Origin of the sequence: Pseudomonas petrae (assembly GCF_021728295.1) — a bacterium.
GTDB classification, from domain to species: Bacteria; Pseudomonadota; Gammaproteobacteria; order Pseudomonadales; family Pseudomonadaceae; genus Aquipseudomonas; species Aquipseudomonas petrae.
This window is the reverse complement of record NZ_JAKJXE010000005.1, coordinates 173,015-229,295: the sequence shown is the minus strand read 5'-3', so window position 1 is coordinate 229,295 and position 56,281 is coordinate 173,015. Positions and strand designations below refer to the sequence as shown.

Sequence of the window (56,281 nt, the reverse complement as noted above, 5' to 3'; positions counted from 1 at the left end):
GCTGGCGAGCATCCAGCAGATCATGAAGCCCAAGCCGGTGGTCACCGATCTGGTCTGGAAGGGCAATATCGACGCTGCGCTGGACTTCCAGCGCGCCGAGAACGACACCGACGATTACAACATTGCCTTCAGGACCTCTGCGACCCACGGCCAGTGGCGCCATAACGCCAAGGGCGAGTACAACCGCGAGTCGCAGGACAGCCTGACCACCACCAATAACTGGGACGCCGAGTACTCGGTCGACCGGTTCTTCACGGAAAAGTGGTTCTGGGACGGTCGCATCACCTACAAGCGTGACACCATTGAAGACCTGGCCCGTCAGCGCACCGTCGGTACCGGTCCGGGCTATCAGTTCTGGGACGACGAACTGGGCGCATTCAAGGTCGGCGCGCTGCTTAACCGCACCGATTTCGAATACTCCAACGGCGAGAAGGACAACTTCTATTCCGTGTCCGGCACCTGGGACTACAACCGTTACCTGATTGGCAAGAAGGTCGAGTTCTTCACCAACGGTGAAGTCGGCAAGCCTATCAGCGGCGTGGCTGACTACAGCCTGGAAACGGAAGTGGGCCTGCGTTACAAAGTCACCGAATGGGCGTCCCTCAACCTCAAGGCTGAAAAAGACATCATCAGCGGCTCCGACAACGGCGACCTGGACAAGACCCGCTACACGGCCGGTTTCGGCGTGGCCTGGTAACGACTTCCTTATAACGGCTGTCGGCGTGCAGATGGCAACCTGATCTGCGCGCGCCGGCCGGCTTCATTTTTATGCGTTTTCTTTACGCGAATCCTCCGCCAAATCGTCACCCCCGCTCAATCTGGCACCTTCCGACGATAACGATTATCGTGTGGCATGCGTCGCCGTCTGCTGCTTCGCGTCCCTCGATGCCTTCGTTTTACTGTTCAGGAGCCCCACATGAGCGCCAGCGCCAACCGGCAAGCCCGTACCTTGCTGCTCAAGGAATACCGCGGCGTGTTATCGACCCATTCCAAGTCGATGCCCGGTTACCCGTTCGGCTCGGTGGTGCCTTATTGCCTGGACGATCAAGGCCGTCCGCTGATCCTCATCAGCCGTATCGCGCAGCACACCCACAACCTGCAGCTCGACGCCAAGTGCTCCTTGCTGGTGGGCGAGCGCGGTGCCGAGGATGTGCAAGCGGTAGGGCGCGTCACGCTGATGGCCGAGGCCGAGAAGATCAGCGACGAGGCACAGGTTAAAGGGGCCGCGCAGCGCTACTACCGTTATTTCCCGGAATCCGAGAGTTACCACAGCGCCCACGATTTCGATTTTTGGGTGCTGAAGCCGGTGCGCTATCGCTTTATCGGTGGCTTTGGCGCGATTCACTGGCTGGACGACGCGGCGCTGGCCAATCCATTTGCCGGGGCTGCGGAGCTCAGCATGGTCGAGCACATGAATGCTGACCATGGCAAGGCCATTGCCCACTACGTCGAACTGGCCGGTTTGCCGAAGACCAAACCCGCCACGCTGGTTGGCATCGACAGCGAGGGCATGCACTTGCGCGTGGGTCAAAGTCTGTACTGGTTGGCCTTCGCAGAACCCTGTAATACGCCGACACACGTCCGCCAGGCCTTGGTTCAACTGGCTCACGCTGAAAAATGGCCCACACTCGAACAGGCCGAGGCTTGAATTAACGACTTTGCGACTTCACGTAAGGTCTACTGGAAGCCTTCTTCCGTTCAGGAACTCACTTTGATGCGCGTTTTTCTTCTGCTTTTATTGCTTTTTCCGGTGCTCGAGCTGTTCGTGCTGGTGAAAGTCGGGATGTCGATCGGCTTCCTGCCGACCTTCCTGCTGGTCGTTGCCGGGTCGATGCTCGGTGTTTTCGTGGTGCGGATCGCCGGTGTGGCCACCGCGCTGAGTGCCCGGCAGAGCCTGGCCCGTGGCGAACTGCCCGCTCAGCAGATGCTCAACGGTCTGATGATGACCATCGGCGGAGGTTTGCTCGTGCTGCCTGGCTTCATCAGTGACGTGCTGGGCCTGCTGTTCCTGATGCCGTTTACCCGCCGCATGATCGTCGGCAAGGTGCGCAACCGCGCCGAGGCCCAGGCCGCGCGCCAGCGTGCGTTTGCCGAGAACATGCATGCGGCGAATTCGGCAGGCTCCATGCACCCCGGTGCTGCACGTCCTGAAGCACGCCGCCCCGAAGTCATCGAGGGTGAAGTGATAGAAGGCGAATACGAGCCACTGGATAAAAAGTGATTCAACGCCACCACAACACGGCACCTGCGGGTGCCGTGCTCGTTTTCGCGACCGCCATTCATGCAAAAAATTTCTGGGGTCAGCCTTGAATTCGGCTTGCTCGCCCTTATGTATGGGTCACCGCAAGGTTTCTGGCGCGTTTCGTCAGACCGTATTCTGCGGTTCGCTCGCGAACCGTAACCGGCAAGCCCGGATGTTTTAACCCGCCGGTGTCCGCACCGGGCGTTTAAAAACCATAATTAGGAGATCGACAATGAAGCTTCGTCCTCTGCATGACCGCGTCGTAATCCGTCGCAGCGAAGAAGAAACAAAAACTGCTGGCGGTATCGTGCTGCCTGGTTCGGCTGCTGAAAAACCTAACCGTGGCGAAATCCTCGCCGTCGGTAACGGTCGCATCCTGGACAACGGTGAAGTACGCGCGCTGGCCGTGAAAGTGGGTGACAAAGTGGTGTTCGGCCCTTACTCCGGCAGCAACACTGTGAAAGTAGACGGCGAAGACCTGCTGGTGATGAGCGAGAACGAAATTCTCGCGGTCGTCGAAGGCTGAGTTGATACCCCATTTCCCGTTACTACAAAGTATTTAAGGAATAACGATCATGGCTGCTAAAGAAGTTAAATTCGGCGATGCTGGCCGTAAAAAAATGCTGGCTGGTGTCAACGTCCTGGCCGACGCAGTAAAAGCAACCCTGGGCCCAAAAGGCCGTAACGTCATCATCGAAAAAAGCTTCGGCGCTCCGCTGATCACCAAAGACGGTGTGTCCGTAGCCAAAGAAATCGAGCTCAAAGACCGTTTCGAAAACATGGGCGCGCAGCTGGTCAAAGACGTTGCTTCCCGTGCGAACGATGACGCTGGCGACGGTACCACCACCGCCACCGTTCTGGCTCAAGCCATCGTCAACGAAGGCCTGAAAGCCGTCGCTGCCGGCATGAACCCGATGGACCTGAAGCGCGGCATCGACAAGGCGACCATCGCCATTGTTGCCGAGCTGAAGAAGCTGTCCAAGCCTTGCACCGACACCAAGGCAATCGCCCAGGTCGGCACCATCTCGGCCAACTCGGACAATTCCATCGGCGACATTATTGCCGAAGCCATGGAAAAAGTGACCAAAGACGGCGTTATCACCGTTGAAGAAGGTACGGGTCTGGAAAACGAGCTGTCTGTTGTTGAAGGCATGCAATTTGACCGTGGCTACCTGTCCCCGTATTTCATCAACAAGCCGGACACCATGGTTGCCGAGCTGGACAGCCCGCTGCTGTTGCTGGTTGACAAGAAGATCTCCAACATCCGCGAAATGCTGCCCGTTCTGGAAGCCGTTGCGAAAGCTGGCCGTCCTCTGCTGATCGTGGCTGAAGACGTTGAAGGCGAAGCACTGGCGACTCTGGTCGTGAACAACATGCGCGGCATCGTGAAAGTTGCAGCGGTCAAGGCCCCTGGCTTCGGCGACCGTCGCAAGGCCATGCTGCAGGACATCGCCGTTCTGACTGGCGGTACCGTTATCTCGGAAGAGATCGGCCTGAGCCTGGAAACCGCTACCCTGGAACACCTGGGTAATGCCAAGCGCGTCATCTTGAATAAAGAAAACACCACGATCATCGACGGTGCTGGCGTTCGTGCCGACATCGACGGTCGTATCGCGCAGATCCGTCAGCAGATCGGCGACACGTCGTCGGACTACGACAAAGAGAAGCTGCAAGAGCGTCTGGCCAAGCTGTCGGGCGGCGTTGCAGTGATCAAGGTCGGTGCCGGTTCCGAAGTTGAAATGAAAGAGAAGAAAGCCCGCGTTGAAGACGCCCTGCACGCAACCCGTGCAGCCGTTGAAGAAGGCGTGGTGCCTGGCGGTGGTGTTGCGCTGGTTCGTTCGCTGCAGGCTATCTCCGAGCTGAAAGGCGACAACGCCGATCAGAACGTTGGTATCGCGCTGCTGCGTCGCGCTGTTGAAGCGCCGCTGCGTCAGATCGTCGCCAACTCCGGTGACGAGCCAAGTGTTGTCGTTGACAAGGTCAAGCAGGGTACTGGTAACTACGGTTACAACGCTGCCACCGGCGAATATGGCGACATGATCGAAATGGGTATCCTTGACCCGGCTAAGGTGACTCGCTCTGCCCTGCAGGCTGCGTCGTCCATTGCCAGCCTGATGATCACCACCGAAGCGATGATCGCTGACGCGGCTGATGACAAGGCACAGTCTGGCGGCGGCATGCCAGACATGGGCGGCATGGGTGGTATGGGCGGCATGATGTAAGCCAGCCGTACCCCGATGCAGAAAAAACCCCGCTTCGGCGGGGTTTTTTTATGGGTGTTTTTTGGTTTTTTGTGGGACTGGGTTTAGCCGGGAATTGCGCATTGGGGTCTGCCTGGGGGCAGACTGTTTCGCCTTCGGCGACTTACTTTTGAAAAGCACCAAAAGTAAGCAAAAGTGCCTGCTCTCGGTTGGGCCCTTCCTTCGTCAGGGTTCCTTCACTCCGGTCCCGCTCCGTGGGCCCGCTGCCATCCGCCATCCATGGCGGGGGGCAGCTCTCGCCGCATCCATGCGGCTCGGCCCACTGCGCGAGACCTGCGTTCAGCCTGCACCCAAGTCGCGTTTTGCGGTGTCTGGACTTCTTGTGCACGAAAATCAAAAGCAGATCAAAAGCAGATGCAGATCAAAGGCTTCCCGGCTGAAGCCGGTCCTACAGGGGTGCGGCGCCGGTCCCACTGACTACATGCAGCGTTTTTGTAGGACCGGCTTTAGCCGGGAAGAGGCCCGCTCGGGCACCATCAATTTTGGGTCTAACGCTTGATCGTGCCCACGCTCTGCGTGGGCATGCATACCCGTGACGCTCTGCGTCACTCTGGAAGGTACTACCCCGAAACCACCTCTCCACTCACCGCCACGTCCTTCTTCTTCGCCGGTCGGTACAACACCGCGTAATACGCCCCCAGGCAAAGCAGCCAGCAGAACACCGCTGTCCAGATGTTGTGGGAGAAGAAGTGCGCCCCCTGGAGCATCCGGCCGATGGAGAAGACGGTGCCCAGTCCCGCCGCGAAGATCAGGCCGGCTTTGGCCAGGCGCGGCTTGCGGTCGCGGAAGACGAAAAACAGGGCGAACAACGTGAAGCCGGTCGCCGCGTGTCCGCCGGGCCAGCAACGGCCGGGTTTGTCGGTTTGCGGGCGGGGACTGAGCAGTTCGCTGTAGGTTTCCTGGCCGCCGAATTCTTTCAGGCTCCACGGGCACTGGACCGATGTTACGACTTTGACCGGCGTGACGAAGCTGGTCGACAACGCCATCGACAGCACCATGCACCCCAGTTCACGTTTCCACGGCTTCAGCACGCTGACGAAGAATGAGGCGATGAAACTGACCAGGGACAACACGCCAATGGCGATGACGGCCTGTTTGGCGCGGTCATGCAGCACGTCTTCAAGGAAGAAACTGTGCCGTCCGATGAACTCGCCCGCCACCGGGTCGTAGGCCAGTTTGGCGATGTCCATGTCCAACGACGTCAATTCCAGCAATATTAAAACGATGGCGGTCACGGCCGGGATGCCCAGGTAAACCCAGAAGTTGATCGGACGTGAGGCGGGCCGTGCGAGTGCGTGTGGCATGGTGAATCCCGTTTAGTGGGCAAGGGGAGAGCGGGGGCGTATTGAGCCGGAGCGGTGCGAAGTCTGAGCAGAACGCTGTCGCGGCACCGTGAACCGCGAGTGAAAAAAACGTTATGCACAGCGGTGCTGGCCCTTGAGCGCGCATCGCCGTAAGCTGCCGCCAACTCTGACCTTGTTGAACGGCCTCTCGCGCCGTGTGCCGGGTCTCGCCACGCCGCATAGGGAGAAACACGCCATGAGAATTCTGCTGGTTGAAGACAACCGCGACATTCTGGCAAACCTCGCCGATTACCTCGGTTTGAAGGGGTACACCGTCGATTGCGCCCAAGACGGTCTGTCCGGTCTGCACCTGGCAGCTACCGAGCATTACGACCTGATCGTGCTCGACATCATGTTGCCCGGCATCGATGGCTACACCCTGTGCAAGCGCCTGCGTGAAGACGCGCGCCGCGATACGCCGGTGATCATGCTCACCGCCCGCGACCAGCTAGACGACCGGCTTCAGGGTTTCCGCTCCGGGGCGGACGACTACCTGCTCAAGCCCTTCGCGCTGTCGGAACTGGCCGCGCGCATCGAGGCGGTGCTGCGTCGCGCCCAGGGTGGCGGGAGGCGCACCCTGCAGGTGGCCGATCTGATCTACGACCTCGATACCCTGGAAGTGACCCGCGAAGGGCGGCTGCTCAAACTCAACCCGGTTGGCCTTAAACTGCTGGCGGTGTTGATGCAGAAGAGCCCCCACGTCTTGCGTCGTGAAGTCCTGGAAGAAGCCTTGTGGGGCGATGACTGCCCGGACAGCGACAGTCTGCGCAGCCATGTTCACCAATTGCGTCAGGTCATCGACAAGCCATTCCCCAAGCCGCTGTTACAGACCGTTCACGGTGTCGGCTACCGCCTCGCCGAGGGGCGTGATGGAGTTTAAGCAGAGCCTCGCCCAACGGATCATCATCGCCTTCGCCTTGATGAGCGCGTTGGTTGCCGGGTGCTTCGCGATGGGTATCATCGCGACGGTGCACCTGGTCGAAGAAAAGCTGATTTCGGCCGGACTGGGCGGCGACCTGACGCGTCTGCTGCTGATGGACAGCGTCAACGACTGGAGCCATCGTCCGGAACCGGATCAGCTGTTTTACTTTAGCGGCGGCTCGGGGGATTTCGAGCTGCCGAAGGATTTGCGTCATCTGGAGCCGGGCTTTCACGAGGTGTTTCGCGGGCCGCTGTCTTACCACGCCATGGTTGAGATCGTCGACGGTCGCCACTATGTGTTACTTCAGGACCAAAGCGATTTCGAAGAGCGTGAGCGCGTACTGTTCGCCGTTGTGCTGGTGGGCTTTGTGCTGGCATTGGCGCTGGCGATTTTCCTCGGCTGGATATTGGCGCGCCGGGTGATGGCGCCGGTAGTGCGGCTGGCGCGGCAGGTGCGTCATCGCGATCAGCTGCTTGGCCTTGCGCCGCCCTTGGCACCCGATTACGCCGCCGACGAAGTGGGTGAGCTGGCGGTGGCCTTCGACGCCACCCTGGGCCGTCTGCGCGATGCCCTGACTCGCGAGCGGATGTTCACCAGCGACGTCAGCCACGAACTGCGCACGCCGTTGATGGTGCTAGCGAGCTCCTGTGAGCTGCTGCTGGAAAACCCGGCGCTGGATCAGCGCGCACGGGCCCAGGTTGAACGCGTGGCGCGGGCGTGCGAAGAAATGCGCGATCTGGTGCAGACCTTCCTGATGCTGGCCCGTACCCAGCGCGATGACCTCGCCCTGTACCCGCAACTGACCCTGCAAGGCGCCGCTCAACAGCTGATCAGCCTGTGGCGCGAACCGATCGAACGCAAAGGCCTGACCCTGGAATACCTGCCCGGCGAGCTGTCAGACACCGCCTACAACGCCACCTTCCTCTATGCCGTGATGGGCAACTTGCTGCGCAACGCGTTGCACTACACCGACACCGGCTTTATTCGCCTGAAGCTGCGGGAAGGCGGGTTCATGGTTGAGGATTCCGGCGTGGGCATCCCGGAAGAAAAACGTGAGGCAATGTTTCAGCCGTTCGTGCGCGGCACCGAGCAACGTGGCGAAGGGCTGGGCCTGGGACTGTCGTTGGTGCAGCGCATCTGCGAAAACCAAGGCTGGTCGGTCAGCCTGGACACCATGGCGCCCAACGGCTGTCGGTTCAGCGTGGACATGGGTTCGCGCCCTGCAAAAGACCCGGTACGGTCGCCAGCGAAAAATGTACAGCCTGTGTAAAGGTACTGAAACTCATCGGGATATGGCCGTATGCTGGCCCTAAGTCCTTGAATAATCTCGTAACATATCGTCACTTTTCCGGACGTTTTTTTCACATTCATCTGACCTGAGCGTGACGCTTTGCTGCTTATTTTGGCCTCTCAATACAGGAGAGGCAGCCATGAGCAAGCGGATCGAGCTTGATTTTTCGCGTAAGTACGATGATGAGCACGCGAGAAAATATTTACGCAAACACAACGATGGACTGGCAAGACGCTTGTCGGATCGCCGGGATAAACAACTGGCTCGACGCGCACTGGCGTTGGCCGGCGAACCGGGCCTGGTGCTGGACCTGCCGTGTGGTGCCGGACGCTTTTGGCCGGTGCTGGCCGAGAAAGCCAACCGGGTGATCATCGGGGCGGACAACTCGGCGGCGATGGTCAAGATTGCCTGTGAGTCGCAGCCTGCCGAGGTCGTCAAACGCGTCCAGCCGTTGCAGACCTCGGCGTTTGACATCGAGATGCCGGACAACGCCGTCGACAGCATCTTCTGCATGCGCTTGATGCACCACATCGGCAAGGCGGAAGACCGCGCCGTGCTGCTGAAAGAGTTTCACCGGGTCAGCCGGGACAGCGTGATCGTGTCGCTGTGGGTGGATGGCAATTTCAAGGCCTGGAAGCGCAGACGCGCCGAAAGCTCGCGGCCACGACACGATTATCAGAATCGCTTCGTGCTGCCGGTGGCCACCGTAGAGGCCGAATTTGAACAGGCAGGGTTTCGGATCCAGGAGCGCCTGGATTTCCTGCCGATGTACGCCATGTGGCGTGTGTATCTATTACGTAAGAGGTAACAGGATGGCCGTGGATTTCGCAACAGAGTTAACCGTCCCCGCCAAGGACCGCTTCGCCTATTTCTGGAACACGCGGGGCGAGTGGGTGGAAGAGCCCAACGTGCGCCGTGGCGGTGAAAGTGGTGTTCAGCGCGTCGTCTCGGAAAACGGTCGGCTGCTGTATGTGAAGCGCCAGACGGGCCATATCTACCGCAGCTGGCTGCACCCGTTTGGTCGTCCGACCGTGCTGCGCGAGCGTGATGCGCTTGAGGGGCTTCGCCAGCTCGACGTCAATGTGCCGCGCATGGTCTTCTGCGGCGCAGAGCGCGATGAGAATAATGAATGGCGTGCGTTGCTGGTCACGGCCTCGCTGGACGGCTTCGACGAGTTTGAAAACTGGCTGCGCGCCGGCGGTCGTGAGCAGTACGGCGAAGTGGTGTACGAGCAGATGCTCCAGGAAATCGCCGGCAACCTGGCCCGTATGCACAAGGGTCGCTGGCAGCACAGCTGCATTTACATCAAGCACGTCTTTGTTCGCGTTGTGGGCGAGGGCGCCAATGCCAAGGCCGAAGTCGCGTTGCTCGATCTGGAGAAATGCCGTCAGCGGCTGACGTCTTATGCCGCCGCTCAGCACGACATGAAACAACTGCGTCGCCATTCGTCGTTTCAGCCAGCGGACTGGACCAAGCTGGTCTACTTTTACGAGACCGCGTTTGGCAGGCCCATCAAAGGTTTACAGCGATGAAGTTAGAAATGGCGCGAGGTTTGTTTTTGGTCGGGGCGTTGGGGGTGACTTCCATCGCTTTGGCCGCCTGGGATCAGCCCGGGCCGAAGATTTTGAGCGCTGTGCATGGCGAAGGCCATTGCCCGCTGCCTCGGGTGGCCAGGATGTCTGACACGGCCCGGCCCGATCACGATCTGCTCCTGTTAATGTTCGGCCTCGCCCAAGGGAGCGGACCGCAAGGCTGATTCCTTCCTGTTGCGCTGACCAAAAGGCCCCGAAAAATCGGGGCCTTTTTTGTTGCGGCAGGAGGTTCCGGTGCTTGGGGTGCCCCACTGCAGACAGCGCATCGGCTTGAGGTGATCTGTAGGAGCCGGCTTGCTGGCGAACCGGATACGCCAAACGCCAACGATGTATCTGGACGGACGCGTTCGCCAGCAAGCCGGCTTCTCCAGAGTTGTGTCAGGCACCGGTACTCGTATGGGTACCCGCATCGCCAGTGGCACTGCCATCGGGCTGCGCATCATCCCGCCGCGCCAGCAGCGTATACACGCACGGCAGCACAAACAGCGTGAACAACGTCCCCACCGACATTCCTGTGGCAATCACCAGGCCGATGTCAAACCGGCTGACCGCGCCCGCGCCGGTGGCGAGAATCAGTGGCACCATGCCGAAGACCATCGCTGCGGTGGTCATCAACACGGGGCGCAGGCGAATCGCCGCCGCTTCTTCGACCGCTTCGCGCGCAGTCAGGCCCTTGTCGCGGCGTAGCTGATTGGCGAATTCGACGATCAGAATGCCGTGCTTGCTGATCAACCCGATCAGCGTGACCAGGCCCACCTGGGTATAGATGTTCAGCGACGAGATGCCGAGGAACAGCGGAATCAGCGCGCCACAGATCGACAGCGGCACAGTCACCAGAATCACCAGCGGATCGCGGAAGCTCTCGAACTGCGCCGCCAGCACCAGAAAAATGATCGCCAGGGCCAGGCCGAACGTGACCCACAGCGCATTGCCTTCCTGCACGTACTGGCGGGACGCGCCGGCGTAGTCATAGGCAAAACCCGGCGGCGATTCTTCGATAGCGATCTGTCTCACCAACTCAATCGCCTCAGCCTGACTCACCAGCGGGAAGCCTGAAATGATCGCCGAGTTGAGCTGCTGGAACTGATTGAGCTGCCGGGGCCTGGCCCGGTCGCTGACAGTGATCAGCGTCGACAACGGCAGCATCTTGCCGTCGGCGTTCTTGACGTAGTAATTCGCCAGCCAGGCCGGGTTGTCGCGGTAGGCCCGCTCAACCTGCGCGATGACCTTGTAGCTGCGCCCGTCGATGGTAAAGCGGTTGATTTCCGCCTCGCCGAGCAGCGTCGCCAGACTGCCGCCAAGGTCCTGCATCGACACGCCCATCTGCGCGGCTTTTGCGCGGTCGATGTCGACCACCACTTCCGGTTTGTCGAACGCCAGATCAACGTCCAGAAACGCGAATTTCCCCGAATCGGCGGCGCGTTTCTTGATGCGATCGGTCACCTCCAGCAGCGCGGCATAATCGCCGGGGGTGTTGATCACGAACTGAAACGGCAGCCCTTGGCCTGTGCCGGGCAACGACGGCAGGTTGAAGCCAAAAACCTGCAGCCCGGTGATGCCGTCGAGCTTGGCCTGCACCTGCGGCAGCAACTCCATTTGCGTGCGGCTGCGCTCATCCCATGGCTTGAGCAGGAAGCCGCCAATGCCGGTCTGCACCCCGTTGAAGCCGTTGATCTGGAACGACGAGTAATACTCCGGGAACGCTTTGAAAATGCTGATAAATTGGTCGGTGTATTTATTCATGTAATCGAGGTTGGTCGGCTGCGGTGCGGTCGCCATCATGAAGATGATGCCTTGGTCCTCGTCCGGCGCCAGTTGCGATTGGCTCAGCTTGAGAAACACCGGAATCAGGCACAGCACCAGCACCGCGAACACGATGACCACCGGCCGCGTATTCAACGTGCCATGGAGGACGCGCTGATAGCGGCCTTTCAGGCTTTCGAAGGCGTGATCGAGCTTGTGCGCAAGGCCGCTGGGGTTCTCGTCCCGGCGCAGGAGCACGGCGCACATCATTGGCGACAGGGTCAACGCGACGATCCCGGAGATCACCACCGCGCCGGCCAGCGTCAGCGCGAACTCCTTGAACAACGCACCGGTCAGTCCCTCCAGAAAACCGATGGGCGCATACACCGCTGCCAGCGTGATCGTCATCGACACCACCGGCATGGCGATCTCGCGAGCGCCCTCGATTGCCGCATCGAACGGCGTCTTGCCTTCCTCGATGTGCCGGTGAATGTTCTCCACCACCACGATGGCGTCGTCCACCACCAGACCGATGGCAAGGACCATCGCCAGCAGCGTCAGCAAATTGATCGAATAGCCCATCAGTTGCATGAAAAACAGCACGCCGATCATCGACAGCGGGATGGTGATCACCGGGATCAGCACCGAACGCAGGGCGCCCAGGAACAGGAACACCACGACGATGACGATGAGCACCGCTTCGATCAGGGTTTTCACCACTTCATGGATCGAGGCCTGAATGAACAGCGTGGCGTCGTAGGCGATGGACGCCTTGAGGCTCGGCGGTAACTGGGCTTCCAGCTCCGGCAGGATGCGCCGCACTTCCTTGATCACGTCCAGCGGGTTCGAGCTGGGCGTGCCCTTGATGCCGATGTACACCGACGGCGTGCCGTCGAACGAGCTGACCGTGTCGTAGTTCTCGGCGCCCATTTCCACCCGCGCCACATCGCCCAGCAGCACGCGGCTGTCGCCCACGGTCTTGAGCGGGATGGCCGCGAAGGTCTCGGGGGATTTCAGGTCGGTGCTGGCGTTGACGCTGGTGACCACGTACTCGCCCTTCACCTCGCCCGCAGCGGACAGGAAGTTGTACTTGCGCACGGCCTCGGTGACGTCGTTGGCGGTCAGGCCGAAACCGGCGAGCTTCACCGGATCGAGCCACAGGCGCATGGCGAACACCTGATTGCCCAGAATCTCCGCTTCGGCCATGCCCGGCAGGGTCGCCAGTTTCGGCTGAATGACCCGGGACAGGTAATCGGTGATCTGCGGGTTGCTCAGCTCGGCGCTGTAAAAGCTGATGTACATCAGCGCCGAGGCGTCGGCGGCTTCCTTGCTCAGCACCGGATCTTCAGCGTCCTGTGGGAGCTTGTTCTTGACCTCGTTGGCCTTGGCCAGCAGCTCGGTGTAGAGCCGATCGCTGTTGGAGCCGATGCGCGCATAGATGGAGATGACCGAGAAGTTCTGCCGACTGACCGAAGTCATGTAGTCGATGCCTTCGGCGCTCGCCAGACTCTGCTGCAGCGGCTGGGTGATGTAGCCCTGAATGGTTTCGGCGTTGGCGCCGGGGTAGGCCGTGGTCACGGTGATCAGGGCGTTTTCCATCTGCGGGTACTGGCGGATGGTCAGCTTGCTGAACGCCTGGAAACCCAGTAGCACGATCAACAGGCTGATCACGCTGGCGAGCACCGGGCGACGAATGAACGGGTCTGTAAAGGCCATGATCGGTTCCTTGATCAGTCCGCTTTGGGCTGACTGTTCTGTGCCGCCGGGGTGGCTTCAACCGCTGTCGCCGGTTCCGCTGCGATAGCAACAGCGGCGCCGTTATCCAGTTTGAGCTGGCCGCCGGTGACCACTTGCTCGCCGGCTTTCAATCCTTTGCTGATGATCACCCGCCCGCCCCGACGCTCGCCGGTCTCGACAAAGCGGCGCTCTACCATGAGCTGAGGCTCGCCCTTGCTGTTGTTTTCCGGTTGGCCGTCGGCGTTCTTTTTCGGCACGACGACGTAGACCGAGTTTCCGTACAGCGTGTAGGTGATCGTGCTTTCCGGCAGCACCAGTTGCGGCGTGTCCTGCCCGAGCAGCACTTGCAGGCTGGTGAACATGCCGGGCAGCAGTTGGCTGTCGGGGTTGGGCAGGGTGGCGCGAATCAGCACGTTGCGGGTGGTGTCTTCGACCTTGGGGTTGATGGCGCTGATGCGCGCGGTAAATACGCGCTCCGGGTAGGCCGCGACACTCACCTGCACCTGTTGGCCGAGGGCCAGTTTCGGCAGCATCTGCTCCGGCACGAAGAAGTCCGCGTACAGGCTGGTCAGGTCTTGAAGGGTGGCGATCACCGTGCCGCTGGCAAGGTAGTCGCCGACGTCAACCTGACGAATGCCGATGGTGCCGCTGAAGGGCGCAAGAATGCGCTTCTTCGCCAGGGAGGCGTTGAGTTGTGCGACGGTGGCGGCGGCCTTTTTCTGGGTGGCCGCGAGCTTGTCGAAGTCGCCCCGAGAGATGGCGGATTCGCCCACCAGTTTGCTGCCGCGTCCGTACTCGACCTGCGCCAGGCCGAGGTCCGCTTCGGCAGTGCCAAGCAGGGCTTTTTCCACATCGCTGTCGAGTTGCAACAGCGGCTGACCGACCTTGACCTTCTGGCCGGATTCAAACTGCACGGCCTTGACCGTGCCCGCGATTTCCAGCGACAGGTCCACGCCCTGCGATGCCTTGAGCGTGCCGATGGCCGGCAGACGATTCTGCCAGGGGCGCTCCGCGACCACGGCCACCGCGACATTGATCGGCGGCTTCGGCGCCGTGAATTGCTGGATCTGCTGATAGACCGAAAACGCCTTGTACCCGCTCAGGGCCAACACCACGATCAGGACAATGCCCAACATGATCAACATGCGGCGACGCAACATATTCCACTTCCTTGGAAAACCGATGAATCAGGCGAGCACGTTAGTCGTGTCGCGATTTAGTTGCCAGTGGCATTGAGCAAGACTTCCATTCCCGATCAAACCAGATGCAAATGGTTGTCCCACAACCCTGCCGGCAGCTCCAGCGGTTTGGCGACCAATACTGTCTGGCGGCAATCATAAAAACGGCAGCGGCCTTGGCCCGAGGTCACGACGAAGCCGTCCGCCACAGCGCCAACCCCGGCGCAGTCGGGCAGCGGTGCGTCGAGCTTCAATGCGCCGCTGTCCAGGTCCCAGATAAAGAAGCGATTGCCCCTCGGGGCGGTCAGTGCCACCAGTCGCAGGTCGTAATGAATGGCGACGCTGGCGGTGTAATGCGCCATCGCCTGCAACTGTTGATCTGCTACCGGAAACGCTTGAAACGCCTGGCCCGGCCGCTTGATCGCCAGCAACTCGGCGGATTCGTGGGAAGGCCCCATGAACTGCTGCCCCGCCACGATGGTGCCGTCGCTGGCGATCGCCATATGCCGCACGCTGTTCATCTGCTGCGACAACGTCTCTTTGCTCAGCAGCGTGCCATCGCGTTGCATCAGCACCAGACTGGGCTCCATGGCGTCGAGGTTCATTTCGACGCGGCTCTCGGCCTCGGTGCGAATGCCGCCGTTGGCGACTGCAAGGGTTTCGCCATCCGGCATCCATGACACCTGGTGGGGGCCTACGCCGTGGGTGGAAATCTCCCCGGTACGCTGCAGCCGCTCATCAACAAATCGATACACGCCCAACAGCCCACGGCCCGGTTCCGTCGTGTCGTTTTCGGTGGCGTACAGCCATTCGCCGTCCTTGTGAATGACCGCGTGGCCGTAGAAGTGTCGGTGGGGTTGCGAGGTGATGGTCTGCAGCAGACGACCATCGCGCAGGTCGATCAGGTAACTTTCGGTCCCCGGCCGGCGCGCGACGAACAGCGCGATCGGCAGGTTCGGGTGATTGATGATGTCGTGACAGCGCTGGGCGACGGCGGTGGCAAACACCTGCGAGCCGTCGACGCGATAACCCACGGCGAAGTGCTGGCCGTTGCCATCGTCCCGAGCGGACAGCAGCAGCGGGCTTTCACCTTTTTTCGCGAACAGTGTCCAGCCGCCAAACGTGACGGCGCTGAGCAGCAGGCTGCCCAGACCCAGAGCCTGACGTCGCAACATATCAGTCACCATCATTGGCGTTGAAGCCCAGTTGAATGCCCAACGCTTTGGCCAGTTCGCCTTCGTGCAAGCGATGAACCACGTTGAGGCTGTCGTAGAAAGCGTTGAGCTGTTGGCGGCCTTCTTCGGTGGCCAGCAGATCCCCGAGCGGCGGTTTCAGCGCGGCCAACTGGCGATTGCTCTCAGCGTAGGCGGCGTCGATCTTGTCGGCCAAGGGCTTCTGCTCCTTCGGCAACAGCCCGCGCAAGCCCTTGTTGTCGACGCCGGCCCAGACCGTCTGCGCACTCGCCAGACTCGCCTGCAAACTGCTGAGCGAGGCCTTGCTGCGCCAGGCTTCGGCCTGAAACGGCTGCGGCACGCCTTTGGTGCCACGACCGAGCGGGGTGCCGAGCTTTTTCTTCAACGAGTCCAGCGCAGTCACTTGCACGCGCAGCAATTCGGCAATGGCTTCGTGGGAGTCGGCGTAGCGCTGGTTGGGAAACTTGCTCAACTGAGCGAGCATGCCGTCGTTGCTGTTCCAGCTGTTGAGGATGTCTTCGGCCAGCGCTTTCTGACGCTCACCGATGGCCACCAGCAGCGGGCAGTAGCGGGCTTTCTGCTCGGCGTTGGCCATGTCGATGTCGGCGTCGAACAGGATGTATTCATACGCCGAGAGGCCCTGAACCACCACGCTGGATTTGCTTAGGGCGTCGGCGCTGATCTGCGGCTGTGCGGTGACCAGTTGTTCCACCTGACGACCGACAAGGTTTTTCTTGTCCGGCCAGAACTGAATCTGCCAGGCGCGATTGCCTTCGGCCAGCGGCCCGATCAGCAGCGGTTGCAGCTCGGCCCAGGCTTTTTGCGCGTGGAGGAAGTCGGCGCGGGCGGTGTCCAGGTCGGATTTGCCCTGGCAGTAGGACAGCGCACTGATCGCCAGCTGCCGGTCGGCATCGACCCAACGGCTGTAGGTCGGCAGGATGACCTGACTGGCGATGGCGGCAGACGTCACGGCTTGCGGGTCCGACGGCGCGCACGCACCCAGTGCCAGTGCGGCGAGGCTGGTGAGCAACAACTTGGGGCGGAACATGCCCGACTCCTTATCTTCAGAAATATGTTAGAGAGAATTCAAAAACGCCAGCAGCGCCGCGCGTTGCTCCGCGTCGAAGGCCAGCACCTGACGTTGCGCCGGCAGCGCCTCGCCGCCGTGCCAGAGCACGGCTTCCATCAGGTTGCGGGCGCGCCCGTCGTGCAGAAACTGCGTGTGGCCACTGACGGCTTGCGTCAGGCCGATGCCCCACAACGGCGGCGTGCGCCACTGCTGGCCGCTGGCCTGAAATTCGCTGAGATTGTCGGCCAGGCCTTCGCCCATGTCATGCAGCAACAGATCGGTGTAAGGGCGGATGACCTGATTCGCCAGCTCAGGCTCGGCGGCGTCGGCGGAGGTGGTGAATTGCGGCGTATGGCACTGCTGGCAGCCCGCCTTGAAAAACAGATTCTTGCCCGCCAGCACCTGCGGGTCGGCCACGTTCCGGCGCGTCGGAACGCCGAGGTTGCGGGTGTAGAAGGTGATCAGCCGCAGGATGTTGTCGCTGACTTCCGGCTCACCGTTCGGGCCGTTGCCATTGGGGGCTGCAAGGCACGCTGTCTGCGACGGCGTGCAATCGTCGACCGGCATGACGGTGGAAGTCAGGCCCATGTCACCCGCCAGTGCGTGGGCATTCTGCTGTTTGATGCTCGGCTGCGAGGCTTTCCAGCCGAAACGGCCGAGGACAGATTTCTGCTGCGCGTCGTCCCAGACCCAGTTGGGTTTGCCGGTGATGCCGGTGCCCTGTTCATCGTTCGGGTTGGCGTTGGCCAGAATTGCCGCCTGAGGAATGGCTTCCAGCAGCCCGAGGCCGATCATCGGCGGGGCGATGCGCGCGGAAGCTCGCGTCTGCGGGTGCATCGGGCCGTAACCGGGTTGGGTGATCTGCAGGGTAGGGCGGCGCAGATGCACCGGAGTGCCGTCGCGAAAATGCACGGTCATCGAATCGTAATCGACCCGAACCTTGCCTTCAGGCGTCACGCCGGGGATGGCCATGTCCTGCAGTTGCTTTCCGTACACAGGCTCGGGCGTCAGGCCCAACTGCTTGATGTGTTCGGCGAAAGTCGGATCGTCGGGAATCGACAGGCGCACCAGCATCGACACGGCGTTGTCTGCGCCAGGCTCGGGCGGGTGGCCGCGGCCGTCCTTGATGTGGCAGTTCTGGCAGGCGTTGGTGTTGAACAGCGGACCCAGACCGTCCCGCGCGGTGGTCGTTGAGGGGGCGATCACCCAGGGGTTGCGAAAGAAGCTGTTGCCGACGCTGAAGTCCAGCCGCCGGGCGGGCGACAGGTTGGCCGAAGGCATGGAAAACGCGTTGCGGTCGCTTTTGTTGACAGTGGTGGCGCCGCCAGAGCGCGACTCCCCCGGCTCGGCGGCGGTGAAACGCGGGGCGTCATCGCACCCACTCATGGCAAGCGCCATCAGCAGGAGAAACGAAGGACGAAGCCGCGCAGTCATACTGGTCCTGCAAAGGGGTGGAAATCGGGGCGAGCAAGCTTACCAGCCCCGTCTTTGATGAATAAGAGGGATTAGCGTTTGAAAGTCCTCTCGTAACGTGTTGTTACCAAATCATCCAACAGCAGCGATCCCTCTAAACTCACGCCCCGGCGATTTCCAGTGCCGGGTTTTCCACGAGCAGTTGCATCAGGCGCCGTTCGCCCTCGACCACCTTGAAGGACCGGTAATCGCCAATGCCGTCGAGCTGCCGTTCGCGTTCGCGGATCGCCAGCTCCTTGGCCCGCTCGTAGCCGTAATGCTCGACCCTGAACGACTTGGTGACACTGCTGCCGTTGCGCAGCGTGGTCCGCGCCACCCAATAGGCGATGCCGGTGTAACAGCGGTAATGCACCCCCGGATAGCCGCTGGTGTTGGTGGCGATGATGCGTTGACGGATGTCGCGGCTGAGCTTGGGCAAGTGGGCTAGCAGCAACTGGTCACGGCATGCGTCGGCGGCTAGTCGTGCCGGGTCACGGCCGCCGTAGCGGGAGAACGAAAACAGCCGGTTGAAGGTCCGGCCATCGCGGTAGATCGTCACCTTCCAGGCACGCGGGCCCTTGACGCCGACCAGCAGGTGGATACCGTAATCGTTGGCTTTGAGCTTACTGACGCGGCGCCTTTTATTGTTTCTCTTGGGCACTTTCTGTCTCCTCCTGGATAGGGTGGGGTCAAGGAAGTGCGCATGATCGGCGGCGCGGGATGCGTGTTCAATCCGACAAGGAGCGAACAGGAAATGCCCTACAACGCTTACAGACCGCTCCCCGGATACGGCCGTTTTGGTGGGGCTTTCGGGCTTCGATTGACGAAAAAAATGCCGACCCATGATGGGGTCGGCATTCGTTTGCAGTGGAGCCGACTTTCACTCCAGAAGTGGCGGCCCACCAAGTGTTGAAGCAGACGTGAAGCGGATCAGAACTCGTGGTCGGCGTTGTCCGGGTTCAGGTCGGTGATGCCCAGCTTGCCGGCCGATTGCTCGATGGCGCCGGTCTGTTTGACCAGCGCGGCGATGGCGTCGCGGACCACCTCGTTGCCCGCTGTATTGCCTGCCGCGATGAGCTGGTCGAAATGCTCACCCTTGTTGGCGTGGTCGACGATGACCTGCAGCTTTGCCTGGGTCGCGTCGAGGTCGGCGCGCACAGTCTGATCGGTCGTAGCGTCGGCCTTGGCCACTAGCGAAGACAGGCTTGGGCCAGTCACTTTGCTGCCGTCCACGCGGGTGTATTCGCCCAGATAAACGTTGCGGATGCCCAGGCCGTTATAGAAATGCGAGTTATGGGTGTTGTCGCTGAAGCAATCGTGCTCGTCCTCGCTGGAATTGGCCTCCAGCGCGACCTTCATGCGTTCGCCCGCCAGTTCACCCAGCGACAGGCTGCCCATGCCGAACAGCATTTTGCGCAGCCCGCTCTCTGCGGATTCTGCTTCCAGGGTGGCGCGGTAATTGTCGGCGACGCCCGGCTTCCAGTTGTTGACCATCTCTTCGAGGTCGCTGACCAGGAGGTCGGTGGCTGCTTTCAGGTAGGCGCGGCGGCGGTCGTTGTGGCCGCCGGTGCCGCCCTGGCCTTCGATGTAGTCGCTGGCCGGACGCTCGCCGGCGCCCGGGCCGGTGCCGTGAAGGTCCTGGCCCCAGAGCAGGAATTCGATGGCGTGATAACCGGTCGCCACGTTGGCCTCCGAACCACCGAGTTCGTTCAGGCTGGCGAGTTTTTCAGGGGTGATTTCGCTGACGTCGACTTTGTCCTCGCCCACTTGCACCGACTTGTTGGCGATGATGTTGGCGGTGGCGCCCGGGTTGCCGAGTGCGTGCTGGTAATCCTTGGCGACGTAGTCGATCAGGCCTTCGTCCAGCGGCCATGCGTTTACCTGACCTTCCCAGTCGTCGATGAGGGTGTTGCCGAAGCGGAACACTTCGCTCTGCATGTACGGCACGCGCGCCGCGACCCACGCTGTACGCGCTGCTTTCAGGGTCTGGTCATTGGGTGTGGCGAGGAAAGCGTCGACTGCCGTGCTGAGGTTTTTGGCAGTGGATTCGGCGTCGCTGAAGACGGCAAATACCATGTTGGCGTAGTTGGCGACCACTGCTTTGGTGGCGGCTTCGTTGGACTGGGCAGGTGCAGTGGCGGGGGGCGGCGCTGGCGCGGCGGCTGCGGCAGGTGCCGGGGCAGGCGCTGCGGCGGCGGGCTTGTCCTTGCCTTGATCACAACCGGCCAGAGCAATAGCGACAGCCAGCAGACTTGCGGTTGCCAGGGGCATACGAATCATGACGGAATCCTGCATCGAGAAGAGGTGTGAACGGTGGCGAACGCCAGAAAAATGCTGCGACATAATGCGAAAGATTTGCATTCTGTGTAAAGGCCATTTGCCCAGCCAGGCCGGAGGGAGATATTTCAAGCTGTTTCAAGGGGGGATTAAGCTGCGGCCTCAGACGGGCGGGGGGGAATTTCCGCAGCGGCTGCCTTCGTGTCGGAAAGCAGGCGTGCTACAGCGCCTCGCTGTGAGTGCGCTGGGCTTGCTTCAGGTAAACCAGCAGTTCCCGCGCCGGCAGTGGCTTGCTGTAGAAATAGCCCTGACCTTCGTGGCAACCCTCTGTAATGATGTACGCCTCTTGCTCGGCGGTCTCTACGCCTTCGGCAATCACCTGCATGCCCAGGCTTTTGCCGAGCTGGATGATGGCGCGCACGATCGTCGCGTCGTCATCGTCGTCGAGCAGGTCCTGCACAAAGCTCTTGTCGATCTTGATCTTGTCCAGCGGCAGGCTTTTCAGATAACTCAGCGATGAATAACCGGTGCCGAAATCATCGATGGCAATCAACGCCCCGGAGCGGCGCAGGCTCAACAGGTGCTGCGCAGCGGTGGTGATGTCTTCCATCAGGCCGGTTTCCGTCACCTCCAGTTCCAGGCTGCGGGGCGGCAGGCGGTAGATCTGCAGCAGGTTGTTCACCACCCGCGGCAGTTCGGCGTGGTGCAGCTGCACGGTGGACAGGTTCACCGCCATGCGCAGGTCGCTGAAGCCCTGATCGTGCCATTCGCGCAGCTGTTTGCAGGCCTGATCCAGCACCCACTCGCCGATGGCGATAATGGTGCCGTTCTGCTCGGCCAGCGGTATGAACAGGTCAGGCGGCACGAAGCCGTGTTCCGGGTGAATCCAGCGGATCAACGCCTCGACACCGACCACACTGTGATCGCGATAGCTGATCTGCGGCTGATAGACCAGATGAAACTGCTCGCGGGCCATGGCCTCGCGCAGGTCTTTTTCCAGCTCGCGACGACGTCGCATCTCGCTGTCGACGCTGGCGATATAAAACTGATAGCGATTGCGCGAGCGGGTCTTGGCCAGCGTCATGGTCTGTTCGGCTTTCTGCAGCAGCTTCTCAGTGCTGTCGCCATCTTCGGGGAACAGCGTGATGCCGATGGTGGCGCGCAGACGAATCTCTTGCTGATCGACGGCGAAGGGCGCTTCCAGGTCGTCGAGAATGTTCTGCGCCAGCTCGGCGGCTTCATAGGGCTGTTCGATATCGGCCTGAACCAGCGCAAACTGGTCGCCGCCCAAACGGGCAAGGGCGCCGAGGCGGCCGCTGTGGCTGCGCAATCGATCGGCGAGGGCCAGCAGCAACTGATCGCCGGCCTGATAACTGAATTGTTCGTTGATGCCTTTGAAGTCATCCAGACCGACGCATAACACGGCGACACGATGCTGCACTTTTCCGGAGTCGACGAGGATTTTGTCCAGTTGCTTCTGCAGTTGCAGCCGGTTGGGCAAACCGGTGAGGAAGTCGTATTGGGCCATCCGCAACAGGCTGGATTCAGCCTCGTGGCGCAGGGTGGTGTTGCGCTCGATGGACGCCAGCAGTTGGTTGGCCGTATTGACCCAGACACCCAGCTCGTTTTTTTCGTGGCCTTTGAGCAAGGGCAATTGGTGTTCGCTGGGGCGGTCGGGGTTGATGCTGGTCAGGTGCTCGATGATTCTCGACAGCGGTTTGGTCAGCAGCCAGTGGTAAACCAGGTACAGCACCAGACCCATCGCCAGCGCGCGCAATACGCCGGAGATGAAGATGATCAGTGAGTTGGTGAGAAAGGTTTCGCCGTAGGTGGCGGTGTCCAGGGTGATGCGCAGGTCGCCGTAATATTCGCTGTACGGGCTGCGGCCGACCAGTTGCGTGGTAAAGCTGCGTTCCTGGCCAAGGATCAGGTCGGTCAGCCAGCGTGTGGGGGTAGCTTCGAGGTCGCGGGATTTCTCGGCGAGCACCGTCTCGTTGGGATGACCGATGGACGCCAGGCGCACGGCTTTGTCCTGAAACAGCCCTTCGATGACCTGCATGCCCATTTCCCGGTCCAGGCTATAGACGGCCTGCGTCGACGGGTCGCGAAACATGTCGAGGATACGCGCCGCATCCGAGGCAACGGCCTGGCGGGTTTTGTACGCGTCGTAGACGATCTGTGCGCAACTGAGCACGACCCCCACGATCAGCGCTGAAAGCAGCACAACGCGAAGCAGCTTCACCGACAAGCTGTGTTTGAGTTCCAGCTTCAAATGGCCATTCCTTCATCCATGCTGATAGCGGGCTGACTGCGTGCAAGCACTGGCAATGCAGGCATTCGGATCAGGCGCTTCTGGCTTGCACGTGACCCCATCAATCGGGAAAACAGTTAATAGGCAGACCACTCAAGCTATCGGTACTGTGTCGGTCGTACACGGGGAAAACTTGAGCCCAGCCGTTTGAATCAGCACAAAATTTGATATTAGTCGGCTATCTCTTCCAGACAATACATAAACGACAAACAGAAGGCGAAAAAAAACCCGGACGTGCCGGGCTTTTTTTTATTCAAGCATTCAAGCATTCATCAGGCAGTGAAACTTTTGCCTTCGAACTGCTCGGCAACGAACTTCCAGTTAACCAGGTTCCAGAACGCCTCGACGTACTTTGGACGCAGGTTACGGTAGTCAATGTAGTAAGCGTGTTCCCAGACGTCGCAGGTCAGCAGCGGGGTGTCGCCGCTGGTGATCGGGTTGCCGGCGCCGATGGTGCTGGCCAGTGCCAGGGAGCCGTCAGCTTTCTTCACCAGCCAGCCCCAGCCGGAGCCGAAGGTGCCGATGGAAGTCTTGCTGAATTCTTCCTTGAACTTGTCGAAGGAGCCGAAAGCAGCGTTGATCGCGTCAGCCAGAGCGCCAGTCGGTTGGCCGCCGGCGTTTGGCGCCAGGCAGTTCCAGTAAAACGTGTGGTTCCAGACTTGAGCGGCGTTGTTGAAGATACCGCCCGAGGACGTCTTGACGATTTCTTCCAGAGTCTTGCCTTCGAACTCGGTGCCTGGCACCAGGTTGTTCAGGTTCACGACATAGGTGTTGTGGTGCTTGTCGTGGTGGTATTCCAGAGTTTCCTTGGAGATGTGCGGTGCCAGAGCATCATGTGCGTACGGCAGCGGAGGCAATTCAAAAGCCATGGTAATTCTCCTAATCAGGTCAGTTGCGGTTTGCGCAAGGCCGATCACGGGCGGCCAGACAGAACTTACGCTGGCGAGTTTGTACTCTTTGCAGCGCAGGGGCTGGATCATAGCACCGGCCCCTGACCTTAACCACGCAACAACTGTGTGGGATAGAGGTTCCAGAGCGATGCGCTGAAATGCGCGCCGGCCAGACCGCTGTTCACGCCGTTCTGATCAATTGCACCGCCACGCTGAACATCATCACCGCGACCATCAGGTCCAGCAGGCGCCAGGTCGCCGGGCGCGCGAGCCACGGGGCCAGCCAGGCGGCGCCGATCGCCAGCGTTGAAAACCACAACACCGAAGCGCTTGCTGCCCCGGCCACATAGGCGCCCGGCACCGCTTGCTGCGCGCCGAGCGAGCCGATCAGCAGCACCGTATCGAGATAAACATGCGGGTTCAGCAGCGTCACCGCCAAGGCGGTCAGCAACACAGCGCGGCGTGAACGCTGGCCGTCGGCGTCGCCCTCCGCGAGGCTCTGCGGGGATAACGCGCGGCGCAGCGCCATGGCGCCGTACCACAACAGAAACACTACGCCGCCCCAACGTGCCACCGCGAGAAGCGTGGGGTTGTGGGCCAGCACGTTGGCCAGCCCGAACACCCCGGCCGCCACTAATATGACGTCGCACACGATGCACAGCAGCGCGACGGACACGTGGTGCTCACGACGCAGACTTTGCGCCAGCACGTAGGCGTTCTGGGTGCCGATGGCCATGATCAGCCCGAGGGAAACCAGCAGGCCGTTGAGGTAGCTTTGCCACATGATGTCGGGCCTCGATCAGTTCAGGAATGGGCGGGATCAGGCGTTCGTGGCCAGTGCGCGCAAGGTGGTCATGGCCTTCAGCGCGTCGTCCTTACCCACGAAAAGATGGTCGTGGTAAAAGCCTGCGACCACGTTGCAACTGATGCCCGCCTGGCCCAGTGCACTGGCGAATGCTGCGGTCAGCCCGACTGCCGCGAGAGAGGAGTGAACGGTCAGGGTGATCCAGGCCATGACGTAATCGCTGGCCAGGCCCAGTTGCTGCGCTTGGCTGCGTTCGAGTATGACGGTCAGGCCTTCGCGCTCTCGGAAGCTGCCGATCACCTCGACGCCCTGTACGTGGCTGCCGTCAGCCACGGTGCAGAAGACGTAATCACCTACATTCAGTTCGGGGTCCATGCTGCGCAGCAACGCGCTGAGGGAGGTTTCGCCAGTCATTGATATTTCGCCGTTAGGTTAGGGGGGTGCCGTGAATCAGTGTTGGCGATTGTCAGCCGAGAGCAGGTATAAGAAAAACCAATAAAGCTCATCACCCATTAGGAAAACTGATGTTTGACTACAAATTGCTTTCCGCGCTGGCGGCGGTGATCGAGCAAGCCGGCTTCGAGCGTGCCGCTCAGGTGCTCGGCCTTTCGCAGTCGGCGGTGTCCCAACGTATCAAGCTGCTGGAAGCGCGGGTCGGCCAGCCAGTGCTGGTCCGGGCGACGCCGCCCATCCCGACAGATATCGGCCGGCGGTTGCTCAACCATGTTCAGCAGGTGCGCTTGCTGGAGCGGGACTTGCAAAGCGTGGTGCCGGCGCTGGACGAAGGCGGCATGCCCGAGCGTTTGCGCATCGCGCTGAACGCCGACAGCCTGGCGACCTGGTGGGCCCTCGCGGTCGGTGACTTCTGTGCCGAGCATCGACTGCTCACCGACCTGGTGGTCGAGGATCAGGACGTCGGCCTCAAACGCATGCGCGCCGGTGAAGTGGCCGCGTGTTTGTGTGGCAGTGAACGGCCAGTGGCGGGAGCGCGGAGTCTATTGCTTGGCGCCATGCGTTATCGGGCGTTGGCCAGCCCTGACTTTATTGATCGGCATTTCCCACAGGGCGTGACGCCGCAGGCGGTGGCCCGATCGCCCGCGCTGGTATTCGGCCCGGATGATTTCCTGCAGCACCGCTACCTCGCTTCGCTGGGGGTCGAAGGCGGTTTCGAGCATCATTTGTGTCCGTCGTCCGAAGGTTTCACGCGCATGGTCGAAGCCGGAATGGGCTGGGGGCTGGTGCCGGAATTGCAGGTCCGTGCGCAGTTGGCGAGCGGTCAATTGGTCGAGTTGCTGGCCGATCACTGCATTGATGTGCCGTTGTACTGGCATCATTGGCGCAATGGCGGCCGGTTGCTGACGGAGCTGACGGACCATCTGGCGAAAAAGGCGGGGCAATGGCTGGTGCCGTTGGCGCCTGAGTGAACGTCAGTAGTCGACGCAGCAGAGTGTAGGATCGGTCGCAGAACAGCCGCGGCGATCACGGGTAAAAGATGATTAAACGGAGCAGGCAATGAAAATTCTGGTCACCGGCGCAGGCGGCTTCATCGGCGGACGCTTCGCGCGTTTCGCGCTGGAGCAAGGCTTGAGCGTCCGGGTCAACGGCCGTCGTGCTGAGGGTGTCGAGCATCTGGTACGGCGCGGCGCCGAGTTCATTCAGGGCGACCTCTGCGATCCCGAGCTTGTTCATGCGCTGTGTGACGACATTGAAGCCGTGGTCCATTGCGCGGGTGCGGTGGGGACGTGGGGACGACGCCAGGACTTCCACCAGGGCAATGTTCAGGTCACCGAAAACGTCGTCGAAGCATGCCTGAAACAAAGAGTCCGGCGGCTGGTGCATCTGTCTTCGCCGTCGATCTATTTCGATGGCCGATCGCACCTCGATATCCGCGAGGAGCAAGTGCCCAAGCGCTTTGGCAATCACTACGCCGCGACCAAATACCTGGCCGAGCAGAAGGTGTTTGGTGCCGAAGAGTTCGGTCTGGAAGTCATCGCCTTGCGCCCGCGTTTTGTGACGGGCGCGGGTGACACGAGTATTTTCCCGCGACTGCTGCAGATGCAGCAGAAGAAGCGTTTGTCGATCATCGGCAACGGCTTGAACAAGGTCGATTTCACCAGCATCCAAAACCTCAATGAAGCGCTGCTCAGCAGCCTGCTTGCCGCAGGGTCAGCGCTGGGCAAGGCTTACAACATCAGTAATGGCGCGCCGGTCCCTCTCTGGGACGTGGTCAATTACGTCATGCGCCAGATGGAATTGCCGCCGGTAAGGCGTTATCGGTCTTACGGCCTGGCGTACACCGCCGCAGCCATGAACGAGGCGGCGTGCCTGATCTGGCCGGGGCAACCTGAACCGACGCTGTCGCGCATCGGGATGCAGGTGATGACCCGGGATTTCACGCTTGATATCAATCGCGCCAGGCATTATCTGGATTACCAGCCCGACGTCAGCGTGTGGACCGCCCTGGACGAGTTCTGCGGCTGGTGGAAAGCCCAGCACGGCGGCGCGTTGTAAAAGGCGTCAACATCCGTGGTTATACTGCGAGCCATTCAGATTCAGCGATTTTTTCAAAGGTAAAACCATGCGCAAAGATCCCTATGACGACGTCGATGACGTCCCGAGCCTCAGCGCCAAAGACGATGACGATGATTTTCTGCCGCCGCCGGGCGCCCGCGAGCGCACGACCGTGTATTCGCGCGATACGCCGGTGGTGAAGGTGAAGGCGCCCGGTACCGGCGCCTTGTGGGCGTTGATCTGTGTGCTGTTTATCGCGTTTTGCGGCCTGGGCTGGTGGAGTTTTCAGCAGGTCTCGTTGATGGAACAGCAGCTGGTGGCGACGCAGGAAAGTTTCGCGCGGATCAGTGAAGAAGCGGCGGGGCGCTTGCAGGATATCTCCGGCAAGGTGGTGGCGACCGAGTCGATGGCGAGCAGCAGTGAGGCGTTGAAGGCGCAGATCAAGCAGTTGCAGGATCAGTTGGCGGATCAGAGCAAGCAGCAGCAGGGTGTGGCGGGTTTGCAGGGCGGGCTGGACAAGCGGCTGGAGCAGATCAGCACGCAGAGTGCCCAGCAGCAGTCAGTCAATCAGCAGTTGCAGGATCAGTTGAAGGCGGTGGCGACTGAGCTGGCGGCGTTGAAGGCGGCGGTGCCGGATGGCAAGTCGATTCAGGCTGAGCAGGAGCGGCTGGAGACGCAGCTGAAGGGTTTGACTGCGGATGTGGCGGGTCTGAAAAAGGCGAACGGCAGTCAGGCGATCGAGCAGCTTGAGCAGGATATGGTGGTGGTGAAGAGTGAGTTGGAGAATCGTCCGGCGGCGGCTGCTTCATCGGGGGCGAGTCTGCAGGAGTTTGATGCGTTTCGTGCGCAGATGACGCGGACGATTAATACGTTGCAGAGTCAGATTCAGACGTTGTCGCAGCAGATGAATGCGCGGGGGCAATGATTCGGGTAGTCCTGGATGACGGCGTGTATATCCATTATCGCGGTGTTGCTGAGTGTGGTTCCGCCCTTACGGCGGGTCACTTTTTCCAAGAGCCGAAAAAGTAACCAAAAAGGCCCTGCTCCTGGTTTGGCCCTTCCTTCGTCAGGGTTCCTTCACTCCGGTCCCGCTCCGTGGGCCCGCGCCGAACGGACATCCATGTCCTGACGGCGCTCTCGCCGCATCCATGCGGCTCGGCCCACTGCGCGAAACCTGCGTTCAGCCTGCACCCAAGTCGCGTTTGGCGGTGACTGGGCTTTTTGCGCAGGAAGATCAAAAGCAGATCAAAAGCAGATCAAGCGCTTCCCGGCTGAAGCCGGTCCTACGGTGGTCGCCGCCGGTCCCACTGACTGCACGCATCGCTTTTCGTGGGACCGGCTTTAGCCGGGAAGGGGCCAGTGAGTGCGACATCAGTTTTATTGGTAAAACCGGCCTGATCGTTCCCACGCTCCGCGTGGGTATGCACTCCGTGACGCTCCGCATCCGTCCCGCTTACAGCGTCGGGTAATCCACATAGCCTTCGGCGCCCTTGGCGTAGAAGGTTTCAGGACGAGGCTCGTTGAGCGGGGCATCCTTGGCCAGACGTGCCGGCAGGTCGGGATTGGCGATGAAAGGCACGCCGAAGGCGACGGCGTCTGCCTTGCCGCTGGCGAGCCAGGCGTTGGCGCTTTCTTTGGTGAATTTCTCGTTGGCGATGAACACGCCGCCGAAGGCTTCTTTCAGGCGTGGGCCGAGGCTATCGTCGAGCTCACGTTCGCGGGCGCAGATGAAGGCGATGCCGCGTTTGCCGAGTTCGCTGGCGACGTAGGTGAAGGTCTCGGCCAGGTTGGCGTCGCCCATGTCGTGCGCGTCGGCGCGGGGTGCCAGGTGCACGCCGACACGGCCAGCGCCCCAGACTTCAACGGCGGCGTCGGTCACTTCCAGCAGCAGCCGGGCGCGGTTTTCCAGCGAGCCGCCGTAGGCATCGGTGCGGGTGTTGGTGCTGGTTTGCAGGAACTGGTCGAGCAGGTAACCGTTGGCGCCATGGATCTCGACGCCGTCGAAGCCGGCGGCCTTGGCGTTTTCGGCACCGACGCGGTAGGCATCGACGATTTCCTCGATTTCCGCCAGTTCCAGCGCGCGCGGGGTGACGAAGTCAGACAGCGGACGCACCAGGCTCACGTGGCCTTTTGGCTGGATGGCGCTCGGCGCAACCGGGGTTTCGCCGTTCAGGTAAGTCGGGTGCGAAACGCGACCCACGTGCCACAGTTGCAGCACGATCTTGCCGCCGGCCGCGTGCACGGCTTTAGTGATGTTGGCCCAGCCGCGCACTTGGTCGTTGGACCAGATGCCCGGGGTGTCGGGGTAGCCAACGCCCATCGGCGTGACCGACGTCGCTTCGCTGATGATCAGGCCGGCCGAGGCGCGCTGAACGTAGTATTCGGCCATCAGCGCGTTGGGTACGCGGCCTTCGTCGGCGCGGCAGCGGGTCAGCGGCGCCATGACGATCCGGTTGGACAGTTCCAGGTCGCCCATCTTGATCGGGTCAAAAATCGTGGTCATGGGACAAAAATCCTCAGTGCAATGAGTAATGGGTGGATCCGCAGGTTGTAAAGATTCGGGTAATCAGTTCGTCACGGCGGCCAGTTCGGCATCGTCGCGCTGACGGAAGTTGATCAGCGTGACCAGCAGGGCAAGCACCGCGAGTACGCCGGCCGCGAGCGGCACGGTGGTCAGGCCGAAACCATGGGCGATGACGCTGCCGCCGACCCACGCGCCCAGCGCGTTGCCGACGTTGAAGGCCCCGATGTTCAGGGTGGAAACCAGATTGGGCGCGGCCTTGCCGAAGGTCACCACGTTGATCTGCAGCGCAGGCACGGCGGCGAACGCGGCGGTGGCCCAGAGGAACAGGGTGATCTCAGCCGGGATCAGCGCCGTGCTGGTCCAGCTCAGCACCGTGGAAATCACCGCCATGGCGATGAACACGCCGATGAGTGTGGCGGCCAGTCGGCGGTCGGCAAGTTTGCCGCCGATGATGTTGCCCAGCGTCAGACCGAGGCCGATAAGCATCAGCGTCCAGGTCACGCCCAAAGGCGAGACGCCGGTGACTTCGCCCAACAGTGGCGCGACGTAGGTGAACAGCGCGAACACGGACGCGGCGAACAGCGCGGTCATGCTCAGCGACAGCCAGATGCCTACGCCCTTGAGGGCAGCCAGTTCGGCGCGCATGTCGAGTTTCTCTTCATCGCGTTTGCCCGGCAGGAAACGAATCAGGCCGATGAAGGCGATGACGCCAATCACCGTCACCGCGAAAAAGGTCGAGCGCCAGCCGGCTTGTTGTCCCAGTGCGGTGCCCAGTGGGACGCCGAGTACGTTGGCCAGGGTCAGGCCGGTGAACATCAGTGCGACGGCCGAAGCACGGCGATTGGCCGGAACCAGGCCTGCAGCCACCACCGACCCGATGCCGAAGAACGCGCCGTGGCAGAGCGCAGTGACCACGCGGGCGAACATCAGAATGTTGTAATCTGCCGCCAGTGCGCAGAGCAGGTTGCCGATGATGAAGATCCCCATCAGCGTGACCAGCGCGCCTTTGCGCGGCAGCTTCGCGGTGGCCATTGCCATGAACGGCGCGCCGATCGCAACGCCCAGGGCGTAGCCGGTGACCAGCCAGCCGGCGCCGGGAATGCTGACGCCCAAGTCGCTGGCGACGTCGGGGAGCAGACCCATGATGACGAACTCGGTCGTCCCGATGGCAAAGGCGCTCAGGGCCAGAATGAGTAGTGAAAGGGGCACGTTGCGTCTCCTGAAAGGCGGGTGTGTGGCGCAGGGCTCAGAGCCGCTGCGCCAGTTGCTGCACGAACGCCTGAATGACGTCTTCGTTGCGCTTGAAAAAATGCCACTGGCCGTGTTTCTGGTTGGTGATCAAACCGGCCCGTTGCAGCGTTGCCAGATGGGCCGAAACGGTCGACTGCGACAGGCCGGCCCGCTGGTCGATCTGACCGGCACAAACACCGCCATCAATCGTGTGACGTTGATCGGGGAAGGTCGTAACCGGGTCTTTGAGCCAGTCCAGAATCTGCCGGCGAACCGGGTGAGCCAGGGCTTTAATGATGTCGTCGATGTCGATGTCAGTAGGCATTGTCGTTCTCAGTGCAGTTGCGCTGTATCGCGATGGGGCGAACTTTATATCTGTAAATCGCGATATACAAATATGAATAGGTGATTAGGACGGGCTAAATCGTTATATCGAGTTATAACGATATTGAGCTGTCCTGGTTTATTGACGGAGCGTTCAGCGGCGATCGCGCTTTACAGGCGCAGGCAATGTGGCGAATGTACGGGCGTCTCGCGATGAATTCCCGCAGCTTCAGGGGAATCAGGCGCAAAAGTACGCTCGCAGCGATAAGGCAAGCACCATGAATTACCTCGCACACCTGCACCTTGGCGGGCAGACCCCGGCGCAACTGTTGGGCAGCCTGTACGGCGACTTCGTCAAAGGGCTGCTGCCCGGACGTTTCCCGGCGGACATCGAAGGCGCGATTCGTCTGCATCGGCGCATTGATGCATTCACCGATTCGCACCCGCTGATCAAGCAGGCACTGAGGCGTTTTCCCGACGGACGTCGCCGCTATGCAGGCATCGCACTGGACGTGTTTTTCGACCATTGCCTGGCGCGGGACTGGCACGTGTATTCCGACGAGCCGCTGGATGCCTTCACCCGCAAGGTCTACCGCGTGCTGGCCGATGAACCCGCGTTGCCGGAGCGTCTGGCGCTGATTGCGCCGCGCATGGCAGCGCAAGACTGGCTGGGTTCGTACCGTGAATTTTCGGTGGTGGGCGAGGCGCTGGCGGGCATCTCGCGCCGCCTTTCACGGCCGGAAGGCTTGGCCGGTGTCAACCAGGAACTGCACGCGCTGTACCGACCATTGAGTGACGACTTCAGCGCGTTTTATCCGGAGCTTCAGGCGTTTGCTCAAGCGGCCTTGGCGGCGGAACGTACCGTCGCAGGCTGAACCGCTTCGCCGAACAGCGCAACCTGCACCGCCTGCTGCGCCTCAAACGCCAGCGCCGCGCGTTCTTTGCCTTGGGACGGGATTGGCGACAGCAGCTGGATGTGCACCTCGCTCACCTCATTGGCAAACAGCCGACGCAGGTGCGAGAGCAGGTCGTCGTCGCCAATGAATGGCGCAATCTGATCCGGCTGGCCGTCTCGTACATACTGAATGGCAACAGGCTGCACCGGCACACCGGTTTCAATTGCGCTCGACAGCAGGCGGCCGTGGAAGGTGCGCAAGCTGCGGCCGTCGGTGGTGGTGCCCTCGGGGAAGATCACCAGCGAATGCCTGCCGAGCAAGTGTTGGCCCATCTGCTTCTGAATCAGCTTGCTTTCGCCCGAGCCTCGGCGGATGAACAGTGTTCCGGCTTTCAACGCCAGCCAGCCCGCGACTGGCCACGTGCGCACTTCGGCTTTGGACAGGAACGAGAGCGGCGCCAGCATCCCCAGCAGTGGAATGTCGGTCCATGACACATGATTGCTCACCCACAACATCGGCTCGCTCGGCAGCTTGCCGCTGACGTTCACGCGAAACGGCAGCGCGGCACTCAGGCGCGCCATGAACCAGGCGGTCCAGCGCTGGCGACGGGCCATGGAGTTGCCGATGCGCAGGCGTTCCATCAGGGCAAAGGTGCCGGCGATGCTCAGGCCCAGCGCAATGACCCAAAGCACCCGCACCACGCGCGCATGACTGCGCCACGTGCTCATCACACTGCTGCCTTGAAGTGGCGGGCGTAGCGTGGGCACAACTCGTCGCGTTTAAGCAGGATGAACACGTCGGCGACCTGGAAGTCTTCGTCCCAGCACGGTTCGCCGCAGATCTTCGCGCCCAGGCGCATGTAGGCCTTGAGCAGCGGCGGCATCTCACAAATCACGTTGTTGGGCAGGTCCAGTGTCGGCAGCGGATTCTTCGGTTCCGCGCGCAGGTGCTCGGTGCACAGATAACGTTCGCGCAAGCGTTGCATGATCGCGTGGGCCTGAATGCCGCCGTCCTGCATCGGAATGCTCGCGCAGCCCATCAGGTAGCTGTAGCCGCCTTCGTTGAGGATCTCGGCCAGTTCGCTCCACAACACGGCGATGGTGCCGCCGTTGCGGTAGGACGGATCGACGCAGGTGCGGCCCAGTTCCAGTATCGGGCCCTGTAAATGACGCAGGCCGTGCAGGCTGAATTCTTCTTCGCTGTAGAACCGCCCCAAGGTGTTGGCGGCCTTGTGGTCCAGCAAACGGGTGGTGGCGACTAAACGACCGCTGCTCAGGTCACGCACCCCGATGTGCATGCAGTGAACGTCGTAATCATCGATATCCAGGCCCAGTTCGGCGCCCTTGAGCTTGGCGTTGAACTCGCCGCTGAACACACTGAAGCGCAAAGCCTGTGCTTCCTGCAGGGCCTTCTCACCGACCAGGCGTTCAGCCTGCAGGCGACGTTCGGTTCGGGTGTCTCGAATGCTGGCGATCTGAGTCATGCGACGTCTCCGTAATCCCGTCTTCGTCCAGGCGGGTCGACTGATTGTTCGAGCATTGCTGTACGAATTCAGGCTAGGGAGAGGCCGTGTCACGACCATTAAGCTTTGGTGATGGTTGCGTGACAGGGGGTTGTGTTCGATGGGCTGTCATCATTGCTTGCTACGGTTGCCTGCATCCGAGCCCGAGACCCTTCCATGAGCCGTCTGCTATTCGTCTTCGCGCTGTTGCTCCTCACCTGTTCTGCCGCGGCCGAAAACTGGCCGGCGCCGGACTGGTCCGAGCGCCCGCTCAATCGAAACGACGCGCTCACTGCTCTGGAGAACTACGCCTTCCCGACCCGCGACGAAGCCACCCGCAAAGGCGTGCGCACAGACGCGCTGCTGATCATTCACGACGGCGCAGTTGTTTATGAACGCTATGGCAGCGTGACCCGGGCAGACACCCCGCACCTCACCTGGTCGATCAGCAAAAGCATTCTGGCAAGCGTGCTTGGCGTCGCTTTTGGTGAAGGTCGTTTCAAGCTTGAAGACCCCGTCGCCAGGTTCTATCCGCCGTTCGGCGCGCATCCCGATATCAAACTTCAGGACCTGCTGCACTGGGCATCGGGGCTGGACTGGCAGGAAGATTACGAATACGCGCCGCTCAACTCTTCGGTCGTGGCGATGCTCTACACCCGAGGGCGCGGCGACATGGCGCAGTACACCGCCGAACACGGCGTCGCCGGTGCGCCGGGCACTTCATACCGGTATTCCAGCGGCGACAGCACCGTTCTCGCCGCCGCGCTGAAAAGCATGGTCGGTGAGGGCGCCTATGCCGATTACCCCTGGACCGCCTTGTTCGAGCCGCTGGGCATCAACAGTGCCGTGTGGGAGCGCGATGCCACCGGCACTTTCGTAGGGTCGTCTTATGCGTACATGACGGCACGCGACCTGGCGCGCATCGGCCTGCTGATGGAACGCGGCGGGCGCTGGCAAGACCGCCAGTTGCTGCCCAGGGCCTGGGTGGATTTCAACCTCACCCCGTTCAAATCCCTGACGCCGACCGACGAAGCCCCTGGCGGTCACTGGTGGCTGAACAGGACTGCAGACGGCGCGCCGGGTCCGTGGCCCGACGCACCTCCCGATACCTTTGCCGCCCTCGGCCATTGGGGGCAGGCGCTGTATGTCATCCCCAGCGCGGGACTGTTAATCGTTCGATACGCCGACGATCGCGACGGCAGCTACGACCACAACCAGTTGCTCAAGCTGGCGCTGAAGGCCGTAGCCGGGGAGGGTGATAAATGAACGCTCGCAAAGCATTCATCCGACGCCGCCCGTTTGGCAGTCTCGCCCTGCTGGTTCTGCTGATCATCGCCGGCCTGATGTGGAACTGGCGCGTCCAGCTGCAGGTGTTCCCCAGCATCATCAGCGCTTACACCGCCAAGGAATATTGTTCATGCCGCTTTGTCATGAACAACCCGGCGCACTACTGCCAGAGCTACGTGAAGCAATGGCTGCCGAGCACCATCAACGAAGACGCCCTGAACAAACGCATCACCGCGAGAGGGTGGGGCCGCGAGAGCGCAGCGCAATGGGAGGGCCCGCGCCAGGGCTGTCGGTTGTCGCCGCCGGTGCCGTAGAACGTTGAAGTTTGCCTGCGGTCAGACAGGCGGATAGGGTTGCGTATCGCACCCTCTGGAGTCCGCATGTCCATTCGCATTCCTTCCTCGCTTGCCCGCTCGGCAAGCGCCGCTGAAGCCTGTCCCCTTACCGCCAAGGCGAGCCGACCATGAAGGGCGCGATTTTCCCGTGGCGCGAAGAAAATCAGTTCAACCTGCTGATCGACGGCCCGGCGTTTTTTCCGCGCATGATCGCCGCGATCGAAGGCGCGCAGCAGCAGATCGAGCTCGAACTGTATCTGGTCGAGGCCGGCGCCTGTGCCGAAGCGATCGTGCAGGCGCTGGTCAGTGCGGCGAGTCGCGGGGTCATTGTGCGGTGTCTGTTCGATGGCTTCGGCGCAGCGGCTTTCACCCTCAGCCTGCGCAAGCGCCTGACAGAGGCCGGCGTCATCCTGCGTTTCTATAATCCCGTCCATTGGCGGCGTGGCTTTCGAAACCTCTACCGCGACCACCGCAAACTGCTGCTGGTCGATAAAGAGCTGGCGGTGGTGGGCGGGACCGGCGTCACTGATGAGTTCTGGCGCCCGGACCTGAACAGCAGCGAGTGGCATGAGGTGATGGTGGAAATTCGCGGCCCGCTGGTGATCGACTGGCAAGCGCTGTTCGACCGCCAGTTTCACGCCAACCCTCGGCGACGAGCGTGGCGGCCGGCGGAAAACTTCGGCCTGCCGCGCTTGCCCAAGGCGCCCGTCGGTGGGCATGGACTGGGACGTGTGGCGTATGCCGACTCCCGTCAGCATCGGGATATCGTGCAGTCCCTGGTGCGCGCGCTGAACACCAGCAAGACGCGCATATGGCTGGCAACGCCGTATTTTCTGCCAACCTGGAAAGTCCGCCGCGCGTTGCGTCGCGCGGCCTCCCGGGGCGTCGACGTGCGCCTGTTGCTGACCGGGCCGCGCACCGATCACCCGTCGGTTCGCTATGCGGGTCACCGGTATTACCCGCGCCTGCTCAAGGCCGGGGTCAAAATCTTCGAGTACCAACCGTGCTTTCTGCACCTGAAAATGGTGCTGATCGACGACTGGGTCAGCGTGGGCTCGTGCAACTTCGATCACTGGAACCTGCGCTTCAATCTGGAAGCCAACCTCGAAGCGATCGACCCCGCGCTGACCCTCGCCGTGGCCACCAGCTTCACCAAGGATTTCGCCGTGAGCAGCGAAATCACCCTGGACGCCTGGAAATCCAGACCGCTGTGGCGGCGGGTTCAGGAGCGGGTGTGGGGATGGCTGGATCGGCTTGTGGTGAATGTGCTGGATCGGCGCGGCTAAGCGCCCGGTAACGCACCGATGTCGCCCACAAAAAAGCCCGACACGCAGGTCGGGCTTGTTTGTTTTAGCGTTGAAACGCTTATTGCACTTCGACCGCCAGGCTTTCACTGATCTTCTTCTGCCAGATGGCAGGGCCGGTGATGTGGACCGACTCGCCCTTGCTGTCGACCGCAACAGTGACCGGCATGTCCTTGACCTCGAACTCGTAGATCGCTTCCATGCCCATTTCAGGGAAGGCCAGCACTTGCGACTTCTTGATTGCCTGAGCGACCAGATAAGCGGCGCCGCCGACGGCCATCAGGTAAACGGCCTTATGGTCCTTGATCGCTTCGATGGCGGTCGGGCCGCGCTCGGATTTGCCGATCATGCCCAGCAGGCCGGTCTGCTCGAGGATCTGGCGGGTGAACTTGTCCATCCGCGTCGCGGTGGTCGGACCGGCAGGCCCCACCACTTCGTCACCGACCGGATCAACCGGGCCGACGTAATAGATGAAGCGACCTTTCAGATCGACCGGCAGGGTCTCACCCTTGTTCAGCATCTCGACCATGCGCTTGTGCGCCGCGTCGCGTCCGGTGAGCATCTTGCCGTTGAGCAGGACGGTTTCGCCTGGCTTCCAGCTCTGCACGTCTTCCGGCGTCAGCGTGTCGAGGTTGACCCGACGAGCCGACGGGCCGGCTTCCCAGACGATTTCCGGGTAGGCGTCCAGCGGCGGCGCTTCCAGCGAAGCGGGGCCGGAGCCGTCGAGCACGAAGTGGGCGTGACGGGTGGCGGCGCAGTTGGGGATCATGCACACCGGCAGCGACGCGGCGTGGGTCGGGTAATCCATGATCTTGACGTCGAGCACGGTGGTCAGACCGCCGAGGCCCTGGGCGCCGATGCCCAACTGGTTGACCTTCTCGAACAGCTCCAGACGCATTTCTTCCAGACGGTTCGACGGGCCGCGTGCCTTGAGCTCGTGGATGTCGATGGATTCCATCAAGACTTCCTTGGCCATGACCGCGGCTTTCTCGGCGGTACCGCCGATGCCGATGCCGAGCATGCCCGGTGGGCACCAGCCAGCGCCCATGGTCGGCACGGTTTTCAGCACCCAGTCGACGATCGAGTCGGATGGGTTGAGCATCGCCATCTTCGATTTGTTTTCCGAACCGCCGCCCTTGGCCGCCACGTCCACTTCCACGGTGTTACCCGGGACGATGGAGTAATGAATGACGGCAGGTGTGTTGTCCTTGGTGTTCTTGCGGGCGCCGGCCGGATCGGCGAGGATCGAGGCGCGCAAGACGTTTTCCGGCAGGTTGTAGGCGCGACGCACGCCTTCGTTGATCATGTCGTCCAGGCCCATGGTCGCCCCATCCCAGCGCACGTCCATGCCGACGCGGACGAACACGGTGACAATGCCGGTGTCCTGGCAGATCGGCCGATGACCGGTGGCGCACATGCGCGAGTTGATCAGAATCTGGGCCATGGAATCCCGTGCGGCGGGGGATTCCTCACGCAGGTAGGCCTCGTGCATGGCCTGAATGAAGTCAACGGGGTGGTAATAAGAAATGAACTGCAAGGCGTCAGCGACACTCTGGATCAGGTCATCTTGCTTGATCACGGTCATTGGGCGCGCTCCTCTGATTTGGCGGGAACATTCGAATTGCGGGTGGCGACAGTACCGCTTAGGCCGGATGAAGGCATCTTGATCAGGCGTCAGACAGCCGGGCAACACCTCGGCAGGTCGTGGTAAAAAAGGCGCGGCAGTATAACCCGAGGTCTCTTCAGGTACATCTGCCAGTGATTAACAGTGGTCAAGCATCGTACAACATGCACCACTGATACATGGATGAAACAGATTGTTACGGCCGTCTGGAACACAGGAATTTGAATAGTCATTTTTTTGCGCAAGCACTACAGTGGCAAGCTGCCTGCATTACCGCGCACGGCGCAGGATTGCTTCGATCTGGTGCCTGAAAAGTATCACAGGTCATCTTGCCGGTACGGGACGGACCCTTAATACCCATGATGAGTCAACGAGTGAATGCCCAAACTATCCAGCGTTTGCTGCTGAAACGTTTCGCGCTCGCTACCGGCACCTATGTGCTGGGGCTGATGCTCGTATGGATGGCGTATTTTACCGGCTACTATCACGCCACTTTTTTCGGCATCTGGTCCACCAGTGTGCTGGTGCTCTTCTGTCAGGCGGCTTTAAGCCTGGTGTTTTTCGGGGGCTACAACCGGCGCTTCAAAGACCCCAGCCTGACCGAGTTTCAGGTGCTGCTGGGGCTGGGCTGGCAGACGTTTCTGATCAGCCATATGGAAGCCTCCCGCGGCACCTTTCTGGTCGTTTACGTGTTGGTGCTGATGTTCGGACTGTTTCACCTGCGCCTCAGTATCTTCGCGCGGTGCGCCCTGTTCGCCCTGGTGGGATTCGCTGGGGTCAACCTGTGGGACGCCAGTCACGGACGGCTCTCCGATCCTGGACTGGCGGCGATTCAGACCTGCGCGCTGTTCATCGTTTTCTCCTGGCTGTGCCTGTTCGCGCGCTTCGTGCAGAACTCGCGCAACCGCATGCATCAGCGCCGGATCACCCTGCAGGCGCATCAGGAAACCCTGCGCGGAATGATGCTACAGCTCGAAGAGCTGGCTTCCACCGACGAACTGACCAACCTCTGTAACCGCCGTCACTTCCTGCGCATAGCGACCCGGGAACTTGAGCTCATGGACGGCAATTACACCGCCGGTCTGGCGCTGATCGACCTCGATCACTTCAAGCGGGTCAACGATATTCACGGTCATGCGGCGGGGGACCGTGTGCTGCAGATGTTCGGCAAAACCGCTGCCCAGTGCCTGCGCTCCGACGACATCCTCGCGCGCTATGGCGGTGAGGAATTCGTGCTGCTGATTCCGCGTTGCACCCGTGCGCAACTGGTCGATTGCTGCGAACGTATCCGACTCGCTTTTACCCATGTCACGCTGCCCGAGTTTCCTGAACTGGACCTGAGCCTGTCGATCGGCATGACGGTTATCGAGCGCGGCGATCACATGGACCGCGCGCTGCAACGGGCCGACCAGTCGCTGTATCGCGCCAAGCACCAGGGCCGTAACCGTTGCCACGGCGCCTGGGATTACGCCGATGCCTGAGTTGCGTGTGGGCGACCGGCAATGGTCGGTGGCGCCTGCGGCCAATTTGCTCGACGCGCTTAACGACGCCGGGTTGTCCGTCCCCTACAGTTGCCGAGCCGGCAGTTGCCACGCGTGTATGGTGCGATGCGTCAGTGGTGATCCGCTGGACACCGCACCCGATGCGCTGGATGCCGACAAGCGTGCCCAGGGCTGGCGGCTGTCGTGCCAGTGCCGGGTGACGAGCGACCTGACCGTCGAAATCTTCGATCCCATGCGCGATGGCTTGCCGGCAACCGTCGTTGGTGCGGACTGGCTGAGCCCGTCGGTGCTGCGCTTGCGACTGAACCCCGAACGCCCGTTGCGCTATCGCGTCGGTCAGCACCTGGTGCTCTGGACCGAAAGCGGCGTGGCGCGGCCTTACTCGTTGGCGAGCGTGCCGGGAGACAATCCCTTTCTTGAATTTCATATTGATTGCCAGCGCCCGGGCGCTTTCGCTGATGTCGCGCGCACGCTGAAAAACGATGATCCGATTCGCCTCGGCGAACTGCAGGGCGGCGCGCTGCGCTATGACCCCGACTGGCAGGACCGGCCGCTGTGGCTGCTGGCGGCAGGCACGGGACTGGCGCCGTTGTGGGGAGTGCTGCGCGAGGCGTTGCGGCAGGGGCATCAGGGCGAAATTCGCCTGCTGCATCTGGCACGTGAACCCCAGGAGCATTATCTGGCCGGCGCTCTCGGCGGGCTGGCGAACCAGCATTCGAACCTGCGTGTGGAGTTGATCGAGCTATCAGCCTTCGCGGCTGTGCTGGGTACGTTGCGCGTGACATCCCGTCAGACCATCGCGCTCGTTTGCGGATCGCCCACCAGCGTCGAGGCGTTTTCAAAGCGGCTGTTCATCGCAGGACTGCCGCGCAGTCAGTTACTGGCGGACGTGTTTGTGGAGAAGGGCTGACAGCCCTTGCGTCTTCAGGACATGAAAAAGCCCCGCACTCTCACGAGGCGGGGCTTTTTAGTGTTGCGGTGTCGCTTAAACCATTGGGTCGCCGACGTGCAGGATCTTCATGCCGTTGGTGCCGCCGATGGTGTGGTAGCTGTCGCCCTTGGTCAGGATTACCCAGTCGCCTTGCTCAACCAGACCGCGTTTGACCAGTTCGTCCACAGCTGACTGGCTGACCTGACCGGCCGGCAGTGCCGCCGGGTCGAACGGAATGGTGTAAACGCCACGGAACATCGCCGCGCGCGCCTGGGTGCCGCGGTGTGGGGAAAACGCGTAGATCGGCACCGAGGAGCGAATGCGCGACATGATCAGCGGGGTGTAGCCGCTTTCAGTCAACGCGATGATCGCTTTCACGCCAGGGAAATGGTTGGCGGTGTACATGGCGGCCAGCGCGATGCTTTCGTCACAACGGGTGAACGAGTGACCGACGCGGTGGCTGGAGGTCTTGCCGGTCGGATGACGCTCGGCGCCGACGCAGATACGCGCCATCGCTTCAACGGCTTCGACCGGATAGGAACCTGCGGCACTTTCAGCGGACAGCATCACGGCGTCGGTGTAGTCGAGCACGGCGTTGGCCACGTCGGACACTTCAGCGCGGGTTGGCATGGGGCTTGAAATCATCGATTCCATCATCTGCGTGGCAACGATCACCGCCTTGTTATGGCGACGTGCGTGCAGGATGATTTTCTTCTGGACGCCTACCAGCTCGGCATCGCCGATTTCCACGCCCAGGTCGCCACGGGCAACCATGACCGCATCGCTGGCGCGGATCAGCGCATCGAGGGTTTCGTCGTTGGCAACGGCTTCGGCGCGTTCGATCTTCGCCACCAGCCAGGCCGTGCCGCCGGACTCGTCACGCAGTTTGCGCGCGTATTCCATGTCCGCCGCATCACGCGGGAACGAAACGGCCAGGTAATCCAGGTCCATTTCGGCAGCAAGCTTGATGTCCTGCTTGTCTTTCTCGGTCAGCGCCGGAGCTGTGAGGCCGCCGCCGCGACGGTTGATGCCTTTGTGATCCGACAGCGGGCCGCCAATGGTCACGGTGCAATGCAGTGCATCGGCGGTTTGCGTGTCAACGCGCATGACCACGCGCCCATCATCCAGCAGCAACTCGTCGCCGACACCGCAGTCCTTGACCAGATCGGGGTAATCGATACCGACGATATCCTGGTTGCCGTCGGTCAGAGGATGGCTGGTGGAGAAGATGAACTTGTCACCTACCTTCAGCTCGATCTTCTTGTTGACGAATTTGGCGATGCGGATTTTCGGGCCTTGAAGGTCACCCAGCAACGCGACGAACCGGCCGTTCTTGGCGGCGATGTCGCGGATCAGCTTCGCGCGAGCCTTGTGCTCGTCGGGCGTGCCGTGGGAGAAGTTCAGGCGGGCGACGTCCAGGCCAGCAAGAATCAGCTTCTCGATGACTTCTGGCGAATTACTGGCAGGGCCCAGTGTGGCTACGATTTTGGTGCGGCGAACGGTCATGCACAAACTCCTTAAATGAAGCGCAGCGAGAGGCTACTACTGTATTGCTCTGTAGTCATTGTTCCTTTGCACTACCTGACCCCCTGATCGCTGGGCAATCGGCAGGACGGCGGCACTCAAATCGGCCTTGAAGAAATCCCGGAATACGCCGATATAGCGGCTGAGCACAGGAGACTCTCATGCGAATCGTGATGATATTAGTGGCGCTGCTTGCCTTGGGTGGCTGCACCCGCTGGGCAATGAACAGCCATTTGAACAATGCCAACCGCGCCTACGCCCAGGGCGACTGTGACGCGGTGATGTACAACCTGTCGAAAGTCGATCGGGAAAGCCGTTCGCGTCGCTACGTACAGCCCGAAGTGTCGATGTTGCGTGGCCAGTGCCTGGAACGCCAGAAGTTCTACATGGATGCGGTGCAGACCTACCAGTTCATCATTACCCAGTTTCCGGAAAGCGAGTATGCGTTCCGCGCCAAGGCCCGCCTGGATACCTTGCATCAGCTCGGCCATGACAACCTGGCCCCGCCCGCCACACCTCGCGCTGCTTCACGGTAGTTACACCCGAGTGGATGTACGGTTGCGTTTCCGGGTGGATATCGGGAAAACCTGAGCTAGGCTGCGATGGGTAGGGACCTAAGTGTTTTGACGGAGGCGGCAGCGCCACTGATCCGAAAGCGGGGCGATAGGTGTGGTTATCGCTGATCGGCTACTCGGATCAGTGACTTTTGCCAGTGCCGAATGAGTCAGATGTCGTCATCGGTTTTTTCAACTGATGGATTATGGCGTCACGGGTCTGGCAGTTCCGTGCAACCGAATCCCAAAGCACTAGCGCGGCCATGCTCAATGGTCATCTCAGGGCGAGTGTCCGAATGCTTAATGAAAGACGAATACAACGTCACCAACTGCCTTACTACCTGCAAGTGTTCAACCGGTACACCGATAAACCGTTGGGTTGCCTGGGGAACGTATCTGAGCAGGGCCTGATGCTGATCAGCGATCTGCCCATTCTGGTGGGGGCCGATTTTCAGCTGCGCCTGAAAGTACCTGACGGCAAGAGCGGCATGTACAACATCGATATCGACGCCAGCTGCCTGTGGTGTCGGGAAGACGAAACCCCGCGCGTGTTCGATTCCGGCTTCCGCCTGCAAGCGGCGCCGGCGGAATACTTTGGCCTCATTCAGGCTTTGCAGCACTACTTCAGCTTCTATCCGCTGGAAGCGTCCGCCTGAAGGTAAGCGCGCTACAGCGCGCCGGCCTTTTTCCAGCTCATGTATCGGCTCACCAACTCCGGCCCCAGCTCACTGGGGCGCACGTCCAGCACCGGGATTCCATGGGCGATCAATCGCTCATGCAGCCCGCTGCGTGCGTTTAGCAGGTCGACCGTCCCGCAATAGTCGACAGCCTCTTGCCAGGTCTGCACCGGCGTTTGGCGCAGCTCGTCGAGTACGACCTCTCGCAGACTGGCAATCAGCACCCGATGATGGCGACTCAGCTGTTTGACCGCTTCGAGTAACTGCTCGTCATCCTCGTCCCGCAGGTTAGTGATCACCACCACCAACGCCCGGCGCTTCTGCCGCGCGAGGATGTTTCGCATCGCTACCGCGTAATCCGCAGGGCGCTGGGTCGCGTTGACGTTATAGAGGTGATTCAACAGAACGTTCAGTTGGCCCGCGCCTTTGACGGGTGGCAGATGCCGGTCCTGGTCGCCCGCGAAGGTTGAAAGGCCGACCGCGTCGCCCTGACGCAAGGCGACGTAGCTCAGCAGCAGGCAGGCGTTCAGCCCATGGTCGAAGTGCGTCAGCGCGCCGTCCTGGCTGCGCATGCGTCGGCCACAGTCCAGCATGAACAGGATTTGCTGATCGCGCTCATCCTGATATTCCCGCGCAATGGGGGCGCGATGCCGCGCAGTGGCTTTCCAGTCGATCTGACGCAGGCTGTCGCCTTCACGAAATTCGCGCAGTTGATGAAATTCCAGGCCCAGCCCCCGACGCGGCTGTTGGCGGATGCCGATCTGCCTGAGCCAGTTCTCGACGCCCAACAACTGCCCGTTCTGCAACCGGGCGAAATCCGGGTACACCCGGACGGCGTCATGGTTGGGCACATAACGCCGGGATGACCACAGGCGCAACGGGCTGCGCATGAGAATCTCGGTCCGTTCGAAAGTGAAATCCCCCCGACTGGCCGGGCGCAGCCGATAGGTCAGCTGGGCCGTGCGTTGCGGGCGCAGCACGACGTCCTGGGGCAGACTTTCGGTTTCGTAACGGGCGTCCGGCTCTGAGGGCCCATGATCAAAGAGGGTCATATGCAGCGCGCGGGGTGAATCGTGTTCCACCTCGACCCGCACCTCGCTCCAGCGTCCCATTCCCAGACTGCCGGTCAAATGCCGCTTTACTCGAGGGGAGGGCAAGCGCCAGAGCCATCCCGCATCCAGCCCTGCCACAGCAGCCATTATCCACAGCAGGGTCCAGAAAAAGCCGTCCAGCCGTGCGACCGGGCCTCGTCCCAATGCTTGCAGAATACCGAGCAGCACCGATACGCCGAGGAGAACGGCCAGCCACCAGAGCAGGCGTGTCGACGGCTTGAGCAGTGGCTTCATCGGCGCGGCGCCGCCACCTGATCCAGCAATTGCTTGAGCACTTGATCCACCGACAACCCCTCGATGTCCAGCTCCGGCGCAAGTCTCACCCTGTGCCGAAGCACTGCCAGCGCGCAGCCTTTGACGTCGTCGGGTACGACGAACTCACCGCCTCGCAACAGCGCACGGGCGCGTGCTCCCCGAATCAGCGCGATGGATGCCCGCGGCCCGGCACCCAGCGTCAGGCCCGGCCACGTGCGAGTCGCGCGGGCCAGCCGCACGGCGTAATCGAGCACCTGTTCATCCACCGGCAGATCGCTGGCGATGCGTTGCAGCGCCAGCACATCTTTTGCCTGCATCAAGGTGCGCAGGGGCTGGATGTCGAGCATGTCGGAGCGCGTCGAACGCGTGACCTGGCGGACCATCTCCAGCTCCTGATCGGCCTGGGGATAATCCATACGCACCTTGAGCATGAAGCGGTCGAGCTCGGCTTCGGGCAGCGGATAAGTGCCTTCCTGCTCGATCGGGTTCTGCGTCGCGAGCACCATGAACGGTTGCGGCACCGGCAGCGCTCGGCCCTCCAGCGTGACCTGACGTTCCTGCATCGCCTCAAGCAGCGCGGCCTGGGTCTTGGCCGGTGCGCGGTTGATCTCGTCCGCAAGCAGCAGATGGGTAAACAGCGGTCCTTTGCGCAGCTTGAACTGCTCGCTCTGCATGTCGTAAACGGCATGGCCGGTCACATCGCTGGGCATCAGGTCAGGGGTGAACTGAATGCGCGCGAACTCGCCGCCGAAACACCGAGCCAGCGCCCGCACTAGCAGCGTCTTGCCCAGCCCGGGCACGCCTTCGAGCAAGACATGGCCACCGCCGATCAGTGCGGTCAGCACATCATCGATCACCGCGTCCTGGCCGATGACCGCTTTTTGCAACTCGTGCCGCACCGCCTGCGCCAGATGAATCGCACGCTGTCGCTGCTGCGCCGGATTGCTGCCCGAAGCGGTGGCCGGCTCGGTGTGCTTGTGGTCCACGGCTATGGGTTCGGGCGTGGGAAGGTGATTGGCCGCGTGGCTTGGCTCGGTCGGTTGATCGCTCACATGCTCTGGCGCCTTGCTAACTTTCAAGTCCGTTTTATCGTCCATAAATCGAGCGCTTACCTAATTTGACTTTGCTGGAATTTTGCCGGGGCGCCGGTGAACAAGCTCCCTCGCTCGCCGCACCTTGGAATGTATCGAGCCTCAACGGTCAAAGGCGACGCTGCGTTGAGGTTTGATCGAAAGGAGTAGAAGCCATGTTTGTCCGATCTTGAGTGTATGTCCAGAACCCTGAAGCGACATGCTCGGCTCCTGTGAAACGACACAATCGAGATTGGCGGCCCCACTTGGGCTAGAATCACGACGAACCTGCTTGCCGAATGAAACTGAACTGCCGGAGAACATCATGGCTAAGGTCGAAACAAAAAAATTGTCTGAAGAGGACATGCTGAACCTTGAGGACAAAATCCCTGTATTGGCTGCAAGCGCGACCGTCTCGGCATACTACCGAGCGCTGTCGTCGGGGCTGACTGTGTACCGCATCCAGGGCACCAATATGGTTGAAGCCAAAGCTGACGGCTCGGTGCGGGTAATCGCCCCGGCCAAGCCTCGTACTAAAGTCCAGCTTGGCAAAGTGCACAAGGTTCGCCGGCTGAAAGCCAGTGCCTAGGGCGCGCTGCTGGGCGGGGCCTAATGGCAGCGGTAAATCCACGATGAAGGGCTTTGTCCCGGCGAATCTCATTGGTATCTACGTCAACGCCGATGACATCGAACACGAGGTCAACGAAACCGGTTTTCTGGACCTCTCGACGTACAAAATTCACACCACACCCCAAGCATTGCATTCATTTATCGATGAGCATTCGCTGCTCGTCAAATTCAACAGGCAGGCCCAGGCGAAATTGATTGGGCTAAATGGAAACCGCGTTGAGTTCACGTGCGTACCAATGGATTCCTATTTCGCCTCGGCAATTGCCGATTTCATTCGGCATCAGTTACTGGAACTTGGCGAAAATTTTACCTTCGAAACGGTGATGTCCAGCCCTGACAAGGTCGAGTTTCTGGAAATGGCACAGCGCAGGGGCTACCGCACTTACCTCTATTACGTTTCCACTGACTCTGTGGACATCAACATCCAGAGGGTAGCCAACCGAGTTGCAGAAGGTGGTCACAATGTACCCGAGGACAAAATTCGCAAGCGCTACAAGGGCTCGCTTGATTTGCTTCCTGCTGCAGTTGAGGCGACCAATCGGGCTTACATTTTCGATAACTCGGAAGCCGAGGCTGTCTTGCTTGCAGAAGTCACCGACGGCACCGATTTCGAATTCCGGTTCGAGGATTTGCCCGATTGGTTCGTTGAGAGTTACGTCAACAAAGTCTTAGGCGCAGCCGAAGACTGATACGGCATTGCCAGTAGCCAGCGCAGCGACATGACTGCGGTTGTTCGCCTACACATTCAATGCATTCCTGATGGTTTGCAGGTACGCAACCTGACGGGTGAATTCGCTGCTGGACAGGCGTTGCTCCGGTCGGGGCCGCAGTGCCTGGCCGATGCTGCTGGTGGACTGACGCGTCATGCGCGCCAGCGTCTGCCATTGTTCGGTGACGGTCAGGGTTTCAAACCCGGGATGCCGCTGCCGGGCGCGGCGCAGAATGTCTTGCTGCAGGGCACGCAACGCGGCGTGCTGGCCTTCCCGGCGGAGCATGAAGTCGGCGCTCGCGCGCAGGTGTTCGCTGAGCTGACGGCGGCCGCGCGACAGAATCGGCAGCATCGGGCCATGGCGCATGCCTGCATGCCACAGCGTTGCAATGAGGCACAGCGTCAGGGCGAGCAGCGCCTGGGGAAAGTATTTCCAGAGCAGCCCGAACAGGTTGTCGTGTTCAGTGCGCAGCACCATCGTGACGGTGCTGTCCTGGCTCAGGTACCAGAGCAGCCAGGCATTATCGTATTCGCCGATGGTGTGGGTTTTCCAGAGGTCGGCGTCTGTGACGACGGTGATCAATCCGGAGCCGTACACCATTTGCAGCAGGTGCGTGGCGTCAGCGCTGTTGGCCCATGACTGTGCATGATCCTCGGGGTCATCCAGATGGAAGGCCGGGTCGAAGCTCATGTAGGCCGGGGCGTTTTCGTTTTGCACGAACAGCCGGGTCAACTCGGGCCACGGCGTTTCGGGGCCTTGAATGTCCGGCGTGCTCAGCGGGATGACCGGCTTGAGTTGTTCGCGCTGCCGTTCGCGGTCCTGCTCTTGCAGATCCTGGGTGAGGAATTGATGAATCTGCAATTGATCCAGCAACAGGTCGCCGCTGCTTCCCTTGGCCTGGTCCCACAGCTGTTCGGCAACAAACAGAAGGCGGCCGCCTGACTGGGTCCAGGCCAGCAAGCGCTTGACCTCGGACGGCGTCATCTTCTCGCGGAAATCCAGCAGCATGAGCGTTTGCGGCTGGTCTTGGATGTCGGGGAGAGTGGCGAGCGTTTCGACCGTCTTCACCTGAATGTTTCGCTGACGCAGGAACGTCTGAGCGGCGAGGTAGGGGTTGGCCAGCGCCTCGGGAGAAGGGCCCTGGTCGACGGTTTCCTGATAACGTTCGAGCCGCTTCAGCACAGGCACACTGGCGATGACGATGCTTGCCAGCATCAGCGCGGTGACCAGCCCGATGATCCAGCGCCGGCTCATGCGCCTGCTCCCTGCGCGAACAACTTCCGCCAGCCTGAGCACAGCGTCTGTCGTGCTTGATCCGGCGGCACCTGATGCCCGTAGGCGAGATTCTGCCAGTGGCGCGTCAGCTCATGGCTGAAGTCATCGAGGGATGGCTGCTTGAGCTCGGCGATGCGCGCCAGTATCTGGCCCTCGGTGTCCGCGCTTTTCAGCGGCAGCTGGTAATCGGTCAACAGGCGGCTGAGCAGTGCGCGGTAAAGCAGGCTCAAAGCCTCGCGGGGTGACTGCCGCCAGAGCCTCTCCGCTGCATCCGCGACATCCGCCGGCAGACTTTCAGCACGGACTTGTAAGCCAAAGAGTTGGTGAGGGATGTCTTGTGGTGCAGGTGCCTTGCGTGGGCTTTTACCTACGAAGGTGGCGAACCAGGCCCGATACCGCCAGATCACCCACGCGACCGTGAGGCCGAGGAGCGTCCATAACAGTGCCCCGAAAACAGCCGACAGGGTTTTGCCCACGTTGAGCGCGCCGACGACCAGTCGCGCCAGCCAGTTGGGTGTCTCGGCTGAGTTGGCATCATGCTTGGCGTCATGCTTGGCATCGTAAGCGGGCTCGGCGATGCGCCACCCGGACACTGGTTTGGGATTCTTGAACGGCGGTTGTTCAAGCACGGCATGGATGGCGTTCTGTGACGCCTGGCTGGTCAGCGGCTGATTAAGCAGGCGTGGCGAGTCGGGCGGTGCAACGTCTTCGTCAGTCTGCGGGTTGTCCAGCGGCGGCAGTGGGCAGCTATTGCCCGACTCGCTGGGGATTTCGTCCGGCATTGACTGGTCTGTCATTGACTGGTTTGCCGCCGACTCTGCCATGACCGAAGAAGGCAACAACGTCAGCGCGAGGATCCCGCCCAGTAACAACGACAGTGCGCTGCCCAGAACACGCTGACGCAGCTTGCGGAAACGCAGTTCGATGTCCCACGCCTCCAATGCGGTTCGGCGATTGAGGTACAGGGCAAACCCGCAGGACACATAAACCGGCCCCCACACGACCAAAACCAGCGCATAAAACCCGTTGGTCAGATGCTCCAGCCAGTTCCACTCACCCTCGATGTCCAGCAGGCTGCGCCATGACCAGTCGGCTTCGATCTGCGGCGGAATCATGGCGTAGAACAGCACCATCAGTCCGATCCAGAAGGTCATTTCAAGTGTGCTGCCCAGCGCCGTCAGCAGACGCGCCGCCCGGGATTCCTTCTGGCCAAGCACGGCAATCCGCTGCGCACGCGACAACCCGTCGAGTCCTTCGAGTTGCTGCACCGGCTGATAGTAGCTGCGGCTGAGGCTCAGACGCCGCCAGGTCAGGGTTGCTATCAACTGCGGTTTTAAAGCGGACGGAAAGCTTTTCAGCGCCTGCTTGAGCGAAGGTGCCGAGCCGAACAGCGCCTGCGACAGAATCAGCAGCGGCAGCCGTTCGTACGCCGGCTTCAGCCACCAGAACACGAGAACTGCCACCGACGGGTAATCCCACAGCAGCAGGGTCAGCAGCGCGAAGATGGGCAAGGTGACGATGGCCCAGCTGGTCATTAGTAAGGCGCGGTGCCGTTGCGCCAGGAGAACGCCCAGATCGATGGCCTCCCAGGGCGTGCGTGGGCGTATGACAACGCTGGCGTCAATCAGGCGCATGGGGCGTGCGTCCGGCAAGAATCAGGTAGGCGCCGACCAGCAACCATAACGAAGCACCCACCAGGTATTTTGCCGTCGCTGGCGGCCAGCTCATCGACGACCAGTACGCTTCAATGAATGCAGCGATGAGCAGGAACATCATGACCCCGCCAATCAGTCGCACGCTGATCTGGGCAGCGCGGCGAAGCGCTTCGCCTCGGCGCAGTCGACCGGGAGCGACCAGCGCCCATCCGAGTTTCAGCCCCGCCGCACCCGCCAGCGTGATGCCGGTCAGCTCGAAAGCGCTGTGTCCGACCACGAACGGCCAGAAGGTTGCGCCCATGCCTGCGTCGGTGAGATGGCCTGCAACCGCGCCAATCATCAGCCCGTTGAAGAACAGAAAAAACAGACTGCCGACGCCGAAGAACAGGCCGCTGGCGAAGGTCTGGAAAGCAATGCCGACGTTGTGCATGACGTAGTAACCGAACATCAGCCAGTCAGTACTCGACGCGCGCTCGGCCGTCTGCCCGATGCGCCGTGCGGCGGGCTCGTACATCGCGTGCATTCCGGCAACATCGGCCGGGCTGACGACGCTGTACACCAGATCCGGATAGCCATAGACGAGCAGCGCCATGAGCGTCAGGCTGCCAAAAAACAGCAGGCCGGCGAGGGCGACCCATCGCCATTCAGCGCGCACCAGCCGCGGAAAGTCTGCGAGCACAAAGCTCAGCAACTGCGCAGTGAACTGGCTTCGGTGGCGATACAACTGCTGGTGGCCGCGCATCGCAAGCTGTTGCAGTTGCTCGACCAGATGACTGGCGTATCCACGGTCAATCGCCAGCGCGAGCTGTTGGCAGATCTGACGGTATTCGCGGCTGAAGCCCGCGCCGGATTCGCTTTTACGGCGACTCCCTTCCAGCGCCTCAAGACGCGTTGCGAAACGCTGCCAGTCTTGTGCGTGACGTTTTTCGAACAGGCTCTGCTTCATGATTCACCGGCCAGGCTGCGGGCAATGCCCTTCAATTGCTGGACCGGATAGTGCGGATCTGGCGAGGTAGACAGCTGCAACGGCTGCGTGACGATCGCGGCAAGCTCCTGAGCCCTCGCCGGAGAAAGTGTGTCTTGCCGCTCGGCAAAGGCTTGTATGGCGCGCTGCTCCTCCAGCAAGAGGGGCAGCGACGGATTCAGCGCAGTGGCCTCAGCCAGTGGCGGCCGCTGCGGGGGTACATCCCGATAGATGACCAGCGTGCCGGCCGCGAAATCCCCAAGGCGTTTGAACAGCGGGTGCTGCAAACAGGTGAACGCGCCAACGCAGTAGCCGAAGGGCAGCATGTCGACGAAACGCAGCAGGTTGCGCAGCACTGAGGCCGACCAGCCAATCGGCGTGCCGTCATCGTGAATGACCCGCAGTCCCATGATCTGTTTTCCCGGGGTACGTCCCTGATGCAGCACCTCGAAAAGCACCATGTAACCCCACGTCCCGATGAACAGCGCGAGCATGAACAGCCCGGTGCCGAAGTCGCCCAGTGTTCCCAGCACAAAAAACAGCGCACCCAGCAATACGCCACGAATCATCAGGTCGATGCCGAAAGCAATTGACCGGGACAGTAAACCGGCGGGGCGCACGATGAGGTCGATGCCCTCGGGCGTTTCCATGCGGACACGGGTGTCCAGCAGGGCAAGCGGTGCAGCAAATCCTGGCTCTGCATGGGAAAGGGACATAAAGAAAGGTACGCCGGTGAAAGAGGTTTGATGCTAGCCACGCCGGAGTGGCTAAGCAACAGGATGATTCTGGACGATGTGTGGGAAGGCTCCTGTTACAACTTGCCGGCCATCGACAGCCGCCACTTTCGCACAAACTGTGTCGAAGTATTCCGAGTGGCAGGGTGTATTCGCTGGCGTCAGACGCGCAAGGGCATCTGTTAAACTCGGCCGGTCTTTTGTTCAGGATCAGCCCGTGACTTCCAGCATCTTCTGGTACGACTACGAAACCACCGGGATCAATCCACGCAACGACCGGCCGCTGCAAGTGGCGGGCATTCGTACGGACGATCAGCTCAACGAGATCGGCGAACCGATCAACCTCTATTGCCAGCCCAGCGATGACATCCTGCCCCATCCGGCGGCGTGTCTGGTGACAGGTATTACGCCTGACCGGCTCGCGGAAAAGGGTTTGTGCGAGGCGGACTTCATGACGCGATTGCACGCGGAGATGTCTCGCCCCGGCACCTGCAGCGCGGGTTACAACACGTTGCGTTTTGACGATGAGATGACCCGCTACAGTCTTTACCGAAACTTCTTCGATCCCTACGCCCGCGAATGGCAGGGCGGTAACAGCCGTTGGGATCTGATCGATGTGGTGCGCACGGCTTATGCGTTGCGTCCGGAGGGCATTGTCTGGCCGGAAGAAGAGGGCCGGGTCACGCTGAAACTCGAGCGGCTGACGGCGGCCAACGGGATTGATCATGGCCATGCCCACGACGCGCTCTCCGATGTCCGCGCAACCATCGCGCTGGCGCGTCTTGTCCGCGATAAACAACCCAGACTTTACGATTATCTTTTTGAATTGCGCTTCAAGCACAAGGTGCAGGATCAGATTCGATTGATGCAGCCGCTTGTGCACATATCGGGTCGTTTCTCCGCTGCGCGAAGTTACGTGAGCGTCGTACTCCCGCTGGCCTGGCATCCGGTCAACCGGAACGCATTGATAGTCTGTGATCTGTACCATGACCACAGCCCGTTGCTGGACGAAGACGGCGATACCTTGCGTCAGCGCCTATATACCCGTCGCGAAGATTTGCTCGAAGGCCAGCTCCCGGTTCCGCTCAAACTGCTGCATGTTAATAAATGCCCGGTCATTGCCCCGCTGAGCGTGCTTCGCGAGGAGGACCGTCAGCGTCTGCAACTGGACATGGGTGTTTATAAAACGCGCGTCGCTGAATTGAATGAAGGGCAGACGATCTGGCAGGACAAGTTGAAAGGCGTGTACGCCAACGAAAACTTCGCTGCCAGTGAAGATCCGGAACAGCAGTTATACGATGGTTTCATCAATGATAGGGACCGTCGTCTCTGCGAGCAGGTGCGAATTGCCGAGCCGCAGCAACTGGCTACCGATGTCTGGCCGTTCGATGACCCCCGACTGCCTGAATTGTTATTCCGCTATCGCGCCCGCAACTTTGCCGAAACCCTGAGCGTTGCAGAGCAACAGCGCTGGTTGGCGTTTTGTCAGTTGCGCCTGAGCGATCCTCAGGCCGGCGCTCCCAATACGCTCAAGGCATTCAGCCGTGCGCTGGTCGAACACTCATTGAAGGCCACGTCCGAGCAACTCAAGGTGCTTGCCCAGTGGCAGGAATACTCTCTGGTATTGAAACAGCGTCTGGCGCTTTAAGCGAAGACGGGTTAATGGCAGGCAATAAAAAACGCCAGCATTGCTGGCGTCTTTTTGGGTCGGACATTTCAGTGCGACGGCTGACCCTAAACCCGGGAATTAACCCAGCAGAGTTGCCCAGCCTTCAACCTCGTCGCCGCCCCACTTGGCTTTCCACTCTTTCAGCGTCTTGTGGTTGCCGCCTTTGGTTTCGATGATTTCACCGTTGTGCGGGTTCTTGTATTGCTTGACCTTGCGAGCGCGCTTGGTGCCGACCGGCTTTACAGCCGCGCCACGTGGCGCCTTCATTTTGGACTCTGGGTCCAGCAGCGCGATGATGTCGCGCAGGGATTTCTGATATTCGCCCATCAACGTACGCAGTTTGCCTTCGAACTCAAGTTCTTTCTGCAGTTTGTCGTCTTGTTGCAGGTTTTGCAGGCGGGCTTGCAGTTCTTTGATGGCTTCTTCTGTTGCGCGGTATTCGTTGATCAGTGACATGGGGGTTACCTATGTTGTGATGGGCATGATGCGATGGCGCATAATAATCAGAGTGTTTGCGCAAGTAAACATTTAAGAAACGTTTTATCCGTAGCATTTTGAAATAACCGCAGACATACCCTCGATTTAGATACACATGTTGCGTTATAGAACGCCAATGATCGTGCAGTTTTTAGTGAAGTATCTGGCGTCGAGTTTCCGTCGCCGATGAACCGGTCCGGCACTTACGCATTAATCCCCGCAGGGTGCGCTTTTTTGTCGCCTGAAATGAGCGGCATGCGGTTACTGCACAGTCCTCAGGTAATCGCTAGAATGGCGGCCTTTGCGAAGTTCTGGAGTTTTTCACATGCGCACTTTTCGTCTGGTGATTGCTTGCCCGGACCGTGTCGGTATCGTTGCCAAGGTCAGTAACTTTCTGGCATCGCACAACGGCTGGATTACCGAAGCGAGCCATCACTCTGACAATCTCAGCGGCTGGTTTTTCATGCGTCATGAAATGCGCGCCGACACCCTGCCTTTCGACCTCGAAGGTTTCCGTGAAGCGTTTGCGCCCATCGCCGAAGAGTTTTCGATGGACTGGCGCATCACCGACTCCGCGCAGAAAAAGCGCGTCGTGCTCATGGCAAGCCGCGAGTCCCATTGCCTGGCCGACCTGTTGCACCGCTGGCACAGCGACGAACTGGACTGCGAAATCGCCTGCGTGATCTCCAACCACCAAGACCTTCGCAGCATGGTCGAGTGGCACAACATTCCTTATTACCACGTGCCGGTTGATCCGAAAGACAAAGAGCCGGCGTTCGCCGAAGTCTCGCGTCTGGTCAAACATCACGAAGCCGACGTTGTTGTGCTGGCGCGTTACATGCAGATCCTGCCGCCGCAACTGTGCCGGGAGTACGCGCACCAGGTCATTAACATTCACCACAGCTTCCTGCCTTCGTTTGTCGGCGCCAAGCCGTATCACCAGGCGTCGCTGCGCGGCGTGAAACTGATCGGCGCTACTTGCCACTACGTCACCGAAGAACTGGACGCTGGTCCGATCATCGAGCAGGACGTCGTGCGCGTCAGCCATCGCGACAGCATCGAAAACATGGTTCGTTTCGGTCGCGACGTGGAAAAGATGGTGCTCGCTCGCGGCCTGCGCGCACACCTGGAAGATCGCGTGCTGGTGCATGACAACAAGACAGTGGTCTTTGATTAAGCGGTGATTAAACGGTTTGGGTGAGCCGCTGAAGTTCAGCGGTTCACTGCACGCTATTGTGTTCGAACAACTAGGCTGAACGGCAAGACAGGAGGAATCCATATGACCGACCCTCTCGACAAAGCCACATCCAAGGCCCCGCCGACCCTTGGTGAGGGATGCCTGAGCCGTTATGACGTCGACGCAATGTCGCCGGAAGACGGCACGGACTTCGAGGGGGCCGAAGCGTTATGGAAAGAACTGACGTCTGCCGAACAGAAGGACGACTCAGACAGTCTTGATCCGCAGTAACTTGTTCAACAGAGGGCGCCCGACCATCAGAAGAAACACCGGACCGCCCGCGACCAGATAGAAGTAATAGGTGACGATCCGCCAGATGAGGATCGCTGCCGCTGCCGTCGACTTGCCCACCATCGGCGCCAACAAGGCCGCCGACGTCAATTCCGCTGCTCCGGCACCGCCCGGCGACAGGCTGAACTGCCCAGCGCTCAGCGACAGCATCTGCACCAGAAACGTCCACGCCCAGTCGATATCCACGCCCAATCCTTGCAGCGCCAGGTACAGCACGCTGTAACGTAAACTCCAGTGCACGCAGGTCAGCGCAAACACTTGCAGCAGTATGCGGTGGGGCATCTTCCAGGTTTCAGCCAACGCGTCGCGAAAATGCAGCAGCTTGCGCGCCCAGCGAATACGCGTGCTGTTCTTGCGCTTCAGGCGCTTGAGCACCCGACCGTTGAACAGAATGATGCGTCGGTGATACCGCGCGAAACCGGCGCACGCGCAAAGCCCCGCGCCGATCAGCAGGGCGCTGGCAATGAGCATCCATTCAAGGTTTTCGCTGAGTTGGTGGAACACCGCGTAAATCAAGATGCCGATCAGTGCGAGCAGAAAAAACACCAGATCCATCAGCTGGTCAGTGGCGAAGGCCGCTGTGCTTTTCGCCGGGCCGATGCCGCTGCGCGAGAGCAGTGCCACCAGCGTCAACGGGGCGCCGCTGCCACCAGGCGTTGCGCAGTAGGCAAACTCGGTCGCCATCACCACGGCCAGGCTTTTGCGCAGGCCGAGCCCGCTGGCGGCGTCGCCGAGCAACAGACGCAGGCGCATTGTGTTCATGCACCAGCCCACCAACACCATGACGAACATGCCGATCAGGAGCATCACCGGGAAATTGCGCAGGCGATGAAACATGTCTGCGCCGCCCATGAAGAACGGAATCAGCAGGGCGAGTATCAGTGCTGCTGCGAGCCAGCCAAGTCGCCTCACGCCGCGGACCTGGCGGCATTCAGGCCCTGTAACCAGGCAAATTTACTGGTCGGCGTACGGCCGTCGTTCAGCAAGCGCTCAAGGGCTTGCAGCCAGTAACGACGGGAAAAGTCGTGGCGCATGTCTACAGGGTGCAGACCCAGACGAATAGTTGCGGCGTTGTGCAATTGAGCCTCACGGTGGTTGCTGACGATTTTCGATACGCCCCGGCGCCAGGCGCTGCGAGCGCTCCAGACGATGCCGGGCGCATCGATCTCGGA

54 protein-coding genes (2 of these 54 cut by a window edge) are annotated in these 56,281 nt (G+C 60.9%); 26 read left to right on the top strand and 28 right to left on the bottom strand.

All coding sequences use genetic code 11. The features are described from left to right. From L4G42_RS10685 to groL, 5 genes are all read left to right on the top strand, one after another. Positions 1-697, top strand: partial view of a DUF481 domain-containing protein gene (locus L4G42_RS10685; RefSeq protein WP_237250810.1) — the 3' portion only. Its footprint begins 311 nt before the window's first position; only the last 697 of its 1,008 coding nucleotides appear in the window; the start codon falls outside the window, past its left edge; it ends in the stop codon at positions 695-697. Between the two features lie 219 nt (positions 698-916). Then, positions 917-1,648 (top strand): HugZ family pyridoxamine 5'-phosphate oxidase, encoded by a 732-nt coding sequence (locus L4G42_RS10680; RefSeq protein WP_237250781.1) that lies wholly within the window; start codon positions 917-919, stop codon positions 1,646-1,648. A 66-nt stretch (positions 1,649-1,714) separates the two neighbouring features. Further along, the gene (locus L4G42_RS10675; RefSeq protein ID WP_237250782.1) at positions 1,715-2,221 is read left to right on the top strand and encodes an FxsA family protein; all 507 of its coding nucleotides are present in this window, start codon (positions 1,715-1,717) and stop codon (positions 2,219-2,221) included. 253 nt (positions 2,222-2,474) lie between these two features. Beyond that, the gene (locus L4G42_RS10670) at positions 2,475-2,768 is read left to right on the top strand and encodes a co-chaperone GroES (RefSeq protein WP_037014630.1); all 294 of its coding nucleotides are present in this window, start codon (positions 2,475-2,477) and stop codon (positions 2,766-2,768) included. A gap of 49 nt (positions 2,769-2,817) precedes the next feature. Continuing rightward, positions 2,818-4,464, top strand: coding sequence for a chaperonin GroEL (groL, locus tag L4G42_RS10665; RefSeq protein WP_237250783.1), 1,647 nt, complete (start codon positions 2,818-2,820; stop codon positions 4,462-4,464). A gap of 599 nt (positions 4,465-5,063) precedes the next feature. On the opposite strand, the gene L4G42_RS10660 is transcribed toward groL, so the two are convergent. Further along, positions 5,064-5,807 carry a phosphatase PAP2 family protein gene (locus tag L4G42_RS10660; RefSeq protein ID WP_237250784.1) on the bottom strand — a complete coding sequence of 248 codons (744 nt, stop codon included), beginning with the start codon at positions 5,805-5,807 and terminating at the stop codon, positions 5,064-5,066. A 235-nt stretch (positions 5,808-6,042) separates the two neighbouring features. Between L4G42_RS10660 and colR the strand changes: the two genes are divergently transcribed. From colR to L4G42_RS10635, 5 genes are all read left to right on the top strand, one after another. Next, positions 6,043-6,726 carry a two-component system response regulator ColR gene (gene colR, locus L4G42_RS10655; RefSeq protein ID WP_237250785.1) on the top strand — a complete coding sequence of 228 codons (684 nt, stop codon included), beginning with the start codon at positions 6,043-6,045 and terminating at the stop codon, positions 6,724-6,726. After that, the gene (locus tag L4G42_RS10650; protein WP_237259577.1) at positions 6,716-8,038 is read left to right on the top strand and encodes a sensor histidine kinase; all 1,323 of its coding nucleotides are present in this window, start codon (positions 6,716-6,718) and stop codon (positions 8,036-8,038) included. The genes colR and L4G42_RS10650 overlap by 11 nt, the downstream gene beginning before the upstream one ends. 160 nt (positions 8,039-8,198) lie before the next feature. Next, on the top strand, positions 8,199-8,867 hold the full coding sequence (locus L4G42_RS10645; RefSeq protein ID WP_237250787.1) for a class I SAM-dependent methyltransferase: 669 nt from the start codon (positions 8,199-8,201) through the stop codon (positions 8,865-8,867). A gap of 4 nt (positions 8,868-8,871) precedes the next feature. Next, positions 8,872-9,591 (top strand): lipopolysaccharide kinase InaA family protein, encoded by a 720-nt coding sequence (locus L4G42_RS10640; protein WP_237250788.1) that lies wholly within the window; start codon positions 8,872-8,874, stop codon positions 9,589-9,591. Continuing rightward, a complete protein-coding gene (locus L4G42_RS10635) occupies positions 9,588-9,815 on the top strand; it encodes a hypothetical protein (RefSeq protein ID WP_133772256.1) in 228 nt (75 codons plus the stop codon). Before L4G42_RS10640 ends, L4G42_RS10635 begins: the two co-directional genes overlap by 4 nt. Before the next feature lie 214 nt (positions 9,816-10,029). Here L4G42_RS10635 and L4G42_RS10630 read toward each other — a convergent pair whose 3' ends face one another. The 11 genes from L4G42_RS10630 to L4G42_RS10580 all read right to left on the bottom strand — a co-directional run bounded on the left by L4G42_RS10630 (position 10,030) and on the right by L4G42_RS10580 (position 24,720). Next, on the bottom strand, positions 10,030-13,110 hold the full coding sequence (locus tag L4G42_RS10630) for a multidrug efflux RND transporter permease subunit (RefSeq protein WP_237250789.1): 3,081 nt from the start codon (positions 13,108-13,110) through the stop codon (positions 10,030-10,032). 14 nt (positions 13,111-13,124) lie between these two features. Continuing rightward, entirely contained in the window at positions 13,125-14,291 is a 1,167-nt protein-coding gene (locus L4G42_RS10625; protein ID WP_237259576.1) for an efflux RND transporter periplasmic adaptor subunit, read from the bottom strand. Between the two features lie 95 nt (positions 14,292-14,386). Then, positions 14,387-15,484, bottom strand: a complete 1,098-nt coding sequence (locus L4G42_RS10620) for a DUF1513 domain-containing protein (protein WP_237260801.1) — start codon at positions 15,482-15,484, stop codon at positions 14,387-14,389. Between the two features lies 1 nt (position 15,485). Beyond that, positions 15,486-16,550: an imelysin family protein gene (locus L4G42_RS10615; RefSeq protein ID WP_237250792.1), complete on the bottom strand. Its 1,065-nt coding sequence runs from the start codon at positions 16,548-16,550 to the stop codon at positions 15,486-15,488. A gap of 27 nt (positions 16,551-16,577) precedes the next feature. Further along, positions 16,578-18,005 (bottom strand): di-heme oxidoreductase family protein, encoded by a 1,428-nt coding sequence (locus L4G42_RS10610; RefSeq protein ID WP_237250793.1) that lies wholly within the window; start codon positions 18,003-18,005, stop codon positions 16,578-16,580. A 139-nt stretch (positions 18,006-18,144) separates the two neighbouring features. Then, a complete protein-coding gene (locus L4G42_RS10605) occupies positions 18,145-18,684 on the bottom strand; it encodes an AP2/ERF family transcription factor (RefSeq protein ID WP_237250794.1) in 540 nt (179 codons plus the stop codon). A gap of 269 nt (positions 18,685-18,953) precedes the next feature. Further along, positions 18,954-20,303, bottom strand: a complete 1,350-nt coding sequence (locus tag L4G42_RS10600) for an imelysin family protein (protein ID WP_237250795.1) — start codon at positions 20,301-20,303, stop codon at positions 18,954-18,956. 217 nt (positions 20,304-20,520) lie between these two features. Next, a complete protein-coding gene (locus L4G42_RS10595) occupies positions 20,521-22,572 on the bottom strand; it encodes a putative bifunctional diguanylate cyclase/phosphodiesterase (protein WP_237250796.1) in 2,052 nt (683 codons plus the stop codon). Between the two features lie 311 nt (positions 22,573-22,883). Then, positions 22,884-23,480 carry a superoxide dismutase gene (locus L4G42_RS10590; protein WP_065992213.1) on the bottom strand — a complete coding sequence of 199 codons (597 nt, stop codon included), beginning with the start codon at positions 23,478-23,480 and terminating at the stop codon, positions 22,884-22,886. 202 nt (positions 23,481-23,682) lie between these two features. Further along, positions 23,683-24,285, bottom strand: coding sequence for a LysE/ArgO family amino acid transporter (locus L4G42_RS10585; RefSeq protein WP_237250797.1), 603 nt, complete (start codon positions 24,283-24,285; stop codon positions 23,683-23,685). A gap of 36 nt (positions 24,286-24,321) precedes the next feature. Then, positions 24,322-24,720, bottom strand: coding sequence for an ACT domain-containing protein (locus L4G42_RS10580; protein ID WP_237250798.1), 399 nt, complete (start codon positions 24,718-24,720; stop codon positions 24,322-24,324). A 110-nt stretch (positions 24,721-24,830) separates the two neighbouring features. On the opposite strand from L4G42_RS10580, the gene L4G42_RS10575 reads away from it, so the two are divergent. The 3 genes from L4G42_RS10575 to L4G42_RS10565 all read left to right on the top strand — a co-directional run bounded on the left by L4G42_RS10575 (position 24,831) and on the right by L4G42_RS10565 (position 27,742). Further along, positions 24,831-25,730, top strand: coding sequence for a LysR family transcriptional regulator ArgP (locus L4G42_RS10575; protein ID WP_237250799.1), 900 nt, complete (start codon positions 24,831-24,833; stop codon positions 25,728-25,730). Positions 25,731-25,818: 88 nt separating this feature from the next. Further along, a complete protein-coding gene (locus L4G42_RS10570; RefSeq protein WP_237250800.1) occupies positions 25,819-26,817 on the top strand; it encodes an NAD-dependent epimerase/dehydratase family protein in 999 nt (332 codons plus the stop codon). Between the two features lie 67 nt (positions 26,818-26,884). Then, entirely contained in the window at positions 26,885-27,742 is an 858-nt protein-coding gene (locus L4G42_RS10565; protein WP_237250801.1) for an ATPase, read from the top strand. Positions 27,743-28,270: 528 nt separating this feature from the next. Here L4G42_RS10565 and L4G42_RS10560 read toward each other — a convergent pair. The 3 genes from L4G42_RS10560 to L4G42_RS10550 form a co-directional block, all read right to left on the bottom strand. Continuing rightward, entirely contained in the window at positions 28,271-29,320 is a 1,050-nt protein-coding gene (locus tag L4G42_RS10560) for an alkene reductase (protein WP_237250465.1), read from the bottom strand. A gap of 63 nt (positions 29,321-29,383) precedes the next feature. After that, on the bottom strand, positions 29,384-30,550 hold the full coding sequence (locus L4G42_RS10555) for an MFS transporter (RefSeq protein WP_237250464.1): 1,167 nt from the start codon (positions 30,548-30,550) through the stop codon (positions 29,384-29,386). 37 nt (positions 30,551-30,587) lie between these two features. Next, positions 30,588-30,896 carry an ArsR/SmtB family transcription factor gene (locus tag L4G42_RS10550; RefSeq protein ID WP_237250463.1) on the bottom strand — a complete coding sequence of 103 codons (309 nt, stop codon included), beginning with the start codon at positions 30,894-30,896 and terminating at the stop codon, positions 30,588-30,590. A 277-nt stretch (positions 30,897-31,173) separates the two neighbouring features. Here L4G42_RS10550 and L4G42_RS10545 point away from each other — a divergent pair, with 277 nt between their 5' ends. Continuing rightward, entirely contained in the window at positions 31,174-31,770 is a 597-nt protein-coding gene (locus tag L4G42_RS10545) for an acyl carrier protein phosphodiesterase (RefSeq protein ID WP_237250462.1), read from the top strand. Here the strand turns inward: L4G42_RS10545 and L4G42_RS10540 are convergent. Both L4G42_RS10540 and olsB read right to left on the bottom strand, forming a co-directional pair. Beyond that, positions 31,731-32,519, bottom strand: coding sequence for a lysophospholipid acyltransferase family protein (locus tag L4G42_RS10540; protein WP_237250461.1), 789 nt, complete (start codon positions 32,517-32,519; stop codon positions 31,731-31,733). The two genes, L4G42_RS10545 and L4G42_RS10540, sit on opposite strands and share 40 nt — an antisense overlap. Next, complete coding sequence (gene olsB, locus L4G42_RS10535) at positions 32,519-33,274, bottom strand: L-ornithine N(alpha)-acyltransferase (RefSeq protein ID WP_237250460.1); 756 nt, start codon at positions 33,272-33,274, stop codon at positions 32,519-32,521. The genes L4G42_RS10540 and olsB overlap by 1 nt, the downstream gene beginning before the upstream one ends. A gap of 195 nt (positions 33,275-33,469) precedes the next feature. Here olsB and L4G42_RS10530 point away from each other — a divergent pair, with 195 nt between their 5' ends. The 3 genes from L4G42_RS10530 to L4G42_RS10520 all read left to right on the top strand — a co-directional run bounded on the left by L4G42_RS10530 (position 33,470) and on the right by L4G42_RS10520 (position 36,200). After that, a complete protein-coding gene (locus L4G42_RS10530; protein ID WP_237250459.1) occupies positions 33,470-34,558 on the top strand; it encodes a serine hydrolase domain-containing protein in 1,089 nt (362 codons plus the stop codon). After that, complete coding sequence (locus L4G42_RS10525; protein WP_237250458.1) at positions 34,555-34,893, top strand: amidase; 339 nt, start codon at positions 34,555-34,557, stop codon at positions 34,891-34,893. Before L4G42_RS10530 ends, L4G42_RS10525 begins: the two co-directional genes overlap by 4 nt. Before the next feature lie 149 nt (positions 34,894-35,042). Then, positions 35,043-36,200, top strand: coding sequence for a phospholipase D-like domain-containing protein (locus L4G42_RS10520; protein ID WP_237250457.1), 1,158 nt, complete (start codon positions 35,043-35,045; stop codon positions 36,198-36,200). A 79-nt stretch (positions 36,201-36,279) separates the two neighbouring features. Here the strand turns inward: L4G42_RS10520 and L4G42_RS10515 are convergent, their stop codons facing one another. Then, complete coding sequence (locus tag L4G42_RS10515; protein ID WP_237250456.1) at positions 36,280-37,803, bottom strand: fumarate hydratase; 1,524 nt, start codon at positions 37,801-37,803, stop codon at positions 36,280-36,282. 413 nt (positions 37,804-38,216) lie between these two features. On the opposite strand from L4G42_RS10515, the gene L4G42_RS10510 reads away from it, so the two are divergent. After that, a complete protein-coding gene (locus tag L4G42_RS10510; RefSeq protein ID WP_419789363.1) occupies positions 38,217-39,323 on the top strand; it encodes a GGDEF domain-containing protein in 1,107 nt (368 codons plus the stop codon). Next, positions 39,316-40,254, top strand: a complete 939-nt coding sequence (locus L4G42_RS10505) for an iron-sulfur-binding ferredoxin reductase (RefSeq protein WP_237250455.1) — start codon at positions 39,316-39,318, stop codon at positions 40,252-40,254. Before L4G42_RS10510 ends, L4G42_RS10505 begins: the two co-directional genes overlap by 8 nt. A 75-nt stretch (positions 40,255-40,329) precedes the next feature. On the opposite strand, the gene pyk is transcribed toward L4G42_RS10505, so the two are convergent. After that, positions 40,330-41,781 (bottom strand): pyruvate kinase, encoded by a 1,452-nt coding sequence (pyk, locus tag L4G42_RS10500; RefSeq protein ID WP_237250454.1) that lies wholly within the window; start codon positions 41,779-41,781, stop codon positions 40,330-40,332. A gap of 179 nt (positions 41,782-41,960) precedes the next feature. Between pyk and L4G42_RS10495 the strand changes: the two genes are divergently transcribed. Beyond that, positions 41,961-42,335, top strand: coding sequence for a tetratricopeptide repeat protein (locus tag L4G42_RS10495; protein ID WP_172609527.1), 375 nt, complete (start codon positions 41,961-41,963; stop codon positions 42,333-42,335). 314 nt (positions 42,336-42,649) lie between these two features. Further along, positions 42,650-43,009, top strand: coding sequence for a PilZ domain-containing protein (locus L4G42_RS10490; RefSeq protein ID WP_237250453.1), 360 nt, complete (start codon positions 42,650-42,652; stop codon positions 43,007-43,009). A gap of 11 nt (positions 43,010-43,020) precedes the next feature. On the opposite strand, the gene L4G42_RS10485 is transcribed toward L4G42_RS10490, so the two are convergent. Beyond that, positions 43,021-44,376 (bottom strand): DUF58 domain-containing protein, encoded by a 1,356-nt coding sequence (locus L4G42_RS10485; protein ID WP_237250452.1) that lies wholly within the window; start codon positions 44,374-44,376, stop codon positions 43,021-43,023. Beyond that, positions 44,373-45,494 carry an AAA family ATPase gene (locus L4G42_RS10480; protein WP_237250451.1) on the bottom strand — a complete coding sequence of 374 codons (1,122 nt, stop codon included), beginning with the start codon at positions 45,492-45,494 and terminating at the stop codon, positions 44,373-44,375. The genes L4G42_RS10485 and L4G42_RS10480 overlap by 4 nt, the downstream gene beginning before the upstream one ends. Positions 45,495-45,792: 298 nt before the next feature. On the opposite strand from L4G42_RS10480, the gene L4G42_RS10475 reads away from it, so the two are divergent. Together L4G42_RS10475 and L4G42_RS10470 are read left to right on the top strand one after the other, a co-directional pair. Further along, positions 45,793-46,056 carry a hypothetical protein gene (locus L4G42_RS10475; protein WP_237250450.1) on the top strand — a complete coding sequence of 88 codons (264 nt, stop codon included), beginning with the start codon at positions 45,793-45,795 and terminating at the stop codon, positions 46,054-46,056. Between the two features lie 43 nt (positions 46,057-46,099). Beyond that, entirely contained in the window at positions 46,100-46,786 is a 687-nt protein-coding gene (locus L4G42_RS10470) for an ATPase (RefSeq protein WP_237250449.1), read from the top strand. A 48-nt stretch (positions 46,787-46,834) separates the two neighbouring features. On the opposite strand, the gene L4G42_RS10465 is transcribed toward L4G42_RS10470, so the two are convergent. The 4 genes from L4G42_RS10465 to L4G42_RS10450 are packed head-to-tail and all read right to left on the bottom strand — an operon-like array spanning position 46,835 to position 51,417. Then, positions 46,835-48,061, bottom strand: coding sequence for a DUF4350 domain-containing protein (locus L4G42_RS10465; protein WP_237250448.1), 1,227 nt, complete (start codon positions 48,059-48,061; stop codon positions 46,835-46,837). Next, positions 48,058-49,716, bottom strand: a complete 1,659-nt coding sequence (locus L4G42_RS10460) for a DUF4129 domain-containing protein (protein ID WP_237250447.1) — start codon at positions 49,714-49,716, stop codon at positions 48,058-48,060. The genes L4G42_RS10465 and L4G42_RS10460 overlap by 4 nt, the downstream gene beginning before the upstream one ends. After that, the gene (locus L4G42_RS10455; RefSeq protein ID WP_237250446.1) at positions 49,703-50,683 is read right to left on the bottom strand and encodes a stage II sporulation protein M; all 981 of its coding nucleotides are present in this window, start codon (positions 50,681-50,683) and stop codon (positions 49,703-49,705) included. Before L4G42_RS10455 ends, L4G42_RS10460 begins: the two co-directional genes overlap by 14 nt. Then, a complete protein-coding gene (locus tag L4G42_RS10450; RefSeq protein ID WP_237250445.1) occupies positions 50,680-51,417 on the bottom strand; it encodes an RDD family protein in 738 nt (245 codons plus the stop codon). Before L4G42_RS10450 ends, L4G42_RS10455 begins: the two co-directional genes overlap by 4 nt. A 235-nt stretch (positions 51,418-51,652) precedes the next feature. Between L4G42_RS10450 and sbcB the strand changes: the two genes are divergently transcribed. Then, entirely contained in the window at positions 51,653-53,083 is a 1,431-nt protein-coding gene (sbcB, locus tag L4G42_RS10445; RefSeq protein ID WP_237250444.1) for an exodeoxyribonuclease I, read from the top strand. A 99-nt stretch (positions 53,084-53,182) separates the two neighbouring features. Here the strand turns inward: sbcB and mvaT are convergent, their stop codons facing one another. Then, entirely contained in the window at positions 53,183-53,560 is a 378-nt protein-coding gene (gene mvaT / locus L4G42_RS10440) for a histone-like nucleoid-structuring protein MvaT (protein ID WP_065992265.1), read from the bottom strand. Between the two features lie 346 nt (positions 53,561-53,906). Here mvaT and purU point away from each other — a divergent pair, with 346 nt between their 5' ends. Beyond that, entirely contained in the window at positions 53,907-54,758 is an 852-nt protein-coding gene (gene purU / locus L4G42_RS10435) for a formyltetrahydrofolate deformylase (protein ID WP_237250443.1), read from the top strand. Between the two features lie 102 nt (positions 54,759-54,860). Continuing rightward, on the top strand, positions 54,861-55,049 hold the full coding sequence (locus L4G42_RS10430) for a hypothetical protein (RefSeq protein ID WP_237250442.1): 189 nt from the start codon (positions 54,861-54,863) through the stop codon (positions 55,047-55,049). Here the strand turns inward: L4G42_RS10430 and L4G42_RS10425 are convergent. Both L4G42_RS10425 and L4G42_RS10420 read right to left on the bottom strand, forming a co-directional pair. Beyond that, entirely contained in the window at positions 55,026-56,021 is a 996-nt protein-coding gene (locus L4G42_RS10425) for a glucosaminyl phosphatidylglycerol flippase (RefSeq protein WP_237250441.1), read from the bottom strand. The two genes, L4G42_RS10430 and L4G42_RS10425, sit on opposite strands and share 24 nt — an antisense overlap. After that, positions 56,018-56,281, bottom strand: the 3' end of a protein-coding gene (locus tag L4G42_RS10420; protein ID WP_237250440.1) for an N-acetylglucosaminyl phosphatidylglycerol deacetylase. The gene runs 516 nt beyond the window's last position; 264 of the gene's 780 nt are visible here — the last part of the coding sequence; the start codon falls outside the window, past its right edge — the gene reads right to left on this strand; its stop codon occupies positions 56,018-56,020. The genes L4G42_RS10425 and L4G42_RS10420 overlap by 4 nt, the downstream gene beginning before the upstream one ends.

What these genes read in the sequence shown, in the direction of transcription:
- L4G42_RS10520 (WP_237250457.1), top strand. Translation starts at nt 35,043, where the DNA reads ATGAAGGGCGCGATTTTCCCGTGGCGCGAAGAAAATCAGTTCAACCTG.
- L4G42_RS10650 (WP_237259577.1), top strand. Translation starts at nt 6,716, where the DNA reads ATGGAGTTTAAGCAGAGCCTCGCCCAACGGATCATCATCGCCTTCGCC.
- L4G42_RS10615 (WP_237250792.1), bottom strand. Translation starts at nt 16,550, where the DNA reads ATGTTCCGCCCCAAGTTGTTGCTCACCAGCCTCGCCGCACTGGCACTG.
- purU (WP_237250443.1), top strand. Translation starts at nt 53,907, where the DNA reads ATGCGCACTTTTCGTCTGGTGATTGCTTGCCCGGACCGTGTCGGTATC.
- olsB (WP_237250460.1), bottom strand. Translation starts at nt 33,274, where the DNA reads ATGACTCAGATCGCCAGCATTCGAGACACCCGAACCGAACGTCGCCTG.
- L4G42_RS10485 (WP_237250452.1), bottom strand. Translation starts at nt 44,376, where the DNA reads ATGAAGCCACTGCTCAAGCCGTCGACACGCCTGCTCTGGTGGCTGGCC.
- L4G42_RS10620 (WP_237260801.1), bottom strand. Translation starts at nt 15,484, where the DNA reads ATGTTGCGACGTCAGGCTCTGGGTCTGGGCAGCCTGCTGCTCAGCGCC.
- L4G42_RS10470 (WP_237250449.1), top strand. Translation starts at nt 46,100, where the DNA reads ATGAAGGGCTTTGTCCCGGCGAATCTCATTGGTATCTACGTCAACGCC.
- L4G42_RS10460 (WP_237250447.1), bottom strand. Translation starts at nt 49,716, where the DNA reads ATGCGCCTGATTGACGCCAGCGTTGTCATACGCCCACGCACGCCCTGG.
- L4G42_RS10505 (WP_237250455.1), top strand. Translation starts at nt 39,316, where the DNA reads ATGCCTGAGTTGCGTGTGGGCGACCGGCAATGGTCGGTGGCGCCTGCG.
- L4G42_RS10670 (WP_037014630.1), top strand. Translation starts at nt 2,475, where the DNA reads ATGAAGCTTCGTCCTCTGCATGACCGCGTCGTAATCCGTCGCAGCGAA.
- L4G42_RS10540 (WP_237250461.1), bottom strand. Translation starts at nt 32,519, where the DNA reads ATGAGCACGTGGCGCAGTCATGCGCGCGTGGTGCGGGTGCTTTGGGTC.
- L4G42_RS10645 (WP_237250787.1), top strand. Translation starts at nt 8,199, where the DNA reads ATGAGCAAGCGGATCGAGCTTGATTTTTCGCGTAAGTACGATGATGAG.
- pyk (WP_237250454.1), bottom strand. Translation starts at nt 41,781, where the DNA reads ATGACCGTTCGCCGCACCAAAATCGTAGCCACACTGGGCCCTGCCAGT.
- L4G42_RS10575 (WP_237250799.1), top strand. Translation starts at nt 24,831, where the DNA reads ATGTTTGACTACAAATTGCTTTCCGCGCTGGCGGCGGTGATCGAGCAA.
- L4G42_RS10600 (WP_237250795.1), bottom strand. Translation starts at nt 20,303, where the DNA reads ATGATTCGTATGCCCCTGGCAACCGCAAGTCTGCTGGCTGTCGCTATT.
- groL (WP_237250783.1), top strand. Translation starts at nt 2,818, where the DNA reads ATGGCTGCTAAAGAAGTTAAATTCGGCGATGCTGGCCGTAAAAAAATG.
- L4G42_RS10545 (WP_237250462.1), top strand. Translation starts at nt 31,174, where the DNA reads ATGAATTACCTCGCACACCTGCACCTTGGCGGGCAGACCCCGGCGCAA.
- L4G42_RS10490 (WP_237250453.1), top strand. Translation starts at nt 42,650, where the DNA reads ATGCTTAATGAAAGACGAATACAACGTCACCAACTGCCTTACTACCTG.
- L4G42_RS10590 (WP_065992213.1), bottom strand. Translation starts at nt 23,480, where the DNA reads ATGGCTTTTGAATTGCCTCCGCTGCCGTACGCACATGATGCTCTGGCA.
- colR (WP_237250785.1), top strand. Translation starts at nt 6,043, where the DNA reads ATGAGAATTCTGCTGGTTGAAGACAACCGCGACATTCTGGCAAACCTC.
- L4G42_RS10610 (WP_237250793.1), bottom strand. Translation starts at nt 18,005, where the DNA reads ATGACTGCGCGGCTTCGTCCTTCGTTTCTCCTGCTGATGGCGCTTGCC.
- L4G42_RS10635 (WP_133772256.1), top strand. Translation starts at nt 9,588, where the DNA reads ATGAAGTTAGAAATGGCGCGAGGTTTGTTTTTGGTCGGGGCGTTGGGG.
- L4G42_RS10570 (WP_237250800.1), top strand. Translation starts at nt 25,819, where the DNA reads ATGAAAATTCTGGTCACCGGCGCAGGCGGCTTCATCGGCGGACGCTTC.
- L4G42_RS10530 (WP_237250459.1), top strand. Translation starts at nt 33,470, where the DNA reads ATGAGCCGTCTGCTATTCGTCTTCGCGCTGTTGCTCCTCACCTGTTCT.
- L4G42_RS10680 (WP_237250781.1), top strand. Translation starts at nt 917, where the DNA reads ATGAGCGCCAGCGCCAACCGGCAAGCCCGTACCTTGCTGCTCAAGGAA.
- L4G42_RS10640 (WP_237250788.1), top strand. Translation starts at nt 8,872, where the DNA reads ATGGCCGTGGATTTCGCAACAGAGTTAACCGTCCCCGCCAAGGACCGC.
- L4G42_RS10515 (WP_237250456.1), bottom strand. Translation starts at nt 37,803, where the DNA reads ATGACCGTGATCAAGCAAGATGACCTGATCCAGAGTGTCGCTGACGCC.
- L4G42_RS10455 (WP_237250446.1), bottom strand. Translation starts at nt 50,683, where the DNA reads ATGAAGCAGAGCCTGTTCGAAAAACGTCACGCACAAGACTGGCAGCGT.
- L4G42_RS10560 (WP_237250465.1), bottom strand. Translation starts at nt 29,320, where the DNA reads ATGACCACGATTTTTGACCCGATCAAGATGGGCGACCTGGAACTGTCC.
- L4G42_RS10550 (WP_237250463.1), bottom strand. Translation starts at nt 30,896, where the DNA reads ATGCCTACTGACATCGACATCGACGACATCATTAAAGCCCTGGCTCAC.
- L4G42_RS10430 (WP_237250442.1), top strand. Translation starts at nt 54,861, where the DNA reads ATGACCGACCCTCTCGACAAAGCCACATCCAAGGCCCCGCCGACCCTT.
- L4G42_RS10450 (WP_237250445.1), bottom strand. Translation starts at nt 51,417, where the DNA reads ATGTCCCTTTCCCATGCAGAGCCAGGATTTGCTGCACCGCTTGCCCTG.
- L4G42_RS10480 (WP_237250451.1), bottom strand. Translation starts at nt 45,494, where the DNA reads ATGGACGATAAAACGGACTTGAAAGTTAGCAAGGCGCCAGAGCATGTG.
- L4G42_RS10475 (WP_237250450.1), top strand. Translation starts at nt 45,793, where the DNA reads ATGGCTAAGGTCGAAACAAAAAAATTGTCTGAAGAGGACATGCTGAAC.
- mvaT (WP_065992265.1), bottom strand. Translation starts at nt 53,560, where the DNA reads ATGTCACTGATCAACGAATACCGCGCAACAGAAGAAGCCATCAAAGAA.
- L4G42_RS10565 (WP_237250801.1), top strand. Translation starts at nt 26,885, where the DNA reads ATGCGCAAAGATCCCTATGACGACGTCGATGACGTCCCGAGCCTCAGC.
- L4G42_RS10585 (WP_237250797.1), bottom strand. Translation starts at nt 24,285, where the DNA reads ATGTGGCAAAGCTACCTCAACGGCCTGCTGGTTTCCCTCGGGCTGATC.
- L4G42_RS10495 (WP_172609527.1), top strand. Translation starts at nt 41,961, where the DNA reads ATGCGAATCGTGATGATATTAGTGGCGCTGCTTGCCTTGGGTGGCTGC.
- L4G42_RS10525 (WP_237250458.1), top strand. Translation starts at nt 34,555, where the DNA reads ATGAACGCTCGCAAAGCATTCATCCGACGCCGCCCGTTTGGCAGTCTC.
- L4G42_RS10625 (WP_237259576.1), bottom strand. Translation starts at nt 14,291, where the DNA reads ATGTTGCGTCGCCGCATGTTGATCATGTTGGGCATTGTCCTGATCGTG.
- L4G42_RS10675 (WP_237250782.1), top strand. Translation starts at nt 1,715, where the DNA reads ATGCGCGTTTTTCTTCTGCTTTTATTGCTTTTTCCGGTGCTCGAGCTG.
- L4G42_RS10630 (WP_237250789.1), bottom strand. Translation starts at nt 13,110, where the DNA reads ATGGCCTTTACAGACCCGTTCATTCGTCGCCCGGTGCTCGCCAGCGTG.
- L4G42_RS10580 (WP_237250798.1), bottom strand. Translation starts at nt 24,720, where the DNA reads ATGACTGGCGAAACCTCCCTCAGCGCGTTGCTGCGCAGCATGGACCCC.
- L4G42_RS10465 (WP_237250448.1), bottom strand. Translation starts at nt 48,061, where the DNA reads ATGAGCCGGCGCTGGATCATCGGGCTGGTCACCGCGCTGATGCTGGCA.
- L4G42_RS10660 (WP_237250784.1), bottom strand. Translation starts at nt 5,807, where the DNA reads ATGCCACACGCACTCGCACGGCCCGCCTCACGTCCGATCAACTTCTGG.